This is a genomic window from Lysinibacillus sp. GW821-FHT14F06 (assembly GCF_058803665.1).
This window is the reverse complement of the sequence record NZ_JBXAPF010000036.1, coordinates 1-51,136: the sequence shown is the minus strand read 5'-3', so window position 1 is coordinate 51,136 and position 51,136 is coordinate 1. Positions and strand designations below refer to the sequence as shown.

Sequence of the window (51,136 nt, the reverse complement as noted above, 5' to 3'; positions counted from 1 at the left end):
GAACACGGAAGTTAAGCTCTTTAGCGCCGATGGTAGTTGGGGGCTTCCCCCTGTGAGAGTAGGACATTGCTAGGCAAAAACAGTCAACTGTGTGTTGGCTGTTTTTTTATTTTTAATGAATAAATTTTTACCAATTTATCAGCTTTTTTACAAAAAATATCCAAAAAACTAAATATAGCAGCGTACAAAGTAGTTTTTAGATACTAAATAAAGTAGAAGAATTTAAAATTTAGAACTTATCATCATCATTTATTTGAAGAGCTAAGTGGGAATTCATTGCTAAATTTACTGCCTTTAAAAATCTGAATTGTCTTTCTTTTATAAGTTTCTTGACAGTAGCTTAGCACGTTGTTAATCTTACAATTAATATTCTTTTAACTATAGGAGGACGTTACGAAAATGTGGGAAACTAAATTTGCCAAAGAAGGTTTAACTTTTGATGATGTATTATTAGTACCAGCTCATTCCGAAGTATTACCGAAAGATGTTGATTTATCAGTTCAACTAACACCAAAAATTAAATTAAACATTCCAATGGTTAGTGCTGGCATGGATACAGTTACAGAGTCTAAAATGGCAATTGCTATGGCACGTCAAGGTGGTATCGGTATTATCCATAAAAACATGGGAATTGATGAGCAAGCTGAACAAGTAGAAAAAGTAAAACGTTCTGAAAATGGTGTTATTACAAACCCATTCTTCTTAACTCCGACTCACCAAGTTTTCGATGCTGAGCACTTAATGGGTAAATATCGAATTTCTGGTGTACCAATTGTTGATAGTATGGAGAACCAAAAATTAGTAGGGATTATTACAAACCGTGACTTACGTTTTATCTCTGATTATTCATTAAAAATCGAAGATGTTATGACAAAAGAGGATTTGATTACAGCTCCTGTTGGAACGACTTTAGAGGATGCTGAAAAAATTCTTCAGCAATATAAAATCGAAAAGTTACCAATTGTAGATGAAGAAGGTAAATTAACAGGGTTAATTACAATTAAGGATATCGAAAAAGTAATTGAATTCCCTAACGCTGCTAAAGACATACATGGTCGTTTATTAGTAGGTGCAGCGGTTGGTGTCTCAAAAGATACGATGGTACGTATCGAGAAGCTTGTGGAGGCTCAAGTTGACATCGTAGTAATTGATACTGCTCATGGACACTCTGAGGGCGTATTACAAACAATTCGTTCAATCCGTGAAGCATATCCAGAGCTAGAGATTATCGCTGGTAATGTAGCAACAGGTGAAGGTGCACGTGCATTATTCGAAGCTGGTGCTGATGTAGTTAAGGTTGGTATTGGTCCAGGCTCTATTTGTACTACTCGTGTTGTAGCTGGTGTAGGAGTACCACAAATTACAGCTGTTTATGATTGCGCTACAGTGGCTCGTGAGGTTGGTAGAACAATTATTGCCGATGGAGGTATTAAATACTCTGGAGACATCGTAAAGGCTCTTGCAGCGGGTGGTAATGTTGTAATGCTTGGTTCACTTCTAGCAGGTACTTCAGAATCTCCTGGTGAAACTGAAATTTTCCAAGGACGTCGCTTCAAAGTTTACCGTGGTATGGGTTCAATTGGAGCTATGGAAAAAGGATCAAAAGATCGCTATTTCCAAGAAGATGCGAAAAAATTAGTACCAGAGGGAATTGAAGGTCGACTTCCTTATAAAGGACCTCTAGCAGATACAATTTATCAACTTATCGGTGGTATTCGAGCAGGTATGGGCTATTGCGGATCACCAAGCCTAGAGTTCTTACGTGAAAATGCTCAATTCGTACGAATGACAGGTGCAGGTTTACGTGAGTCTCATCCACATGATGTACAAATCACAAAAGAATCCCCGAATTATTCGATGTAATATATTACTAGCAACTTTTATGCTCTCGAATCGTCTACAAAGATGGCGCGAGAGCTTTTTTTATGTTAGAGAGTACCCACGTAAGTTACTATCTGTGATAAAATGTCGTGGACAAGATTATTTTTTGGAGGGTTTTAAAGGTGAAAAAGACAATGAATACCGTCATTCGCTTGCTCCTAATCCCTGTTTTGTTATTTAGTTTGTTTGCAGGTATTCCTGTGAAGGCAAATGCAGAAACAGATTTAGGACTACACGTGGATGCTGCGATTTTAATTGACGCAGATTCAGGAAAAATTTTATATGAACAAAATGCAGATACTTCACTAGGTATTGCAAGTATGACAAAAATGATGACAGAATACCTGTTATTGGACGCAATTGATGCAGGTACAGTTAAGTGGGATCAGGAATATCATGTAACTGATTATACGTATCGTATGTCACAAAACCGTGCGTTAAGTAATGTACCATTACGTAGGGATGGAACTTACACAATTCGTGAATTATATGAAGCAATGGCGATCTATTCAGCTAATGCTGCTACAGTAGGTATTGCAGAAACAATTGCTGGTACTGAAGCTGAGTTTTTAAAACTGATGAATAAAAAGGCTGAAGAGCTTGGTCTTAAAGACTATAAATTCGTGAACTCTACTGGACTTAACAATGCAGATTTATTTGGAATGCATCCAGCTGGTACTGGGCCAGAAGATGAAAACGTGATGCCTGCTAAATCTGTAGCCAAACTAGCATATCATTTACTTAAAGATCATCCAAACGTATTAGAAACATCTAAAATTGCAGAAAAGACGTTCCGTGAAGGTACAGATGATAGAATTGAAATGAGAAACTGGAACTTAATGTTGCCTGGATTAGTGCACCAGTATGAAGGTGTTGATGGATTAAAAACTGGTACAACAAACTTTGCTGGACATTGCTTTACAGGTACTGCAGAGCGTAATGGTACACGTTTAATTTCTGTTGTTATGAAGGCTGTAGATGCAAAAGGGCAGGAATCAAAAAAAGCTCGATTCGACGAAACAGCTAAATTATTTAACTACGGCTTCTCACAATTCTCAAAACAAGAAATTATTCCAGCGAAGTATACGTTTAAAGATCAGAAAACAGTAAAAGTTACAAAAGGTAAAGAAAAGAAAGTAGCAATTGCTGTAAAAGAACCTGTATCTTTTATGATGAAGTCATCTGATAAAGATTTATATAAACCGAAACTTGTTTTAGATAAAAAGAGTTTAGAAGCAGAGGTTAAAAAGGATACAGTTGTCGGAAAGGTAGTTATTGAGCGCTCAGAGGGCACCGATTACGGTTTCATTGATGGTAAGGAACTAAAAGCTGATGTTGTCACTACAGAGGCTGTGGAGCGTGCTAGTGGCATCTCATTATTCTTCCAAGGTATAGGTAACTTCTTTGGCAACTTATGGGGTGGTATTTCCGACTTTGTTGGCAGCTTATTTTAATAATCAATCATTCAAGAACACGTAAATCATTACGTGTTCTTTTTCACGTTTTAGTACATTACTGCATACGCTAATAGGCGAAAGGATGTGGCTAAATGTGTGGGATTACAGGATGGGCTAGCTTTCAAAAAGATTTAAGAACAAGTGAAGAAATCATCAAGTTGATGGCCCAAACTTTAAATAAACGCGGTCCAGATGATGAAAATATTTGGTGTAATGAGCATATAGCATTTGGCCATCGAAGGTTAGCCGTTATCGATTTAATAGGCGGCAAGCAACCAATGATGAAAAGTCATGAAGGTGCAAATTATGTCATTACATACAATGGCGAGCTTTATAATACAGAGGAATTACGTAAGGAGCTTCAAAATCGAGGATATACTTTTACTACACATTCAGATACGGAAGTTTTGCTAACGGCTTATATTGAATGGAAAGAGCAATGTGTAAATTTTTTAAATGGTATCTTTGCTTTTGGGGTGTGGGATGAACAATTACAATCACTATTTTTATGTAGAGATCGACTTGGGGTAAAACCTTTGTATTATACAGAGCAACAAGGAAGTTTGCTTTTTGCATCTGAGGTAAAAGCATTATTAGCACATCCTGAGGTGAAAGCAACTGTAAATGCAGAGGGATTAGCCAATATTATGGCTGTAGGGCCTTCTAGAACACCAGGAAAGGCGCTTTTTCAAAATATTAATGAATTGCGCCCTGGATATGCAATGCGTTTCTCAAGGGAAGGTATGCGAATTTGGCAATATTGGCGTTTGCAGAGCGAGCATCATAATGAATCTTTAGAAGATACAGTAGATCATGTCCGTTTTTTACTGACTGATGCAATTGAACGTCAGCTTGTTTCGGATGTACCAATTTGTACCTTTCTTTCAGGTGGCTTAGATTCTAGTATTATTACAGGCATTGCAGCGAACAGTTTTCAGCAAAAGGGGAAAGATAGGCTTCATACGTACTCTATTGATTATGAGGATAATGAGCGTTTTTTTAATCCACATGCATTTCAAACATCGACAGACACTTATTGGATTGAACAGATGACAAATACATTTAAAACAGATCATCATGCTGAGGAAATCTCGCAACAGCAATTAATTGATTTGTTAGTGGAATCTGTAATTGTTAGAGATTCACCAGGAATGGCAGATGTAGATTCATCACTACTATGGTTTTGCCGAAAAATCAAAAGGGACTTTACAGTTGCATTATCAGGTGAATGTGCAGATGAAATCTTTGGTGGATATCCATGGTTTACGGAGACGACAACAGGTTTCCCTTGGATTCGTTCACTTGCTGAAAGGACAACAATGCTACAAGATCGATGGCGTAAGAAATTAGCAGTTGAATCATATGCACAACATGTTTATACACAAACAATAGCGGAAGTACCATATTTCGAAGGAGAAGGTATGGAGGAAGCAAGGCATCGTGAAATGTTTTATTTAAATATGGTGTGGTTTATGCAAACATTGTTGGAACGAAAAGATCGTATGAGTATGGGAGCAAGTCTTGAGGTTCGTGTTCCATTTGCTGATCATCGTCTTGTGGAATATACATGGAATATTCCTTGGGAAATGAAAAATTTAGGTGGAATGGAAAAGGGATTACTTCGAAAAGCAATGGACCACTTATTGCCCAAAGAAGTATTGTATCGTAAAAAGAATCCGTATCCTAAAACCTATCATCCGCTTTATACGATGGGTGTTCAAAAATGGCTAGGAGAAATAATGAGGGATAAAAATTCGATTCTTCATGAATTATTTGAAAGGCAGAAGCTGATTGAGCTAATTGAATCTGGTGGTAGCTCTTTTAAAGTTCCTTGGTACGGACAATTAATGGCAGGGCCTCAACTTTTGGCATATCTAGGGCAAATTCATACATGGTTTGAACATTATAATATTCAATTAATTGAGTCCTAATTTGAAAGAAACACCAATCAGCCCGCATTTTAACGTGAGGGTGATTGGTGCTTTTTTATATCCCAACAATCCATAAGTTTCTCAATGGATTGTTCAATTTCATGTACAGGTATACCTCCAAAGCCTAGTAAAAATTGAGCCTGCGATGTTACAGTGCGATCTAGGCGGTAGTCCGATAATGGATAAATACCAATCTCTGCATTAGAGGCGAGCTCTTGTAAATGCTTTTCAGTTAGTGCATGCTGTACCTCTAATAATATATGCATCCCTGCTTGCTCTCCAGTAATTTTAATTTGATTAGAATAGTTTTCTAAAATAGAAGTTAGCTTATCGTGTTTTTTACGGTAAATTTTCCTCATCCGGTTTAAATGTTTAGCAAAATGACCATCCCGCATGAAATTAGCAACAATATGTTGATCGAATCTAGGTACTGTTGATGAATAGTAATTAAATACGTCATTATAGGTTGCCAGCAATTTTGGCGGGAGAACAAAATAAGCAACTCGCAAGGATGGCATTAATGATTTTGTAAAGGTACTCATATAAATGACTTTATCATTTCGATCGAGTGCGTGTAGAGCAGGAATTGGTTTCCCAGTATAACGAAATTCAGAATCATAGTCATCCTCAATTATATAGCGAGAGGTACTCTGCGCAGCCCAATTTAATGCCTGTGCACGTCTTGTAGCTGACAATACTGCACCTGTTGGAAACTGATGAGATGGTGTGATATATACAACGTCAGCGCTCGTTTTTTCGAGTTCATGAATTAAGATGCCCTCATCATCAACAGTAATTGGGTAGACCTTTCGTTTATGCTGAGAAAACATACGATGCACAGCTGGATAACCAGGATTTTCAAGAGCAAAGTAAGTGTCATCACTAAAGAGGCGTAAAATCATTGGAAGTAGCTGCTCTGTCCCTGAACCCACAACTATTTGCTCAGGACTACAAACAACTCCACGAGATTGATATAAATAATTAGCAATCTCAGTACGTAAAGAAAGCTCTCCCTGAGGTTCCCCAGTTAATAATAATTCCTTTGAGGTATCATCAAAAAGCTCTTTTGCATATTTGCGCCATGTTTGAAATGGAAATGCATGAATATCGATAGAAGCAGGATTAAAATCTATTTTGTATGTTTTTTTCTTAGGCAGCTCACTTAAGGAAGCTACTGTGTCCTGATGAATATAGGGAAGCTCGTCAATCTCCTCTACAAAATACCCAACGCGTGCTTTAGACATTATATAGCCCTCAGCTAATAGTTGTGCATATGCAATTTCAATTGTTGTTTGAGAAATATTCAAAAAATCGGATAATTTTCTTTTTGATGGTAATTTTTCCCCTACTGAAATTTTCTTTGTAATGATAGCTTCTTTAATGCCGCTATAAAGCTGATCATAGAGCGGTTTTCCACCATCTTTTTCTAGCTGAAATAATAGCATGTCCACGTTTACTTTGCCTCCTGACCTTATAGATATTAATAAAACTGGATATTTTGATATAGTCAATTTCCATTATACTAGACTTCATCATAAAGGTGGAGGTTAGAAACATGAAACAAACAGGCACAGAGCTAGTAAAAAGAGGTATGGCTGAAATGCAAAAGGGTGGCGTTATTATGGACGTGATAAATGCAGAGCAGGCGAAAATTGCTGAAGCAGCAGGAGCTGTAGCTGTCATGGCATTAGAAAGGGTACCATCAGATATTCGTAAGGCGGGCGGTGTTGCACGTATGGCTGATCCTAGAATTGTTGAGGAGGTTATGGGGGCTGTCTCTATTCCGGTGATGGCTAAGGCACGTATAGGGCATATAGTCGAAGCAAGAATCTTAGAGGCAATGGGTGTTGATTATATTGATGAAAGTGAAGTATTAACACCTGCAGATGAAGAGTTTCATTTATTAAAAAGTGATTACACTGTACCATTTGTTTGTGGTTGCCGCGATTTAGGAGAAGCTGCTCGACGCATTGGTGAGGGAGCTTCAATGCTGCGAACAAAGGGTGAACCAGGAACAGGGAATATTGTAGAGGCTGTACGTCATATTCGTAAAGTGAATGCGCAAGTTCGTAAGGTAGTTGGTATGACAGAGGATGAGCTAATGACAGAGGCTAAATTGCTTGGAGCCCCATTTGAATTATTAAGAGAAATTAAACGAAATGGGCGTTTACCAGTGGTGAATTTTGCAGCTGGTGGTGTCGCTACGCCTGCTGATGCTGCCTTAATGATGGAGCTTGGTGCTGACGGTGTGTTCGTTGGTTCTGGTATTTTTAAATCAGAAAATCCAGAGAAGTTTGCAAAGGCAATTGTAGAGGCTACTACACATTATAAGGATTATAAGCTTCTAGCAGAAATATCAAAAGAGCTAGGGGTTCCAATGAAAGGCATTGATATTGCCCAGCTCAGTCAAAATGAGCGCATGCAAGAGCGAGGCTGGTAAAATGAAACGAATTGGTGTATTAGCATTGCAGGGAGCGGTACGGGAGCACATGCAAATGTTAGAGTCACTAGACTGTGAGGTTGTCTTGGTAAAACGGCACAATGACTTACAGCAACTAGATGGACTTGTGCTACCTGGTGGGGAGAGTACAACAATGCGAAAATTGCTGAATCGATATGAGCTGTTGGAGCCAATTCGCACACTCGCAAAGACTGGATTGCCGATGTTTGGAACATGTGCAGGCTTAATTTTATTGGCAAATGAAGTAGTGGACTATGAGCCACATTTAGCGGTTATGAATTTAGCAGTAGCAAGAAATTCTTATGGACGACAGGTAGATAGCTTCGAAGTAGACCTCAATATACCTAAAATAGGTAATGCAATCCCTACTGTTTTTATACGCGCACCTCATATTGTTTCAGTTGGCGAAGGTGTTGAAATTCTAGCAGAGCATGAAGGGAAGATTGTTTTAGCACAGGATGGTCATTTTTTAGGCTGTTCGTTTCATCCTGAATTAACAACTGATACACGTATTCTCAAATATTTTGTATCGTCTATGGTATGACTTGCAAAATCTTGTTTCGTATAGTACAGTATGGATAAAATTTAAATAACTGAACACGATGATGGGAAGTAGTAACAGGCACGTTTTTTTTAGAGAGTCAGCGGTTGGTGGAAGCTGATAAAAACACTTGTGAATCCGTCCTGGAGTTGCGCAGTCGAAGTGAATGAAGTAGGCTGTCGCCGGCTGAAATGCCGTTATGAAATAAGTGGATTAGGCATGATGTCTAGTCAATTAGGGTGGCAACGCGGGTAGCTCTCGTCCCTTTTATGGGATGAGGGCTTTTTTGTGTTCTCCTGACCTACTATTCCCCATCATTTGGAATCTACTGGAGGTATGAACGATGTTAGATATTAAACGCGTGCGCGATAATTTCGCTGAAGTTAAAGAAATGCTATTAACACGTAATGAGGATTTAGGAAACTTAGACGATTTTGAAGAATTAGATGCCAAGCGTCGTGTATTAATTGCAAAAACGGAAGAGCTTAAAGCTGAGCGTAATAAAGTATCTGAACAAATTTCTGTGATGAAGCGTAATAAAGAAAATGCGGATGAAGTAATCGCTCGTATGCGTCAGGTTGGCGATGAAATTAAGGAGCTAGATGTCCAATTAAATGATGTAGAAGACCGTTTTAAAGATATGATGATGCGTTTACCAAACATCCCGCATGAATCCGTACCAGTAGGCACAACAGAGGATGACAACGTTGTGGAATATACTTGGGGTGAGGTACCGACATTTGATTTTGATATTAAACCACACTGGGATATTGCAACCGATTTAAAAATTGTAGACTTTGAGCGTGGAGCAAAAGTGACAGGTAGCAGATTCTTATTCTATCGAGGGCTGGGTGCTCGTTTAGAACGTGCATTAATGACATTTATGATGGATTTACATGCAGAAGAGCATGGTTATGAAGAAATGCTGCCACCTGTAATTGTTAATCGTGATAGTTTAACTGGTACTGGACAGCTTCCTAAGTTTGAAGAAGATGTATTTAAATTAGAGGAAACAGATTATTTCATGATTCCAACGGCAGAGGTACCTGTAACAAACTTCTATCGTGATGAAATATTATCTGTAGAAGCATTACCACAGGGCTTTGCTGCATATAGTGCATGTTTCCGTTCAGAGGCAGGCTCTGCGGGACGTGATACACGTGGTTTAATTCGCCAGCACCAATTTAACAAAGTAGAATTAGTGCGCTTTGTAAAACCAGAGGAATCATACGAACAGCTAGAGCTATTAACTGGTCATGCTGAAAGGGTACTACAACTATTAGGCTTACCTTACCGTAAACTAAAAATGTGTACGGCTGATTTAGGCTTTACGGCAGCAAAAAAATATGATTTAGAGGTTTGGATTCCAGCACAAAACATGTATCGTGAAATCTCTTCTTGCTCTAATTTCGAGGATTTCCAAGCACGTCGAGCAAATATTCGCTTCCGTCGTGAAGCAAATGCAAAACCGGAGTATGTACACACATTAAACGGCTCAGGACTTGCTATTGGACGTACAGTAGCGGCCATCCTAGAAAACTATCAGCAAGCTGATGGAAGCGTAGTAATTCCTGAGGTACTAAGATCTTATATGGGCGGGAAAGATATTATTGCTCCAAAATAGTTCTGGGTCGAAGTGACAAGTGCAGAGAATTAAAGAAGTAAATCAATTTCGCACTGAAAAGGTACCAAAACCGCATTGATCTCACCACCTCTACAGGTGGTGAGATCAATGAAGATAAAAAATAAGCTACCGTTGGAGATTTATTTCTCGATGGTAGCTTTTCTTTGTAAATCTTATTAATGGAGACGAACGTGGTGCTTTACAGAGATGGCTATGTTCATTAGAAATTGAGTAAATAATACCTTCAATAAAAGAATGAGATAAAATGGATTTATTACCCAAATGAAATTAAACTGTCCATTCTATGGGGCTTTGATTAGTTTTTTCTACGAGGAAAGCTAAAATTACCTTCCTAGAAGTACGCTTTTTTTATATAGGTATATTTATTTAATTTCCATTTTCAGTAAACAACTCTAAAAAATTAAGTGCATATTTGGCTAAATACCGTTCCTTTGGCCAAACTATCGTCGCTTTAGATTGGATGTTACAATTAGCGAATTCAATAATTTTAATGCCATCAATAGAAAACTTATCTAGACTTGTTCTTGGCAAAATGGTCACACCTACTCCTTTTCTAATCAAGGAAGAGACCATGGCAATATTAGTACACTCACAAATAATTTTTGGTTCAAACCCATGAGTTTTAAATTCATCTAAAATAATACGAAGTGTATTACAATTATGATGACGATAAAAAGAAAGAAATGGTATATTCTTTAATTCTCCCATCTGAATCGGGCTCTGTAAATTCCACTGCGATGGTGTAGCAAGTACAAATCCCTCAACATCCAAGCCTAATGAAAAAAATTTTTCATCTTCAATGGGCTGCTGTAAAATAGCTACGTCAATTTCTTTACTTAAAAGGCTCTCTGTTAAGAATAATGTATCGCCTTCGATAATTTTAAAGCATAAATCGGGGTATCGGTCGAGCATAATCTTGATTTTTTCAGGTATATAGGATAAACAAGTTTGATCTGCGCCTATAGATAAAACACCTTTTAAGCCTTCTCCTACTTCCTTTATTTCAGAAATAGTATCCTCGAAATTGGATAATAAAGTTTTCCCTTTTTCATATAACACTTTCCCGGGACCCGTCATATCAAGTGTCCTACCATTTCGATCTAGTAGTTTACAATTCAATTCTTCTTCCATCATTTTTAACTGCTGGCTAAGTGGAGGCTGTGCCATATGTAGTTTTTTTGCGGCTTTCGTAATTTGTCCTTCCTCGACAATTGTTATGAAGTAATTTAATTGCCTTAGATCCATGAATTTTCCCACCTTTATACTTAAAATGCAGTATTTTGTCGAATAAGTATATTTATTATGTATAATAACATATTTTCAGATTTTTTAGAATATAACGTTTTTCATATTTAATATGTTTCTTCACTTTATATTTTGAGAGAAAATACAATTTTTCTAGAGGTGGCAAGGATTTCATATGCTAAAGTCCATAACGTTCTTTTATAAAAAATATAACAAAATAAAAACGAGTATATAAAAATCGTATATATAATGATTTGATGTGTATATTTTTAGTATTTATCATTTTTAACAATACATGTTATTCTTTGGACTAATAAAATCAGTTATTTTCTGCTTTATAGTTACTAAAATCTAGAATGTGTGATTTTTTTCTTGGATAATATAATTGATTATTATCTTAAAAAACTTTAGTATTACACAAAAAAAATAATAATAAGATTTGAGTTATGTTTTTTTTATTCATGAGGGGCTATACATACCGTCATTTTTAACAGGGGATGCGGTTTATATAGGTATAAAAATAATTAAGGGGTGTAGTATTTTATGAAAAAGACTTTACTGTCACTTTTCCTATTGATGAGTGCGTTATTTTTGATAGCGTGTGGTTCATCATCTGATTCAGGAAAAAACAACTCATCATCTGCGGGATCTTCTAGCTCAGAATCTGGTACAGGAGCAACAGCCGATTCAATAAAAATTGCAGGGATTTTTTCAGCATCTGGTGGAGCGGCTGCTCTTGGGGAACCAGAAATGCAAACGCTTAAAATGTTAGTAGATCAAAAAAATGCAGAGGGTGGAATTAACGGTCAACAAATTGAATTAGTAACTTATGATGATAAATCAGACCAAAATGAAGCAATCCTTGCAATGAAAAAGGCATTAACTCAAGACAAAGTATCACTTGTAATAGGCGGTACAACAAGTGGTAACTCATTAGCTATGTTGCCTTTAGCAGAACAAAATCAAGTACCTTATATCTCGGTTGCTGCAAGTAAACAAATTTATGTCGGTGAAGATGGCAAAGCACGTAAATGGGTGTTTAAAATGCCACAAGACGACCAACAAGCAGTAGAGCGTATTTTACAATATTTAAAAGATCATAACTTATCAAAAGTAGCATGGTTAAATGTTGCGAACTCTTATGGTACAGGTGGTCATGACGAGTTCGTTAAACATGCACCAAAATACGGTGTAGAGCCAGTGATTGAAGATGAATTTGAAACAACAGTCACAGATGCAAAACCATTATTAACACGTGTGAAAAAAGCAAATCCAGATGTAATTATCGTTTGGGGAACTGTACAGGAATCCGCAGTTGTTATTAAAAACATTCGTGAATTAGCACTAGATATACCTGTGCTTGCAAGTCATGGAATTGCAACAAATCAATTTATTGAAGTTGCAGGCGAAGCAGCAAATGATGTAATTTTACCAACAGGTAAATTATTAGTTGCAAATAGCTTAGAAGATTCGAATCCACAAAAAGAACTATTAATAGCGTACAACGAATCTTACACAGCGAAATACAATAAATCGGCAAGTACGTTCGGTGCATATGCAGCAGACGCTTTCACTATTGCAACGAAAGCAATTGAAGCCAAAGGTACTGATAGCGCCGCTATTCGGGATTTCATTGAGCAAGAACTGGGGGAATTTGTAGGCCTTACTGGTACATTTAACATCAATGCAGAAAACCATATGGGATTAAGTCCAGATAGTTTTGCAATGGTACGTATTGTAGATGGAAAATGGACCTTAGAAAACTGATAAAAATAATACAAATTCAATGAACAGTGGTGTCTCTCCATCACTGTTCATTCATTATCAATCTAGTAACATCGAAATGAAATGGAGTGAATGATATCATGGAAACATTTTCTCAAATGTTGCAATTGTTATTTTCAGGTTTAACAATAGGAGCAATTTATGCACTGATTGCAGTGGGATTCGTTATTATCTATAACGTGACAGGTATTCTTAACTTCGCACAAGGTGAATTTGCTATGTTTGGTGCATTAATCAGTATTTCACTCGTAAAAGCAAATCTACCCTTATGGTTAGCCATTATTTTAAGTATCGTCATTGTAGCGGCTATTGGCGGAATATTTGAACGAACAGCCATTCATACCGCTCGTAAATCATCCATGACAACACTAATAATCATTACAATTGGGGTTTCGATTGCATTCCGTGGGATTGCTATTTTAATTTGGGGGACTCAAGCTCAAACATTACCGCCATTTATGGATAATACACCAATTCAATTTTTAGATGCCGTATTACTTCCACAAAACTTATGGGCAATTGGTCTTTCTATCATAATTTTAATCGTCATGATGTACTTTTTTAACTATACATTTACAGGAAAATCATTAACAGCTTGTGTGATCAATCCTTTTGCTGCACGTTTAATGGGAATAAACCCAAATAAAATGTCATTACTTGCTGTTGTTGTAAGTGCTGCAGTAGGAGCTTTAGCGGGTACAGTAATCGCTCCAATATCCGGTGCATCCTATGATATGGGGATGATGCTTGGTATAAAAGCATTTGTAGCAGCAGTTGTTGGGGGATTAACAAATGCCCCAGCTGCAATTGCAGGTGCGTTTTTAATCGGTATTATTGAAGCGTTTACAGAAGGATTATGGTCTTCTGGTTTAAAAGATGTAGTGAGTTTCTCTTTATTGCTATTAATTTTATTTGTAAAACCTGAAGGTCTATTTGCTAAAGCTTCAGGAAAACGCGTATAAGGGGTACAAAATTATGACAAAAAAGAATTTAAAATTAATTTATAATAACAGTCTGGTTGGCCCCTGCATTTTCTTTGCACTGCTATTTTGTATCCCGCTAGTGGGATCTACTTATACACTTGCCATTTTTACAATGATTGGTTTTTATGCATTAGTATGCATCGGGTTAACAATGCTAACAGGATACGCGGGACAAATTTCATTAGGTCACGCGGCCTTTTATGGAATCGGTGCCTACACATCTGCTTATATGACAGGTACACAAGGTTTATCTCCTTGGTTAGCGATTATTGTAGGTGCACTAATTTCTGCGCTGGTTGCTTTGCTAATTGGTATTCCAACATTTAAGTTGAAGGGCTACTATTTAGCATTAGCAACATTAGGGTTTGGCATTATTGTCTATACAGCATTTAAGGAGTTAACACAGATTACTGGAGGCTCAAATGGCTTTTTTGGTATTCCATCTATTAGTTTATTTGGCTTTGATTTCGTCACAGATCGTAGTTACTTCTATCTCATCTGGGTATTTGTTTTTGTCGCACTTTTTATCGCACGTAACATTATTCACTCACGTATTGGACGTGGTTTACGTTCCATTGAGGGAAGTGAAATTGCAGCAGATGCAGTTGGTGTTAATTTAATGAAATATAAACTACAAATTTTTATTACAAGTGCTATTTTCACATCTATCTCTGGCTCCTTATTAGCTCATTACGTATCATTTATTAATCCAGATTTATTTACAGCAAATACGTCTATTTATTTATTAATAATGGTCATTATCGGAGGATTAAGTAATATTTGGGGTGCCATTATTGGCTCTGCAACGTATGTTTTGCTCGGAGAATTATTAAAGCACTACGTACCATTGATTTTACCGAATGTTGGAGGAGAATTTGAAATCGTATTCTTCGGTTTATTACTTGTCTTAACATTAATTTATATGCCGAATGGTTTAGTACCACAATTCGAGAAAATTTTCTCCAAATTTAAAAAGAGGGGTAATGCTACTCACATGGCTTTAGCAATCAATACCCAAGCGACAGGAGGGAAAGCTAATGACTAATAAAGAGCTCATCTTAAGTGTAGAAAACTTAACAAAGATTTTTGGCGGCGTGGTTGCTGTAGACAATGTATCATTCACAATTAATAAAGGTGAAATTTTCGCAGTTATTGGTCCTAATGGAGCTGGTAAAACAACACTTTTCAATATGATTACTGGAGTATTGCCTAGTTCATCCGGAAATGTGTACTTTCAAGGTAAGCGATTAACACGTAAAAAACCATATCAAATTGCACAAGCTGGTGTGACAAGAACATTTCAAAACTTAGAAGTCTTTGATAATATGACCGTCATCGAAAATGTGATGACTGGGGCACATATTACGATGAAAACAAACATTTTATCAGCAGGTTTACGATTACCGACTGTCGTCAAAGAGGAAGTTCAAACAATGGAAAGGGCATTACAATGTTTAAAGGACGTAGGAATTGCCGAATTTGCCTATGAGATGTCAGATAAATTGCCTTATGGTAATCAGCGGCTACTTGAAATTGCGCGTGCAGCAATTTCAAAACCACAACTAATTTTATTAGATGAGCCAATGGCAGGTCTGAACGCTGAAGAATCCAGACAATTAGTTGACGTAATTTTGAAAATGCGCGCGGACGGTATGACATTTTTATTTGTTGAACATGACATGGAAACGGTTATGTCCATTTCAGATCGTTTAGTAGTTTTGGATAATGGCGTCAAAATCGGAGAAGGCAACCCTGAAGAGATTTATCAAAATCCACAAGTCTTGGCAGCATACTTGGGCGATGATGAGGAAGAAGGTGTAGAGTATGCTTAAAATCGAAAATCTACATACCTATCATGGGTATTTACACGTCCTTGATGGTATAAATTTTGAGTTATTAGAAGGAGAATTACTGTCAATTGTTGGATCAAATGGTGCAGGGAAAAGTACGCTACTTGGTACTCTAGCTGGTATATATACGCCAACTGAAGGGAAAATCGAATACAAGGGATTTGATATTACTAGAGATGGTGTTCAAAGGACGGTTGCCAAAGGTATCTGTTTAGTACCTGAACGAAGACAAATTTTTTCTTCATTATCTGTAAAAGACAATCTCATGCTCGGTTCTTATCATCGTTATAAGAAAGATAAGAAAACGATTCATCGTGACTACGAAGAAATCGTAGAATTATTTCCACGCTTAAAGCAAATGCTCAATCGTCCTGGTGGTTTACTTTCAGGTGGGGAACAACAAATGGTAGCGATTGGAAGGGGGTTGATGGCCAATCCTAAAGTATTAATGCTAGATGAGCCCTCATTAGGACTCGCGCCTTTAATTGTGAAAGATATTATGAATATTTTACGTAGACTGTGTGATGAACGTGGTGCAACGATTATTTTGGTAGAACAGAACGTAAAAGCAGCATTAAAGGTAGCTGACCGTGCCTGTGTATTAGCGCATGGTCAAATGACAATTTCAGGTACAGCACAAGAATTATTAAATAATTCAAAAGTACAAGAGGCGTACTTCGGTATACCGCAGAAAAAACCAACTGCGCTGGCAAAAGTAAAAGTATAAGAAAACAACTTCAAGATCCCTCCTTATCACTACACTAGAGAGGGGTTTAAGCGTATTAAAAGATGTGTATGAAACCTATTCATCATTCAGAAAGGTTTCATACACATCTACTATAACAAGCAATCGATGGATGTTTGATAGATTGCTCCTTCATTCACATCAGCATTGCCATTTCACTTTTGATTACTTTATTATTCTTATCCAATGAAACTTTCATTTTTACGATAAACCATCGCTTCCATTGTTGCGCATAATTCATCGTTACTTAACACATCGATGCGATACCAAGCTAAGCGGCGTGTCTTTTTCACTTCCTGAGCGATAGCTGTTAGTTTGTGATCAGCAAAACTCGCGCTCATGTAGTTAATCGTATTTGTCACACCAACAGCTGTTGTTCCATAAGAATTACTTGCCACTGCAAAGGCATAATCAGCTAGTGAAAAAATAATGCCTCCGTGTACAGTACCGTGTGTGTTCAGCATATGAGTAGCTGGTGAAAGTGTTACTTTCGCAAATCCTGCTTTCAATTCTAGTAATTCCATCCCTAAATAATTAGCGTAAGGTTCGTTTTTTAAAGCGTCAAATATGTCGTCGTAATATTGTTCGTGTTGTTGTGTTTCTGATAACGTCAATACATACTCCCTCCTTTAATTGTAAATATATTCCTCATTTAAACAGAATGTACAAACGATTGTATTGCATAATTTAATACATAATTATAACGACTGTAATAAAAGTGAAATATAAAATCAATTTAACATCGGTTATTTGAAAAGTAAATAAGAAAATAGTTAATATGCGTATCATATAGAATTATATTGATTTTTCGCGTGTATTTTAGGTTAAAATTATTTAAGAATGATATTGCCGTTATTCGGACTATCAGAAAATTTATTAACATGTTAAAAGAAAAAAGGTTTAAAAATTAGAAATAAATAACTTTAGAGAGATAAAACAAAATATATTGACAATTCAGATTAATTTGTTTATCTTATTAATAGATTACAGTATAAATACTGTCGTTGTTAAATTGTTATATAAAGTTTTGTATTGTAATGAACTGTAAAAGCTAAAAGGGGGATTAGGGAATGTATCATCCAGAAATTGAAACAGCATCAAGGGGAGAAATGGAAAAGATTCAACTGACACGTTTAAAAAAAACAGTCGAACGAGTATACAATAATACATCTTTTTACAAGGAACAATTCGATCTGCTAGGAATAACGCCTGCTGATATTCAAAGTTTAGCGGATATTCAAAAATTACCATTCACAAAAAAAGTAAATTTGCGTGAACAATATCCATTTGGACTTTTCTCAGTTCCGATGGATGAGGTAGTCCGTATTCACGGCTCCTCAGGTACTAGTGGAAAACCAACAATTGTCGGCTATACAAAAAATGATATCGATATGTGGTCGGGACTTTTAGCTCGTGCTATCGTTGCCGCAGGGGGACGCAAATCAGATATTTTCCATAATGCTTACGGATATGGCCTATTTACAGGTGGAATTGGTCTACACTACGGCGCTGAAGCATTAGGCGCAGCAGTTGTACCGATTTCAGGTGGCAATACAGAACGACAAATTACATTACTTGAAGACTTTAAACCACGTGGCATTGCAGGTACACCATCCTATATTTTGACCATAGCTGAGAAAATGGAAGAAATGGGGATTGATCCTGCAACAAATGGGATTGAGTACGGGATATTTGGTGCAGAACCTTGGTCAGAGGAAATGCGCCGTGCTATAGAGAACAAATTAAAAATTCGTGCTTTAGATATTTACGGTTTAAGTGAAGTCATGGGGCCTGGTGTATCAATAGAATGTTATGAAGGTCAAAATGGCTTACATATCGCAGAAGATCATTTCTTTGTGGAAATTATCGATCCTGAGACATTAGAACCTGTAGAGGCTGGCAAAGATGGTGAACTGGTTATTACCACTTTAACAAAGGAAGCGCTACCAATTATTCGCTATCGAACTGGTGATATTACTTCAATTACACATGAAAAGTGTAAATGTGGACGTACAACAATACGCATGGCTCGTGTTAAAGGACGTACGGATGACATGTTGATTATTAGAGGAGTGAATGTTTTCCCATCAGAAATTGAGCGTGAATTACTACAAGTTGAAGGTTTGGCCCCACACTATCAAATTCATATATTGAAGAAAGGGAATATGGATGAACTGGAACTACATGTGGAGTTAACACCAAAGTTATATAAGGAGATTGGTGGAAACCTAAATCATCCGCTGATTCAAATGTTATCAAGAAAAGTCAAACATGATTTAAAAAATGCTTGTTTAGTTTCTGTTAGTCTTGTGATTGAAAACATCGGTTCTATTCCTCGATCAGAAGGAAAGGCAATTCGTGTCATTGATCGGAGAAATGAGCGGCGGGAGGTTATTCAATGATTGAAACAGAACAAATAAAAGATGTGACGATTATTGGGGGAGGACCTATTGGCATGTTTGCCGCCTTTTATGGCGGTATGCGTGGTATGAGCGTAAAAATTATTGAAAGCCTCCCTCAATTGGGAGGCCAGCTAGCAGCGCTTTATCCAGAGAAATATATTTATGATATTGCTGGTTTCCCTAAAATACGCGCTCAAGATCTTATCTACAATCTAAAAGAGCAAATGAATACATTTCCAGTAGATGTCTGTACAAAAGAATCTGTATTAACCATTGAAAAAGGTGAAGATGGTATTTTCAAACTTGTTACGACAAGCGGAATTCATTACTCTCGTACAATTCTTATCACTGCAGGAAATGGTGCTTTCAAAGTTCGTACACTTGAGTTCGATGGGGAAGAGAAGTATGCAGAACATAATTTACATTACTTCATCAATGATCTTAATGCTTTCAAAGATCGTAACGTCATGGTATTTGGAGGTGGCGATTCAGCAGTAGATTGGGCTATGATGCTAGAACCAATCGCTAAAAAAGTAACAATCGTACACAGACGCGATAAATTCCGTGCACATGAACATAGTATAGAAAATCTGATGCAATCTTCTGTTGAGGTGATTACTCCATATGTACCTGAAGAGCTAATTGGGGAAAAAATTATCACTCATGTTAAATTAAAACATGCGAAAGATGAAACAATCAAACCAATCTATGGGATAGATGATGTTATTGTAAACTTTGGTTTTGTTTCATCATTAGGTGCAATTAAGGACTGGGGCTTAGAAATTAGCAAAAACTCCATCGTAGTCAATTCTCGCATGGAAACGAACATCCCTGGTATTTACGCTGCTGGTGATATTTGTACGTATGATGGAAAAGTAAAGTTAATTGTCAGTGGCTTCGGGGAAGCGCCAACAGCTATTAGTAATGCGAAGGTTTACATTGACCCAACATCTAAAGTACAGCCGTTGCATAGTACGAGTTTAATGGAAGAAAAGAAGAAACAGTTTACCTGATGCAGAAGCTTTTTGAAAGGAACAAATAAGTATGGCTAAATTTACAAGAGTAGATCAGACTACATGCATTGCGTGTGGCGCGTGCGGCGCATCAGCTCCGGAAATTTTTGATTATAATGACGAGGGCATTGCATATGTTATTTTAGATGATAACAAAGGCTGTCAAGAAGTACCTGAAGATTTATATGATGATTTAGAGGATGCAATGGAAGGTTGTCCTACAGAATCTATTAAAGTAGCAAGTAACTCTGAAAGATTGCTAGACGAATAATTTTTTTGCTATTAAACATAACGGAATATAAACGGTTAATTAAAATTAGTTATATAAGGAGGCTTTTACGATGAGTGTAGCAACACAATTATCTGAACAAAAATTACAAGAGCAGTTTGAGGCACGTATTGCTGCTGGAGACAAAATCGAAGTAGATGATTGGATGCCAGAAGAATATCGATTAGCGCTAATCAAATTAATTTCTATGCATGGTATTAGTGAAATCATGGGTGCCCTTCCTGAAAAAGAGTGGGTTCCTAAAGCCCCAACCTTATACCGAAAGCTAGGTATTATGGCAAAAGTACAAGATGAAATGGGCCATGGTCAATTATTATTGCGTGTAGCAGAAGATTTACTAAAACCATATGGGAAAAACCGTGGCGATTTGATGATTGATTTATTCGAGGGCCGTCTTAAATTTCATAATGTATTTCATATGGAAACAAAATCCTGGGGTGATGCAGGATTAATCGGATGGCTTGTAGATGGTTCAGCCATCATCTCACAAACAAATATGTTAGGTGCTTCTTACGGACCATATGCACGTGCTTTACAACGAATTTGTGCAGAAGAAGTCTTCCACGCACAGCATGGTGAAGCTATCATTATGGCGCTAGCAGAAGGAACACCTGAACAACGTGAACTAGTGCAAGATGCATTAAATCGATGGTGGGAATCATTGTTATTCTTCTTTGGTCCAGAAACAAAGGATACAACAGGCACAAGCAAACAGGATGTAACAATTAAATACAAAATTCGCGTGTTATCAAACGAAGAATTACGTCAAAGTTTCTTAACAAAGTACATTCCACGTATTCAATCGTTAGGTTTAACAGTTCCAGATCCAACTTTACACTTCGATGAGGCACAACAAAAATGGATTTACGAACAACCAAACTGGGAATATTTCAAGAAAATTCAACGCAACGAAGGTCCATGTTCACAAGAACGTCTAACACTTCGTCGCTCATCTTACGAAAATAATGCATGGGTACGTGAAGCATTAACGGCACTAGCAAATTAACTCTTAGAGGGAGGTACTATCGTGGAAAAAGAATCTTTCTATCAAGAATTTGAAGTATTTAGTAAACGAACACCAACATCCCATTTCCAGCATCAATTCAGTCTTCTAGCGCCAAACGGAGAAATAGCTCTAGTGATGGCTCAGGAAAACTTTATGCGACGTGAACCTGTCGTAGACATTTGGGTAGTAAATCGTAAACATGTACATGGCTTAACACAAGAAAGCAAACAAGCATTACAACGTTTAGATAATAAAGACTATCGTACCACAAAAGGCTATGGATATTTAAAGAAAAAATGGAGGCACTATGAACAAGGAATGCTAGATGAAAAAGAAATCCTTTCTTGGGCTGGAGGAGGTAAAAAAGATGAGTAAAGAAGTAACTCCTGAATTTAAAAAATCAGTAACTACGTTGCTATATCAATTAGCAGATGATGATTATTTATTCTCTTATCGCGGCTCAGAATGGCTTGGGTTAGCACCTCATATTGAAGAAGACGTTGCTTTCTCATCTATTACACAAGATACAATGGGGCACGCAAAACTATACTACACATTGTTAGAAGAACTTGGTGAAGGTAATTCAGATTCTTTAGCGCAGCTTCGACCAAAAGAAGAACGTAGCAATAGTCTACTTGTTGAGCGTCCAAACGGTGAAGGTTACTACAAAGAAGCACCAAATTATGATTGGGGCTATGCGGTTGCACGTAATTTTATCTATTCAACTGCAAAAAAAGCAAAAATTGAAGCCTTAAAAGAAAGCAGCTATAGTCCAATCCAAGAAATCGTTACAAAAATTAGTGCTGAACTATACTACCACCAAATGCACTGGACAGCTTGGTTTACTCAATTATTTACAGCAACAGAAGAATCACGTTCACGCATGATTGCAGCATTAGAAGAAGTCATCAAAGATGCAGGCGATTTATTCTCTTATGGAGATGTAGCACCACGCTTAGCAACATTTGATTTAATCGAATCTGAAGAAGCCTTAAAAGAACGCTGGTTTGCGATTATTAAACCAACATTTGAATCAATAAAAATCGCTGTACCTGTACTACCAACACCTACAATCAATGGCCGTAATGGTCAACATACAGATGATTTAACATCAGCGATTGAGACCATGTCAGAAGTTTATCGTTCAGATGTAGCAGCAAGTTGGTAATGTCAATTTACAAAGGAGGGTGACTATGATAACTACCGAATTGTACGAGACTCACATCTATGAAGTACTGGATACGGTGAAAGATCCTGAAATCGATACGGTAAGCATTATTGATCTTGGCATGATTGAGCGTGTTCAGATTAATGATGGTCATATTCGTATTGAAGTGCTACCAACGTTTTCAGGTTGTCCTGCACTGACAATCATTCAACAAAATATCGAAAAAGCGATTGTTCAATTAGAACACGTTTGTGAAGTAGATGTCGTTTTTATTAATAGTCCGGCTTGGACTTCTGATCGCGTAACAGCAAAGGGAAGGGAGGGCTTAAAGCAATTCGGTATAGCTCCTCCACCTCTGTTTTTAAAGGAAGACGGCACTTGGCATGTAGATTGCCCATACTGTGGTTCTACGTATGTCACGCTTGAAAATATATTTGGTCCCACAGCATGCCGCAGTATTTTATATTGCAAGAGCTGTAAAAACCCGTTTGAGGCAATGAAATTAATTTCTACTTCAATGTAGATAAAGGAGCGTATTCAACTATGGCTAAATTAGTCGCATTATATAAACATCCAGTAGATAAGAAAGCATTTGATGAGCACTACGAAAATGTACACACACCAATCACTGCAAAAATTCCAGGTTTACGTGAAATGAAAGTAACAAAGTTCAGTTCAACACCAATGGGTACAGATTCACCTTATTATTTAATGTGTGAAATGACATATGATAGCCCAGAAGATTTAAAAAATGGGCTTCGTTCTCCAGAAGGTAAAGCATCAGGAAAAGATTTAATGAGCTTTGCGAGTGACATCGTTACACTCATTGTCGGTGAAGATGCGTAATGGCAGCATTCACATTTATTGAAGTAATGATTGACAATGGGGTTGGGTATATCTATTTAAACCGTCCTCGCCAATACAATTCATTAAATCGTTCGATGATACGCGAAATTATGCATGCGATGGAACAGTTTGACCGTGACGACTACGTACAAGTGATTGTCGTAGCAGGGCATGGAAAAGCTTTTTCATCGGGTGCCGATATCGACGAAATGGCTACAGACAATACTGTTCATTTAGAGTTACTAAATCAGTTTGCTGACTGGGACCGTATCGCTCAAATTAAAAAGCCTATTATCGGTAGCGTCAAAGGGTTTGTTTTCGGTGGTGGCTTTGAATTAGCACTTTGTTGTGATTTATTAATTGCAGCGGAAGGCACCGAATTTAGTTTCCCAGAAATTAACCTCGGTGTTATGCCTGGAGCAGGTGGTACACAACGTCTAACAAAATTAGTAGGACGTACAAAAGCATTGGAGTGGATTTGGGGTGCCGCCCGCATTACGGCCGAAGAAGCACTCACACATGGCATAATCAACAAAATTGTACAACCAGAAGTATTAATGGAAGAAACACAGAAAGTAGCGATAATGCTCACGAAAAAACCAGCACTCGCTGTACGCCTTATTAAAGAGTCTGTCAACAAAGCTGTCGACTACTCACTTTATGAAGGTATGCAGTTTGAACGGAAAAATTTCTATCTATTATTCTCTTCAGAAGATCAAAAAGAAGGCATGCAAGCATTCGTTGAAAAACGTCAACCGAACTTTAAGGGGAGATAATTATGTTTGAAACTATTCAATATGAGCTTAAAGAATCTGTGGCATATATTTCGTTAAATCGTCCTGATACATTAAATGCATTTACAGCACAAATGAATCATGAAATTCGCAATGCTGTTAAGCAAGCGACTGCAGATCATGCAGTACGTTGCATTGTGTTACGTGGTGAAGGACGTGCATTTTGTTCCGGTCAAGACCTATCTGTAATCGACGAAAATATGAAACTCGGTGATATTTTAACTGACCATTATGGCCCAATGGTGCAACAAATACATAGCTGCGAAAAACCAATTATCGCAGCTGTGAAAGGTGCCGCAGCAGGTGCTGGCTTTAGTCTAGCACTTGCCGCAGATTTTCGTGTAATGGCGGAAAATTCCTTCTTTATGAATGCCTTCATTCATGTAGGTCTCATTCCAGATTCGGGGAATTTATACTACTTAAAACAATTAGTAGGTGACGCTAAAGCACTTGAAATTTCTATACTCGGGCAACGCATTAAACCAGATGAAGCCAAACAATTAGGATTAGCAACCGCTATCTATAACGATGACACATTTGAAGATGATGTCCATACGTTTGCCCAACAGATTGGACAGCTACCAACTAAAGCAATTGGCTTAATTAAACGTAATATGAAGGCAGCAGAACACCTCAAGTTTGAAGACTTCCTTACGTATGAAGCACAAAGCCAAAGTATTGCCGGTGCTACAGAGGATCATCAAGAAGGTATGAAAGCATTTACAGAAAAAAGACAGCCTCAATTTAGTGGACAATAAGAAGGAGTGAATGACAATGACACAACAAGTACAAGAGCAAGTATCAGTGAAGCGTGACTTTTACCATTTAATTATTAATGGTGAAAAAGTTGAAAGTAGTAATGGTGGGACATTCCAAACGATTAACCCTGCAACAGGTGAAGTCGTTGCAACTATCGCAAAAGCATCTCAAGAAGATGCCGAGCGTGCAGTACAAGCGGCTCGCGCGGCTTTTGATCACGGAAAATGGAAACAATATCCTATTAATCGCCGTGCACAAGTACTCAACAAGATTGCTGCCATCATGCGTTCACGCTTCAATGAAATTGTAGAACTTGAAATGCTTGATACAGGAAAATCACTTGGCACTGCACAAGGTCAAGTACACCAAGCAATCGAAGACTTCGAGTTTTATGCAGGTGCAATCGTCGGTCACCGTGGCACAGTGAACAACTTACCAGGTCAATTTCATAACTACACAGAGAAAGAGCCAGTCGGTGTATGTGCTCAGATTGTTCCTTGGAACTATCCACTAATGATGACCGCATGGAAAATTGCCCCAGCTATTGCTGTTGGCTGTTCCGTTATTGTCAAACCAGCTTCTTTAACACCTTTAACTGCAATTATTTTAGGCGAAATTTGCATAGAAGCAGGCGTTCCGGCGGGTGTTGTGAACATCATTCCAGGCTCAGGTAAAGATGTAGGGAATTACTTAGTGGAACATAAACAAGTCGACAAAGTAGCCTTCACAGGTTCTACACCTGTTGGCAAAGGCATTATGGAAAAAGCATCTCAAACATTAAAACGTGTCACATTAGAGCTTGGTGGTAAGTCACCAAATTTAGTGTTCGAAGATGCAGATATCGATGCTGCAGTAGATGGTTCACTATACGGTATTTTCTATAACTCAGGTCAATCATGTGAAGCACGTTCACGCTTATACGTGCACAAAGACATTTACGATGAATTTTTAGAAAAGTTTGTCGCAAAAACAAAAGCGATTAAACTAGGCGATCCCTTCGATAAGGGCACACATATGGGCGCAATTATCGACTTAGATCAATTAAATGTCATCGACGGCTATGTACAATCTGCCATTGAAGAAGGCGCGACAATTTTAGCAGGTGGAAAAGTTGCGACAGTTGAAGGCTTTGAAAATGGTTTCTGGTACGAACCAACTGTTATTGCAGATGTGAACCACTCTATGAAAGTTGTACGTGAAGAAATCTTTGGTCCAGTGGTAGTTATAATGCCATTTAGTGATGAAAAAGAAGCGATTCGCTTAGCAAATGATTCAGAATTCGGCTTAGGCTCAGCGGTTTGGTCAAAAGACGGTGCACGTGCTACACGAATTGCAAATCAAATCCAAGCAGGAATCGTAATGGTTAACTGCCCATTCTCTGCAATGCCAGGTACACCATTTGGTGGCTATAAGCAATCTGGTTTCGGTCGTGAGTTATGTATCGAAACATTAGATTTATATACAGAAACTAAAAGTATCATTTCATATTATGGTAGCCGCCCACTAAACCCACTGGGCGTTTAACCACCACAAAAACCATATGCGATGAGCTATCCCCACTCTTCGTATATGGTTTTCACAACAAGGAGGTAGCTTTCATGAAAAAAGTCATTGTCATCGGATCAGGCGTTATGGGTCGTGGAATTGCGTACGTAAGCGCAGTCGGTGGTTTTGAAACAGCTATTATCGATATTAACGAACAAGCGTTGGAAAATGCCCAAAATGAAATTACATCTATTTTTGAAAAATCCATTAAACGTGGAAAATTAACAGCACAACAAGCTCAAGAAGCTAAATTACGTCTTGCTTATGTGACAGATTTAGAGGCTGTTGCAAAAAATGCAGATTTAATCATTGAAGCTGTGCCAGAGAAAAAAGATATTAAAAAAGCTGTGTTTGAACAAATGGAACAGTTTGCATCCCCCAACTGTTTATTTGCAACAAATACCTCAACAATGAGTCCAACAGAAATTGCTTCTTATGCGAAACGGCCTGAACAAACAATCGCGATGCACTTCTTTAATCCCGTACATAAAATGGAGCTAGTCGAGATTATAAGAGGTCTTGAAACAAGCGATGAGACTGCACAAACAATTCGAGAAATCGCTGAAAAAATGGGTAAACAAACTGTTATCATTAACGAATTCCCAGGTTTTGTTACTAGTCGTATCAGTGCACTCGTTGGTAATGAAGCATTTTACATGTTACAAGAGGGTTTAGGTACACCCGAAGATATTGATAAAGCGATTAAACTTGGCTTAAATTACCCAATGGGTCCATTTGAGTTGGTAGATTTAGTTGGTCTCGATGCACGCCTAAATAATTTGCGTTATTTACATGAAAAACTCGGTGAAAAATACCGTCCAGCACCACTACTTGAACAATATGTACAAGCTGGGCGTTTAGGACGTAAAAGCGGAAAAGGTGTTTATGACTATACCGAGCAAAAAGAGGTGATAAGAAAATGAGGGAAGTCGTTATCGTAGATGCTGTACGTACACCAATTGGACGATATAAAGGCGTATTAAAATCTGTACGCCCTGACGATTTAGCTGCCAGAGTGATAAAAGCACTTGTGGAACGAAATCCCAAAGTGCCCGCCGAACAAATAGAAGATGTTATTTTCGGAAACGCTAACCAAGCTGGTGAAGATAATCGAAATGTTGCACGTATGGCCGCTTTACTTGCAGAGCTACCAATTGGGGTTGGTGGAACAACCATAAATCGATTATGTGGTTCAGGAATGGATGCTGTACACTTCGCAGCCCGTGCCATCAAAAGTGGTGAAGGTGATATTTTTATAGCGGGTGGTACAGAAAGCATGACGCGAGCACCATTTGTCATGGGTAAACCTGAAGTAGACTATCCACGTGGTGATCAAAAATTGTTTGATACAACGATTGGTTGGCGTTTTACAAATCCAAAGCTACAAGCCATGTATGGAGCTGATACAATGCCACAAACAGCTGAAAATGTGGCCCAGCGCTTTAACATTAGCCGTAAAGAACAAGATGCCTTTGCCTTTGAAAGCCAACAACGTGCGAAAAAGGCGATTGAAGAAAATCGTTTCGCAGATGAAATCGTACCCGTGCGCATTAAAGATAAAAAAGGCAATGAAACGATTATTGATACAGACGAACATCCACGTCCAGAAACGACACTTGAAGCACTGGCCAAATTACGTCCTATTTTCGAAAACGGTACAGTAACGGCTGGTAATGCTTCTGGTGTTAACGACGGCGCATCTGCTCTGTTATTAATGAGTGCTGACAAAGCAAAGGAACTGAATATCACACCTTTAGCACGTTATGTAACAGGAGCTATTGCGGGATTAGAGCCTGCTGTTATGGGATTAGGCCCGATTTATGCTTCTAAAAAAGCGCTACATCGTGCGGGGCTAACAACAAAGGATATCGGGCTTTATGAACTAAACGAGGCATTCGCTTCACAAGCATTAGAATCCATGAAACAGCTTGAACTAGACCCAGCCACGGTGAACGTAAACGGTGGTGCGATTGCATTCGGCCATCCACTAGGTGCGAGTGGTGCTCGTATTTTAACAACGTTACTTTACGAAATGAAGAAACAAAACGTACAATACGGACTGGCTTCTATGTGTATCGGCGTTGGTCAAGGAATCGCAACAATTATAGCAAATATAGAATCTTAGAGAGGAACCGGCGCATTCAATGTGCCGGTTTTTACTAAAATAGGATTAAAAAAAAGAGGGGTTTGCATATGAATACAATTTCATTTAAAATAAACAATTATATTGCTTATATAACAATAAATCGACCAGAGACGTTAAATTGTTTCAACTATACAACGTTATCTCAATTACAACAAGTTGTTGATGAGATACATATAGCTGATAACGTCCATACCGTCATCTTTACAGGTGCGGGTGAGAAGGCATTTAGTGCAGGTGCAGATTTAAAAGAGCGAAAAACATTAACACCACAGGAAGTACGTCGGAATGTACGAGCGATTCGAGACGTGTTTAATAGTATCGCAAGTTTACCACAACCCACTATTGCAGCGGTTAATGGACATGCACTAGGTGGAGGCTTTGAATGGTTATTAGCCTGTGATTTTGCGATTGCTGTTGAAGAGGCATTGCTTGGTTTAACTGAAACGAGTTGGGCAATTATTCCTGGCGCGGGTGGAACACAACGACTGCCGCGACTAGTTGGTGAAATGAAGGCAAAAGAAATGATTTTAACAGCGGCAAAAATTACAGCTACTGAAGCTGTACAGCTAGGTATCATTTTAAAAACGGTACCACGTGAATTGTTATTATCTGAATGTGAGGCACTTGCAGCACGTATTATGCAAAATGGTCCAGTAGCCGTTCGTCAAGCAAAATACGCCATTTCACAAGGAATGAACACAGATTTACAAACAGGTCTTGCCATCGAATCAAAGGCGTATGAGTTAGTCATTCCGACAGAGGATCGCCTTGAAGCATTGCAGGCATTCAGTGAAAAACGTCAACCTGTATTTAAAGGGAAATAAGTAAGAAAGTTGGGGGATAAGATGGGCGCTAATACACAGTCAATGATTTTTACACTCTATGGTGATTATATTATGCGCTACGGTTCTAAAATTTGGATTGGTAGCTTAATTCGTTTATTGAAGGAATTTGGTCATACAGAGCAAAATGTACGTGTATCCGTATCTAGAATGGTCAAACAAGGGTGGTTACAATCTGAAAGACAAGGGAACCGTAGTTATTATTTTTTAACAAAACGAGGTAAAAAACGCATGGAAGAAGCGGCCAATCGTATTTTTAAACTTAAACCCAACAAATGGGACCAAAAATGGCGACTTCTGATGTATACTATTCCAGAAGACAAACGTCAGATTCGAGACGAATTACGCAAAGAACTCTTATGGAGCGGATTTGGTTCTTTTTCAAATGGCTGCTGGATATCACCCAACAACTTAGAAGAAGAAGTTAAATTGCTTATTCAAAAATATGATATTGCTGATTACGTAGATTTCTTTTCAGCCGAATATATTGGGCCGCATAATCATGAGGCACTTATTGAAAAAAGCTGGTCATTGACAGAAATTGAAGCGCGATATGAGGAATTTATGAATCAATATAGTAAGCAATATATCGTGCATCAAAGTGCCATCTCTAAAGAAGAAATGTCAGATGCTGAATGTTTTGTAGAGCGTACAAATCTTGTTCATGAATATCGTAAATTTCTATTTATCGACCCAGGTCTTCCACAAGAATTATTACCTCCTATGTGGAGTGGAAATCACGCAGCATTATTGTTTCAACAATACTATAAATTACTGGAAGAGCCATCCTATCGTTTCTTTGAGGAAATTTTCCACGCTGATAATTAAAAAACAAAAGAGCTCATCCAATTAAGGGGAGCTCCTTTGTTTTTAAAGAATCATTATAGAAGACGTTACTTTAGCGACATATTTTTCATTTTGTGAAACTATCGCCTCCACATAACAAGTTTTCCGTCCTTTTTTTATGATCCTTGAATCAACAGTGGCAATACCTACGTGAAGAGGTCGTAAAAATGTTGTTTGTAAATTAATGGTTGAAAATACTTGATTTTCTTCTAGTACAGAAGCCATCGAATATGCCATCGTAATATCAGCCGCAGAAGCTATATATCCACCCATTACTATTTGATGACCGTTTAAAAAATTTTCGTTAATCTCCCATGAGCAAATAGCATCTCCGGCAATAGCCGAGATTAATTTAATACATAACGTTTGATCACATGCCGGTGGTTCAACTGCCCCGTTAATAACTTGTTTTAAGTCAATCATGGTCGCTTATGTCCTTCCTTTTATTGAGACTGAAAATTAGTAAGCAATGCGCGATTTAAACATTTCTGTGCATCGGTCATCATATTGTTGATAAGCGTGGAAACAGTCGGTAAGTCTTGGATCATCCCTGCAATTTGTCCACTATTCACAAAACCACCCTTTTCGTTTCCTTCAATGGCCCCTTTGATATGATAAGCTTCAGATGTACGTTTTTGATAATCAGCAAGCGTTATGCCTATTCCTTCATCTGACAGAAGTTCAGCTGTGTAAGGCGATTTTAATACACGACGTATTTGCCCAACTGATCTGCCAAGAATAACCGTTTCTACATCTGTCGCATCGAGTAGCCTTTGTTTATATGTCTTATGTACAGGCATCTCCTGCGTAGCAATAAAACGTGTTCCCATTTGTACACCCGCTGCTCCAAGCATGAATGAAGCTGCCAATCCTCGTCCATCACCAATACCACCTGCTGCCACAACGGGAATCGAAACCGCATCAACAACTTGTGGAATTAGTGTAAATGTTGTCAACTCTAAATTTGAATTAATCCCTGCCGCTTCAAATCCTTCTACAACAAGCACATCAGCACCGCCTTGTTCTGCCTTGATAGCGTGTTTGACAGCTGCTATAACCACCATTACACAAATATTATGGGCATGTAACTTCTTGATAAATGGTTCGGGGTTTCCTGCTGATAAAGAAACGACCGGTACTTTAAGTGTTATAGCCATTTGTAATAATTCTTTTGTGTAAGGGTTGACATTAATTGGGATATTAATAGCAAATGGTTTTTCTGTCAGTTGTTTTGTAGTTATTATGCGCTTCTCTACTTCTGCTGGTGTCATTGTCCCACAGCCAATTGTTCCTAATCCTCCTGCATTTGACACAGAAGCTACGAGTTCAGGACTGCTGATATTTCCCATTCCTCCTTGTATAATTGGGTATTGAATCTTTAAAATCGAACATAATTGATTCAATAAGTACACCTCCCGTTTAAAATATGTTATATTAAATTTAACAAAATAATCAGACAAATGGAAGGGTGAATTTTATGGAGATTACATACGCCACTAAAAAACCAGTTGTACACGAATCTGTATTTCAAGCTCCAGGAACATATATCATTGGGGATGTATCAATAGATGAAGAATCTTCAATTTGGTTTAATGCAGTATTACGAGGAGATGAAGATACTATCAGCATTGGAAAACGCTGTAGTATTCAGGATAATGTAACAATTCATTTATTTGAAGGGGCGCCTGTTATTGTAGAAGACGAAGTAACAGTTGGCCACCAGGTGGTCTTACATGGCTGTAAAATAGGTCATCGTACAATTGTCGGCATGGGATCGGTTATTTTAGATTATGCTGAAATTGGAGAGGAATGTATTATTGGCGCAAATACGCTTATCACACAAGGTACAAAGATTCCTCCACGTTCATTAGTTGTTGGATCACCAGGTAAGGTTATTCGCTCTTTACAAGATAAAGACTTTGAGCTAATTCAATTATCGATTGACACATATGTCCAAAAAGGAAAAGAGTTCAAACAGATTCTCGAGGGCTAATTAGGTGCTGGTAAACTGCGAATATCACTGAGTTAAGATTATGTATGGAATGTAAAAATTGGCTTTCGTTGCTTATAAAAGATATATGGTTAATTTTAATTTATCTATTGATTACTATAACAAAAAATGCCAAACATCCTTCTGAAACTTTCCCCTTGCTTTCACGCAGGGACATATTGCTACTTCGGTTGTTTGGCATTTTTATTTATTGTTGTTCAGCTAATTTACGAGCCTTTTTCTCTGCCTTTTTCCTGTCACGTAAAGCTTTGAAAAAATCAGTTAATATTTGTCCGCATTCCTCTGCTAATATACCTTCAGTTACTTCACATTCATGATTAAAACGAGCATCGTTTAATAGTTGGTAGAGTGAATCTACGCAACCCGCTTTCATATCTCGTGCACCATATACAACACGAGGCACACGAGACTGTAAAATAGCGCCTGCGCACATAGGGCAAGGTTCAAGCGTTACATAGAGTGTTGTATTTTCTAAACGCCAGCTACCGATTTTTTTACAAGCCTTCTGTATAACCTCCAGCTCAGCATGTGTGGTTGCATTTTGTGTTGTTTCTCTTAAATTATGGGCTCTTGCAATAATTTCTCCATTGTAAACAAGCACAGCTCCAATAGGTACTTCTCCAAGTACAGCGGCTTTCTGTGCTTCTTCTAATGCTTGTTTCATAAATAATCGATCTGTTTCGAAAATATCCACTAAATATCTCTCCTTAAAAGTAGTGTATCCTGCTTAATTGGTAAATGCTACTTTAAATGTTGACATTCCTAAAAGTACCATTTATATTTATATATGAACACATGCTCATATATAAATATAAATGATTGGGGATAAACTAAATGGATGAAAAATTAACAGAGATTACTCAAGTAAACAACGATCAGCATTTAGATGAGGAGACACTATTTGTTGTATCTCAAACCTTTAAGGCATTAAGTGATCCTACAAGAATTCGTATACTAAATTTATTGTGTACAGATGAACATTCGGTCAATGACATCGCGGAAATCTTAGATTTAGGCCAATCGACCGTTTCGCATCAATTACGTTTTTTAAAAAATTTACGTTTAGTGAAATTTCGAAGAGAGGGTACAACCTTATACTATTCGAAGGATGACGATCACATTATGAATTTACTGAAGCAAGCGATTGAGCATGCTGCACATAATTAAAAATAACGGAGGGGAAAAACATGGGACATAATCATGATCACGGCCATGATCATACACATGGCGCTAATAAAAAAGTATTAATATTATCATTTATTATAATTACAGGATATATGGTGGTTGAAGCAATTGGCGGTTTTTTAACAAATAGTTTGGCTCTTTTATCAGACGCAGGACATATGTTAAGTGACTCAATTTCTTTAGCCATAGCATTACTTGCATTTATGTTTGGAGAGAAGGCAGCAAATTACAGTAAAACATATGGTTACAAACGATTTGAAATTTTAGCTGCGGTGTTAAATGGTGTGACATTAATCTTAATAGCTTTATTTATTTTCTACGAGGCAATAGAGCGTTTTGCAAATCCACCAGAAGTGGCAACTAAAGGTATGCTTATTATTAGTACGATTGGCCTTCTTATTAATATTTTGGTAGCTTGGATAATGATGCGTGGAAGCGACACAAAGGATAATTTAAATATGCGAGGTGCATTTTTACATGTACTAAGTGATATGCTGGGATCTGTAGGAGCTATTGTTGCCGCTTTACTAATTATGTTTTTTGGTTGGGGCTGGGCTGATCCGCTGGCAAGTGTAATTGTCGCATTGTTGGTATTAAGAAGTGGCTACTATGTAACGAAGGCTGCTGTTCATGTTTTAATGGAGGGAACTCCTTCAAACGTCGACATTCAAGAAATTATTCAAACTATTGAACAGACAAAAGGTGTCCAAAGTATACATGATCTACACATTTGGACAATAACAAGTGGAACGAATGCACTTTCCTGTCACGCGGTGGTTGATGATCAGTTGAAAATTACGGATAGTGAGAATATATTACGAGAAATTGAACATAATCTTGAGCATAAGGGCATTAAGCATGTAACAATTCAATTAGAAACTGCAGCACATCAGCATGACAATTCAATTTTATGCCAATTAAAAGCAGAACCGTCTCATCATGATCATCAACATTAATAAAATTTTTTACTTTACATACCCTTCGTGGGTATAGTATGATGAAAGTGAAATAGGAGGTGTATGGAATGGAAGACATAACGAAAGAGGTTACATGTCATACGGAGGAAACTACATCTTGTCGAAAAAGCCATCATCCTGAACGTGTAAAAAAGGATTTAACGACTCGTTTAAATCGCATAGAGGGTCAGATTCGTGGTATTAAGGGAATGATTGAAAAAGATGTTTACTGTGATGATATTATTACGCAGTTATCTGCCACACAGTCTGCTTTAAATAGTGTAGCGAAAATATTATTGGAAGGCCATTTAAAGGGTTGTGTTGTGGACCGCCTATCTGAGGGTGATGAAGCAGTGTTGGATGAATTAGTAGTGACCATTCAAAAGCTAATGAAAAAATAATATTTGTAAATATATACCCCTATTTAATATAAACAAAGAGGAGAGATATTTTATGCAAAACGTAACTTTAAATGTACAAGGAATGTCATGTGGACATTGTGTAAATGCAGTAGAAAAAAGTGTTGGAGCATTAACTGGTGTTGACCAAGTGAAAGTGAACCTAGCAGAAGGCTTAGTAGATGTTGCATTTGACGAAGCAAAAGTATCTTTAGATCAAATTAAAGAAACAATTGATGACCAAGGCTATGATGTAAAATAAAATATGTAGGGTGCTCAAGTAGCACTCTATTATTTTAAGTGATATATACCCCCTATTGGTATAAGGAGAGGTGGAAGAAATGAGTCCAGAAGTAAAAGAGGCCAACTTGCAAATAACAGGTATGACCTGTGCAGCCTGCGCCACTCGTATAGAAAAAGGTTTAAATAAAATGGATGGTGTTGAACAGGCCACTGTTAATTTAGCGCTTGAAAAATCAACGATTAAGTACGATTCGTCCAAATTAAGTGAAGTAGATTTTGAAAAGAAAATTGAAGCACTTGGTTATGGCGTTGTTAAACAGAAAACTGAATTTGACATTACGGGCATGACCTGTGCAGCCTGCGCTACGCGTATAGAAAAAGGATTAAATAAGCTAGCTGGTGTCTCATCCGCAAATGTAAACTTAGCACTTGAGAAGGCAACAATTGAGTTTAATCCATCTGAAGTATCCATTGCAGAGATCATTGCAAAGGTTGAAAAATTAGGTTATGAGGCCCATCAAAAAGCTGAAGAACAAGAAACCGTAGACCATCGTCAAAAGGCCATCAAACAACAGCAGCATAAATTTATTTTATCAGCTATTCTTTCACTACCATTGCTCTGGACGATGGTTGGTCATTTTTCATTTACTTCGTTTTTATATGTACCAGATATACTAATGAATCCATGGGTACAAATGATATTAGCTACGCCCGTTCAATTTATAATAGGGAAACAATTTTATGTGGGTGCCTATAAAGCCTTGCGTAATGGTAGTGCCAATATGGATGTACTAGTAGTAATGGGTACATCTGCAGCTTACTTTTATAGTGTCTATCAAGCAATTGTTACGGTAGGTTCACATCATGGCCCACACCTTTATTTTGAAACAAGCGCGGTATTAATTACTTTAATTCTATTAGGAAAATTATTTGAGGCAAAAGCGAAAGGTCGTTCATCTGAAGCAATCAAAAAATTAATGGGTCTTCAAGCAAAAACGGCCGTTGTTGTTCGAGATGGCGTTGAGAAAGAAGTACCATTAGAAGAAGTAGTAATTGGTGACATTATTTTAGTAAAACCAGGTGAGAAAATTCCAGTTGATGGTGAAGTCTTAGAAGGAATAACGGCTGTTGATGAGTCAATGCTGACAGGGGAAAGTCTCCCAGTTGATAAAAAGCAAGGTGATGTATTATTTGGCTCAACAATTAATAAAAATGGCTTTATTAAAATGACAGCAACAAAAGTAGGTCGAGATACAGCTTTAGCACAGATTATTAAAGTGGTAGAAGATGCACAAGGCTCAAAGGCACCAATCCAGCGTTTAGCAGATCATATTTCTGGCATATTTGTACCAATTGTTGTTGGAATTGCGATTATTACGTTTTTAGTTTGGATACTTTGGGTACAACCAGGTGAGTTTACGCCTGCATTAGAAGTTTTAATCGCAGTTCTTGTCATTGCATGTCCATGTGCGCTTGGATTAGCGACACCAACATCTATTATGGCAGGCTCTGGTCGCGCAGCAGAGTTTGGGATTTTATTTAAAGGTGGCGAGCATTTAGAGCAAACGCAAAGTATCGATACGGTGGTTGTTGATAAAACAGGTACAGTAACACATGGCAAACCTGTGTTAACTGATGTTATACTAGCAGCAGAGCAAGACGAAGCAAACTTTTTATCGTTAATAGGTGCAGCGGAGAAGCAATCAGAGCATCCATTAGCAGAAGCAATTGTTCAAGGCATTACAGATCGTGGTATTGAGCTAGGTGATGTTCAATTCTTTGAAGCGATACCAGGTTATGGTGTGCAAGCGACAGTGTCAGGTCAAGGAGTCGTAATCGGTACACGTAAATTGATGCAACAATATGGTATTCCTATTGATGATATTCTACCAATAATGGAGCAGTTAGAGGAAAATGGTAAAACAGCGATGTTAGCTGCTGTCAACGGTCAATATGCTGGTCTAGTAGCAGTAGCTGATACTGTTAAAGAAACTTCTAAAGAGGCAGTTCGTCGTCTACAAGATATGGGCATTACCGTTATTATGATGACTGGTGATAATGAACGTACAGCACAAGCCATAGGAGCAGAAATTGGTGTAAATCATGTGATTGCTGAGGTTCTACCAGAAGGGAAAGCAGATGAAGTAAAAAAACTGCAAGCTACGGGTAAGAAAGTGGCGATGGTAGGTGATGGCATTAATGATGCGCCAGCACTTGCTACAGCGAATATTGGGATGGCCATTGGTACTGGCACAGACGTAGCTATGGAAGCAGCAGATATTACACTGATTCGTGGCGATTTAAACAGTATAGCGGATGCCATCATTATGAGCCGTAAAACAATGCGCAATATTAAACAAAACTTATTTTGGGCATTTGCTTACAATACATTAGGTATACCAATTGCTGCAATCGGTTTACTTGCTCCATGGGTTGCAGGCGCAGCGATGGCCTTTAGCTCAGTATCAGTTGTTTTAAACGCACTTCGCTTACAGCGTGTTAAATTATAGATAGATAACGGCCTACCTCGGTGGGTCGTTTTTTTATATGTAAATTTAATAGAGAGATTAGCTTGATTCTGTTTTTCATTTTCGCACTATGATACAATGAAAAGCACTGATTTATTTTTTAATAATGTCCTCAGGCAAAGAGGGAATTGATAATAGAATCCATAGAACATAAAGGAGGAGCTTCTGGTGACGGTTCCATTTGTTACGGTAGAAGGTCCGATTGGTGTTGGTAAAACCTCTTTATCGAAAGAGATTACAGCGACATTTAATTACCATCTATTAAAGGAAATAGTAGACGAAAACCCTTTTCTAAATAAGTTTTATGAAAACATTGAGGAGTGGAGCTTCCAAACTGAAATGTTTTTCTTATGTAATCGCTATAAACAATTATCAGATATTAAGAAGTTTCGCTTAACACATCAAAAACCTGTAGTAGCGGACTATCATATTTTTAAAAATCTAATATTTGCAAAACGTACATTGGCACCAACCGAGTATGATAAGTATGAAGAAATTTATAAAATACTAACGAAGGATATGCCTGTACCTAATGTTGTTGTTTATTTACATGCTAGTGTTGAGACGTTGATGAAGCGTATTGCAATGCGTGGACGTGAATTCGAGAAAATGATTGCACGGGATTATATGGAGCAACTTGTGGCAGATTATCATTCTTTTATCGAGCATTTTGAGAAAATGCATCCGGAAATTCCTGTCATTCGATTTAATGGAGATCAACTTGACTTCGTTAAAAACACAGATGATTTAAACTATGTTTTGCAAATCATAAAGGATACGTTACAACAAAGGAGCTTGCAACAATGAATTTAAGAGAGAAGTACGATATTCCTCCACAGACAGTCATTACCATTGCTGGTACTGTAGGTGTGGGGAAATCAACGATGACAAAAGCGTTAGCAGAGGCGCTAAATTTCCGTACATCATTTGAAAAAGTTGACACTAACCCATATTTAGATAAATTTTATGAGGACTTTGAAAAATGGAGCTTCCATTTGCAGGTGTATTTTTTAGCTGAACGTTTTAAGGAGCAAAAGCGAATTTTTGAATATGGCGGGGGATTTATTCAGGATCGTTCTATTTACGAAGATACAGGAATTTTTGCAAAAATGCACTATGATAAAGGAACAATGAGTCCAACAGATTACGAGACTTATAAAAATTTATTTGATGCAATGGTAATGACACCTTACTTCCCGCATCCAGATTTACTAATATATCTTGAGGGACCAATTGATGCAGTCATTGGGCGGATTCAAGAGCGTGGTCGTTCAATGGAGCAGCAGACACCAATTGATTATTGGATTGAAATGCATGAACGTTATGAGAACTGGGTCAATAATTTTAATTCATGCCCCGTTTTACGTTTAGATATTAATGATTATGATTTATTAAAAAATCCTGAAGCAATTGAATCAATTGTGAGCCGTATCAGTCATATGCTAAAACAAACAGGCCATTTACGCAAATAGAATTTATCAGGGCTTTAACTAAATAAATATCTAATAAGCAATTAATGAAAATAAATGATTAAAAGACGTGAGACAATATAAATAGCTATTGTTTCACGTCTTTTAAGTAGGAGGGATTATTATAAGAATAGCGGTGTATTGTGGTTCTGGTTTAGGCAAAAACCCAGTTTATGCAGAAAAGGCAGCCGAATTAGGTGCAGTGCTGGCTCAAAATGGTCATGGGGTAGTCTATGGTGGTTCAAAAAGCGGCCTGATGGGAAAGGTGGCAGATGCCGTTTTAAACGGTGGCGGAGAAGTAATAGGTGTGATGCCAACGCATTTACAGAAGCGGGAATTAGCCCATGCTTCCTTAACGGAAATTCATTTTGTTGAGTCTATGCATGTACGTAAGGCAAAAATGGTAGAGCTTGCAGATGCCTTTATAGCGCTACCAGGTGGTGGTGGCACATTGGATGAGTATTTTGAGGTCTTTACGTGGGCACAAATTGGACTACATGAAAAGCCAGTAATTTTATATAATGTAAATAGTTTTTATGATGCACTTTTACAGCATTTTAAGAAAATGCTTGAAGAAGGTTTTATTCGTGCGGAACAAAAGTCACTAATTCATGTAGCTACTACATCAGAAGAAGTATTACAGTTATTAAAACATGGGTAATGATTGCCCATGTTTTTTCTGCAAATATTAACGAGGAGCTAAAATGGAAAAAAATAAATTTTTAGTTAAAATAATTCTTTTTTAAAAATTGAATAAAGAGGTGTAGATTATGCAGAAAATCGATACACAAGTAACAGATGATTTAGTAGTGCAGGCAATTGAACGTAATATTGCAATAATTCGTTTTGATATGGAGCGTAAAGTAGCCTTTGTAAATGCACATTTTGCCAAAACATTAGGCTATAAAGTAGAAGAAATGATAGGAAAAGATCATAAAGATTTATGTTTACCTGAATTTGTTAATAGTTTGGAGTACGAAAAATTTTGGAGGAACTTGGCTGCTGGTAATAGCTATCAAGATAAAATTGAAAGATTGGATGCGAACGGAAATAGAGTTTGGCTTGAAGCTACCTATATGCCGGTCTTTGCAAATAATTCTAGAAAGGTGATTGGTGTTTCGAAAATTGCTACTAATATTTCAGACCGTCAAAATGAGATTGTAAGCGTAGCTGAGACATTAAAGGGGATGTCAAAAGAACTTCATAGTCGTTCAGAGGCTGGTATTCAAAATAGTGAAGGTTTACTAGAGACTATTAGGGAAGTATCAAAAGAGTCTGCCGATAATGTAATAAATCTTGCACAGCTTCAAAAACAGGCTGAATCTATTAAAGGCATCGTGAAAACTATCCAAGAGATTGCTTCTCAGACAAATTTACTAGCATTAAACGCAGCTATTGAAGCAGCTAGGGCAGGAGAATATGGGCGAGGCTTTGATGTTGTAGCAAAAGAGGTGAGAAAGCTATCCATAAGAGTTGAGCAATCTATCTCTGAAGTAAAGGATAATGTTGAGGGGATAGAGCGGGAAATAGGTCAAGTTACAGAAAGTATTACACGTATAGCTGAAAAAGTTGAAAAAACAAATGGACAAATATCTGTGACAACCAATGATTTTGCTGAAATCGCCAGTGCGGCAGAGGCGTTAGACGAACAATCAAAGCATTTTATCGAAATAGTTTAATAATACTTAGCGCCATTTGATAGAAAAGTGAGTTCATTCCTAATGAATGGCGCATTTTTGGCTTTATTTCTCCTCTTGCACACGTTTCATAAAGATTGATAAAACGAATGCAAGAATTGCCAGTATAAGAGAGAAGGTTAATGCATGTTGTACACTAATAATGGATCCAGCAAATTCGTTTGTAGCAGAGGCTCCATTTTTGGAAATGAAATTTGCCTTACTAATGGACATGATTGTTATAGAAACAGCAGTACCGATTGCACCTGCAACCTGCTGTAATGTATTCATAAATGCTGTACCATCTGGATAAAGTTGACGGGGTAGCTGATTTAATCCATTTGTTTGCGCAGGCATACTTGCAAGAGAGATGCCAACAAACATAAGAATATGGAAGATTACGATGAAATAAACAGAGGTTTCAGCATCAATTGTACGTAAGAAAAGTAATGCAATTATTTCTAAAAATAATCCAACAGGAACCATGATACGAGGTCCAAAGCGATCAAAAATATGCCCTGAGGCAACTGCCATAAAGGCATTGATAGCACCACCAGGAAGTAGGGTAAGACCAGCAATCATAGGTGCCAGCAATAAAATGTTTTGTAAATAAATAGGTAATAACACCATTGTTGCTAAAATAGTCATATGTACGATAATAACCAGGAGCATGCCGATATTGTACATAGGAAATGAGAATACCTTTAAATTCAGCATAGGTTGCTCCATTTTAATTTGTCGCAAACAAAAAAGAATAATTCCTAGTGCTCCAACCATGAGAGTGGAGACTACCTCTATTGTCATAAAAGTACCTAGCTTACCAGAAATACTAAAACCGTAAACGATCCCTCCAAACCCAATCGTTGATAAGGCGATTGAAACACCATCAAATTTAACCATCCTAACTTCACTAACATTTTGAACAAATTTTAAACCAAGTACAAATGAAATGAGTAAAAATGGAAGACTCATCCAGAATATAGAGTGCCAGGAGAAATGCTCCATGACAAAGCCTGCAATAGTGGGTCCGATGGCTGGAGCAAAGATAATAACTAAGCCGATTTTACCCATCGCAGCGCCACGCTGATTAATCGGGTAAATCATGAGTACAACCTGCATCATAAGCGGCAGAATAATAGCTGCTCCAACAGCCTGAATAACTCGTCCAGCAAGTAACAGTGCAAAGGTTGGAGAAATAGCTGAAACACAGGTACCTATGATAGAAAATAACAGTGATACAGTAAATAATTGCCGCGTTGTAAAACGCTGCATAAGCAGGCTAGAGAGTGGTACTAAAATACCTAAGGTTAATAAATAACCAGTTGTTAGCCATTGAATGGTAGATGCATCTGTTTTAAAGTCAACAATCAATTGCGCAAAGGCCATATTGAGGGCTGTTTCATTGAATAGGCCGATAAAAGCTGCCACCAAAAAAGCTACGATAATTTGATTGCGTTGTTCATATAATTTTTGAATATCCATAATACCCATTTTTTCTTTCATTTTCCTCTAACAGTACCATATTTAAATGTTTTATTTCCATAATTTTCTGAGATATATTGAAATAGTAGATGATTTTTATTTACAATAATTATGTAAGCATAAATCATAATAGGGGTGTTATGTATGACAAAGGTGGAAATTAGTTTTAAGCATTTACCAACAACGGCAATTTCTGATGCAACTGGGGGACACACAAATTTACGCAGTGATATTAAACCTTTAGCGGATCACTTTAAACTAGCTGGGCGCGTGGTAACTGTGCGATTACCAGATGGTGAAAATGGAGCAGTGTTAGAGGCTATTCGAGCTGCTAATGAAGGTGATATTTTGGTAATCGATGCCAAAGGTAATACGAATCGAGCAGTTGCTGGAGATTTTGTGATTTCCTTAGCAAAGGGCATAGGTGTACAAGGGTTTGTTGTGGATGGGGTTATCCGAGATATCGCAGCCATTCGAGAGCTGAATTTCCCTGTATTCTCTTTGGGGACAACGGTAGCTGCTGGTAATAAAAATGGTGGCGGTAAAGTAAATGTCCCTATCTCTATAGGAGGCGTTACTGTTCATCCTGGTGATTATATTATAGGGGATGTGGATGGCGTTGTTGTGGTGCCACAGGAAGATGCAGAACGTATTTTAATGGCAGCAGAGGCAAAGATAGAAAAAGATGAAGCACGTGCACAAGAGGCACATGTAAATGGTAAAGAATCGATCATTGCTTATTTAGATAAAGTTTTAACTAAAAGAAGTTAAAGCCTCCGGCGGATGTCACTGAATCGGAAAGGAGTTCAATTTAGGGTGTTAGCCTAAAATCATCGCATATAACGGCTAACTGACCTGCATCACGCAGGCCTAAGCACAAAGCCGATTTTGGACGCAATTATGCCGAGGCATAATTGATCAAATTAAAAAAATCCTCACGATGCCATCCATACATCGTGAGGATTTTTTTAACTTTTTACGCTAAGTTTTCGTTATCTTTAAAGTAATTTTTCATTTTTTCTGTATCGAAACGGCCTTCCCATTTTGCCATTACTAATGACGCTAATGAGTTACCAATTACGTTAACAACTGTACGTCCCATATCAAGGATACGGTCAATACCTGCGATAAATGCCAAGCCTTCAAGTGGAATGCCAACAGTCCCTAAAGTTGCTAGAAGTACTACGAATGACACCCCTGGAACACCCGCGATACCTTTAGATGTAACCATTAATACAAGCATTAACGTAATTTGTTCTCCAATGCTTAGATGAATACCGTACATTTGAGCAATAAATAACGCTGCAATCGCCTGATACAGGGTAGAGCCATCTAAGTTAAAGGAATAACCGGTTGGAATAACAAAGGAAACGATATCCTTTGGAGCTCCTAATTTCTCCATTTTCATCATAATACGTGGTAGTACAGCTTCAGAGCTTGCAGTTGAGAACGCTAAAATTAGCTCGTCCTTTAATACTCTGATTAAGTAGAAAATACTGATTCCCGCGAACTTCGCTACAAGTCCAAGAACGATAAAGATAAAGAATAGCATTGTTGCATATACAAGTATGGCAAGTTTAGCCAGTGGTATTAGTGAAGCAAATCCATATTTGGAAACGGTTACACCAATTAAACCAAATACCCCTAATGGAGCGAATTTCATAACAAGGTTCGTTACCCAGAACATAGCATCTGCTACGCCTTGGAAGAAGTCTAAGACTGGTTTTCCTCGGTCACCAATAGCAGCAACCCCTAAACCGAAAATAACAGAGAAGAAGATAATGGCAAGCATATTACCTTCAGCCATAGACTGAATAATATTTGTTGGGACAATGCCTACAATAATATCAAAAGGTCCCTCATGCTGTACTTCTTCAGTAGTTGAAACGTATTTTGAAATATCCCCTTGAGAAAGCTCATTCATATTTAGGCCAGCGCCTGGTTGGAATAAGTTTGCAGAAAGTAAACCAACTACAATGGCTACAGTAGTAATAATTTCAAAATAAATAATTGATTTCCCGCCTAATCGTCCAAGCTGCTTCATGTCTCCGGTACCAGCAACACCAACGATTAAAGTAGAAATAATAATCGGTACAACAATCATCTTAATTAGATGTAAAAAGATATCCCCTAAAGGTTGTAAATATGTTTCAATTTTGGGGTTTCCATAAAAGATACCACCAACAATGATCCCTAAAATCAAACCGATTAAAATTTGAGCGGCTAAACTGATTTTAAATTTCTTTTTCAAACCCTTTGTACCCCCTAATATTAAATTTTTAGGACTCGCCTTACTTTAATAATACGGAGGACTTATGGAATCCGACAAAATCCGAGAAAATTAATTTACTTTTGTTAAAATGTCTGAATATAATACCTGAATAAACTTCTTAATATTTACCTTTGCTTTACGATTTTCATGATCTTCTATCTGCGACATTAGCTGACGAATTTCTTTAAAATCAAAGTATCGAGGCGCATAATATTCAAATTCAGAGTTGGTATAATCGACGACACCTAAATTGGCAAGGTTAATCATTGCTGCTAATATTGTACGACGTACACGCTGTTCAATGGCTTTACTTTCTTTCAAAATTTCATCAGGTGTAGTCTTTGTAACAGCTGCAATTTCCTCATAAAGCTCTTTTAATGGAGGTAGGGGTGCTATCTTGTGTTGATGAGCAAGCAAGGTTTCAATGATAGCTATGATATCCTCACTTCCGATTTCACCAACAATGCCCATATCGTTTAAGATTGATTGAATATGATCACGAGATGTGGCTTTTTGATTTATTTGCTCACTTAAATCAATGTTTGTCAGCGATTGACGAATTACTAATAGTGAATTTTTTAGGCGAAACTGTTCTGTTGTTTTACGTAAAACATTCTCAACTTCAATACGGTTTATTGGTTTATGAATAAAGAACTCAATCCCTTGCTCATATGCCTCACCCACCATTTCCTTATTGACTACCTGAGAAATCATAATAAATTGTCCCTCAAAACGATTTTGAGTAAGTTGTTCGACTGTTGCAATTCCATCGAGCTTTGGCATCAATAAATCGATAAGCACAAACTCTGGCTGAGTCATTAAAATTTGTGGGATAGCATCTTCACCATTGCGAGCTTCACCAATAACGGTACCTAATCCGCTATCTTCAATAATTTTTTTTAACATGACCCGACTTGCACGATCATCATCTACAATAAAATACCTCATTTAAGTCTCTCCCGTTTGAATAGTTTGCGTAGGAATTGTAATTTTAAACATTGTGTTTTGATTGTTTGATTCAACGGATATGAAGCCATTTAATTTATTTACTAATTCAGCAACATGCGAAAGTCCAATACCAGTTGCAGCGACACCGTCCATATTGTATTTTGTGGTGTAACCAGGTTCAAAAATAATAGTGATATCACTTTGTGAAATGCCTTTTCCATTATCACATACTGTGATTACAGTATCATCCAGTTGTTGTTGAATGGCAATAGAAATAACACCTTGATCTTTAATGGCTTCAATAGCATTTGCTGTTAGATTATTCAAAAGTGCAAGCAAAGCAATATGTTCTTTTGTTTGAAAGTCAGTGTCCAAACTTACTTTAAAGTGAATTTCTTTTCCCAGTAGTTCACCGTACTTTCTGTTACCGTCTTCAATATAATGTAATAATTCTGACATTCTAAAGGGGCCAAAGCTCTTTTCGCCTACGATTTTAGAAATTCCTGCATAGATACGTTGCGAATCTTTTTTTACTTCATGAATTTCCTGGGCAATATGCAAAGCCTGTAAGCTTTCAGTCCGATTGCCTTGCGATTTTAACTGTCGATATAAATCAAACCCACTAGCTGTGATAGTCTCAATATGATTCATAGATTTTTTTAAATAGAGCGTTTCAACATATAGATCTGACCCAATAGTAAGCATTTCTTGCACGCGTTTTTTTTGTTCAGCAATTAAAATGGAGCTATAAACACCAACTACAAAGAAACTACGTAATAAAGCAACAGCTAACAATATAAGTAAATCATGAACGAGTAAAAAAGTATAAGAATTAACAAGAAAACGAAATAGTTGTTCTGCTAAATTGCTTATTACTTCACTAAATGCAACTAATAATCCAAGCATTAACGGTTTTTCTCGATATTGATGGATATTTAAAATTTGTAGACATAATGCAAAAAGTATATAAAAAGCTGCTGCTGGTAAATGTAAAAAGATGCTATCCAATAATGCTATATTGGGTGTAGCAGAAGTTATGAAAACTCGAAAAGCTGTTGTCACAATACTTGTAACGATACCGGCTAATATAATAGGGGTTGGCCTAAGAAGGGTACAAAGAAAGAAAACAATAGTTCCTAATCCAAAACGAAAAATTGTATTAGCAAAAGGCATTATTTTAATTTCACTACCAATAGCAGTTAATATAGCGATTAAAAAAATCCAAGTGAGGGAAGCTCGAGAGATTAAATATTTTGAATGCACAAAAATCCTTCCTTCTTAATTAGATGTAGATATTTAATTTATTTTCTCCTTAACAATAAAAAAATACCACAACCTTTGTGGAAGTGGTATCTGTATATATAATGTACAAATTTTTAGGCAAAAAAAAAAAACGGCTACTGATGTAGTCGAAATTTAAAACTGGAGGAGGTAGAGGGATTCGAACCCCCGCGCGGTGTTACCCGCCTGTCGGTTTTCAAGACCGATCCCTTCAGCCAGACTTGGGTATACCTCCATATTAATCTGATGTCTTATCGACAAAAATTAATTTATCATATTTTATATTTCACGTCAACTGATTTTCAAAATTTTTTTTATGATTATATTGTTGATAAATGTTTCCACAGAAATATTATGTGCATTAAGTTGCAATTTATGAAAACAGTCAGTATACTAGTTATTGCCGTGCTAGGTGGGAAGGTAGCGGTGTCCTGTAACTCGCAATCCGCTCTAGCGAGACTGAATTCCTTTTTCGAGGCTGTCCGTATTGTTTGGTCTGCCTTTTGCACGTAGTGTTGACGATTGGGTCCTGCGCAATGGATACCCATGAACCATGTCAGGTCCGGAAGGAAGCAGCATTAAGTGGTCTTATTCATGTGCCGCGGGGTTGCCTAATCCGAGCTAACGACAAGAGTAACGCTTATGTGCGGCTGTCGAAGAAAGGTGCACGGCATTAAATTGCCAATTCAAACGCATCCGTCTACATTAGGCGGGATGCGTTTTTTTATATTTATACGTCTTACCACGATATTATCTCATATTAGAAATGAATTTAAGATAAAGTGTGTTGTCTCAATTTTTTGGGAATTGATAACACTATTATTAGACAAATGTTATAATAGAACTATTCTATATTAATGGAGAAAAGGAGAGGAAATCATTGACGTATCAAGCATTTTATCGTGTGTATCGACCGCAATCATTTCGAGAAATGTCTGGCCAGGCACATGTCAAAAGAACGCTACAAAATGCTCTCCTAGCAAACAAAACCACACATGCTTATTTGTTTTCTGGTCCAAGAGGAACGGGGAAAACAAGTACAGCTAAGATTTTTGCAAAAGCTTTGAATTGTGAGCGAGCACCATCGAACGAGCCATGTAACGAATGTGCCACTTGTTTAAGTATTACAGATGGGTCGCATCCTGATGTGATTGAATTTGACGCAGCATCTAATTCTCGAGTTGAAGAAATACGTGATATTATCGAGAAAGTTCGATTTGCTCCTGCTAGTAGCAGATATAAAGTGTATATTATCGATGAAGTGCATATGCTTTCTACAAGTGCCTTCAATGCACTTTTAAAAACATTAGAAGAACCACCTCCACATGCTGTTTTTATTTTGGCGACAACAGAGCCTCATAAATTACCTGCAACCATTATCTCACGTTGCCAACGCTTTGATTTCAAGCGACTTTCAACTAATGATATTATCGAACGAATGAAGGTTGTATTAGAGGACATCGAGCTACCGTATGAGGAACAAGGTTTGAAGGTTATTGCGCAATCTGCTGCTGGTGGTATGCGTGATGCATTAAGTTTACTAGATCAGGTTGTCTCTTTCAGTGGAGAGAAGCTAAAGCTTGAGGATACATTACTTGTAACAGGTTCGATTAGTCAGGAAGTTTTTTATGACTTAGCAGAAGCCTTAAAAGTAAAAGATGTTGCTCAAATGCTTGCATTATTAGAACAACTTATCGCAGATGGCAAGGATCCACTTCGTCTTTCAGAGGACTTGATTACATTTTTCCGCGACTTATTATTGCTACAAACAAGTGATGATTTAGCTGAACTATTAGAGCTAGTTTCACCAGAAGAACGAGTATTTACATTAGCGCATGATTTTGCACCTAATTTACTATATGGCTACATAGATATTTTAGCTAAAACACAGCAAGAAATGCGATTCTCCCACCATACAAAAATATATTTAGAAACAGCATTACTTAAAATGGTACAGTTTTCGGGTGGGCTAGTTAGTCAAACAACCACTTCAGTTGAAGCGGCTTTGAGTCCAGAACTTGCCCAAAAGATAGTAGCGCTTGAGCAAATGGTACAACAATTGTCAGCACAATTACAGGCTGGAGCTGCTGGACAACAGATGCAAGCACCAAAGGAACAACGGCCACGAGCAAAAAGCCCAAATGGCTATAAAGCACCAACAGGGCGGATACAAGAGGTGCTAAAGGATGCCACGAAACAAGATGTTCACCTCATTAAATCAGTCTGGGCACAAGCGTTAAACCAAATGCAAAAGTCGCAATCCGCTCTTTTAGCAGAAGCTGAACCCGTAGCGGCATCTTCGAGTGCATTTGTGTTAAAATTCAAGTATGATATTCATTGTCAAATGGTTGCTGATAATCAGTCTCTAAAAGCTCACTTCACACAATTAATTGCAGGGCAAACTGGTACAACATATGAAATGCTTTGTACCCCTGAAGAAACTTGGTTAAAATTACGTGAAGAGTTTATTCGTGATCACGGTTTGCAACAGCAGAAAAAATCTCAAACAGCGACCGATCATGAGGTGGAATTATTAGAGCCACCACCAGCAGGAATGCCTGATGAGCCGTTTATCGATGATGCTCAACCACTTGCCTCACAAGATCCACTTGTGACAGAGGCAGAAAAGTTGTTTGGTAAAGATTTTATAGAAATTGTTGAAGATTAATCATTTAGGAGGAATATGTTTATGCGTGGAATGGGAAATATGCAAGGTATGATGAAAAAAATGCAAAAAATGCAAAAGGAAATGATGGAAGCTCAAGAGGCCTTAAATGCAGAGCAATTTGAAGGTGTAGCTGGCGGTGGTATGGTAAAAGTAATTGTTACTGGCCAACGTGAAGTTGTAGAAGTGAATCTTGATTCTTCAGTAGTAGATCCTGATGATATCGAAATGCTTCAAGATTTAATTGTTGTTGCTACAAATGAAGCACTGAAAAAAGTAGACGAAAAAACAAATGCAACAATGGGTAAATTCACTCAAGGCATGAACCTTCCATTCTAGGAGGTAAGTAAATGTACTACCCAGAACCAATATCAAAACTAATAGATAGTTTTATGAAATTGCCAGGTATCGGGCCGAAAACCGCGGCTCGACTGGCGTTTTTTGTGTTAACGATGAAAGAAGACGATGTTTTATCCTTTTCTAAGTCACTTATTGACGCTAAACGAAATTTAAGCTATTGCTCTGTATGTGGCAACATAACTGATGTAGACCCATGTCACATTTGTACAGATAAGCAACGGAATCATTCGATTATCTGTGTTGTACAAGATACAAAAGATGTAATAGCGATGGAGAAAATGCGTGACTACAATGGTATGTATCATGTACTGCAAGGGGCTATATCACCAATGGATGGTATTGGTCCAGAGGATATTAATGTTGCCTCATTGTTAGTTCGTTTGCAGGATGAAACAGTTCAGGAGTTAATCTTAGCTACGAATTCCACTATCGAGGGCGAGGCAACAGCTATGTATATCTCCCGTCTAGTAAAACCCTCTGGTATTCGAACAACTCGTATTGCGCATGGACTACCAGTAGGCGGAGATTTAGAATATGCAGATGAAGTTACGTTATCGAAGGCAATGGAAGGTCGCCGAGAATTATGAGTGAGGGATTAATATGTTCTTCCGCAGTAAGAGAAAGTTAAAAAAAGAATTCGATGACAGGCTTGTGAGTCTAATTAAAGAAACAAAAGAAGATTTACAGCAGGCAAAAATAATTGAAGAGTTATTAGATGATTATGATTTAGAATTAATTGCTCAACGAAAAGCAGCGGAGAGCATTCATTACTATTTATTTAAAGAAGCTAGAATACGAAGAGTATTAATTAAATAATAGTCTTTTAAACTCATAGAAGCAAAACAGGAATCATAAACTTTCATAATTATATCATTTAAGGGGGAAACCTGATGTCATGGTTAGTAATTATGAGTTTTAGTGTACCTGTAGTGCTTCTTTTTCTTTATGTAATAATTAGACATGCTAAAATGGGTAAAATTTTAGAAGGAATGTCCGTTTTTTGGTTTAGATTTGCTTTTGCTTTTCTTCTATTATTTATTATTCATTTGAGTATAGGATATGTAGGCTATAATATACCTATCAATCTTTTTTCTGTCTTAACTATCGCTATACTAGGTATACCGGGCGTGTTAGGAATAACAGCTTTAATATTTTTCTTATAAAAAGCTTGCATAATAAAAATATTATGGTATAGTAATAGGAGTCGCCAAGATAACTGTTGAAATGTAAACAAATTAAATTGAAATTGAAATTTAATTGTTGACAAGTAGTTGTGAGTGCGATATACTATAAGAGTTGCTGTTGAGAAACGGCGGCGAAATGAACCTTGAAAACTGAACAAGCAAAACGTAATCAATAAAGTTTTTAGTAGCTAGCTTCTGCTAGTGAACAAAACAAAAATTTCGGACATCAAAATTGATGCCAGCAAAACAATTTGAGCTAATCAAATTTCTTTTATGGAGAGTTTGATCCTGGCTCAGG

General features: G+C 37.5%; 52 protein-coding genes, 1 tRNA gene, 1 rRNA gene, 1 other RNA gene and 1 other annotated feature. Of the genes, 44 read left to right on the top strand and 11 right to left on the bottom strand.

The features are described 5' to 3' along the window. From rrf to asnB, 4 genes are all read left to right on the top strand, one after another. Positions 1–75 (top strand): 5S ribosomal RNA (gene rrf / locus AC1RNS_RS22525); the annotation flags it as partial. Positions 76–399: 324 nt separating this feature from the next. Then, positions 400–1,863: an IMP dehydrogenase gene (gene guaB / locus AC1RNS_RS22520; protein WP_492995894.1), complete on the top strand. Its 1,464-nt coding sequence runs from the start codon at positions 400–402 to the stop codon at positions 1,861–1,863. 140 nt (positions 1,864–2,003) lie between these two features. Next, entirely contained in the window at positions 2,004–3,335 is a 1,332-nt protein-coding gene (locus AC1RNS_RS22515) for a D-alanyl-D-alanine carboxypeptidase family protein (protein ID WP_492995893.1), read from the top strand. A gap of 95 nt (positions 3,336–3,430) precedes the next feature. Then, a complete protein-coding gene (gene asnB, locus AC1RNS_RS22510) occupies positions 3,431–5,269 on the top strand; it encodes an asparagine synthase (glutamine-hydrolyzing) (RefSeq protein WP_492995892.1) in 1,839 nt (612 codons plus the stop codon). Positions 5,270–5,298: 29 nt separating this feature from the next. Here asnB and pdxR read toward each other — a convergent pair whose 3' ends face one another. Beyond that, positions 5,299–6,720 (bottom strand): MocR-like pyridoxine biosynthesis transcription factor PdxR, encoded by a 1,422-nt coding sequence (gene pdxR, locus AC1RNS_RS22505; protein WP_492995891.1) that lies wholly within the window; start codon positions 6,718–6,720, stop codon positions 5,299–5,301. Positions 6,721–6,824: 104 nt separating this feature from the next. Between pdxR and pdxS the strand changes: the two genes are divergently transcribed. The 3 genes from pdxS to serS all read left to right on the top strand — a co-directional run bounded on the left by pdxS (position 6,825) and on the right by serS (position 9,895). Then, entirely contained in the window at positions 6,825–7,709 is an 885-nt protein-coding gene (gene pdxS, locus AC1RNS_RS22500; RefSeq protein WP_492995889.1) for a pyridoxal 5'-phosphate synthase lyase subunit PdxS, read from the top strand. A gap of 1 nt (position 7,710) precedes the next feature. Next, positions 7,711–8,274: a pyridoxal 5'-phosphate synthase glutaminase subunit PdxT gene (pdxT, locus tag AC1RNS_RS22495; RefSeq protein WP_492995888.1), complete on the top strand. Its 564-nt coding sequence runs from the start codon at positions 7,711–7,713 to the stop codon at positions 8,272–8,274. Between the two features lie 49 nt (positions 8,275–8,323). Further along, positions 8,324–8,540, top strand: a binding site (T-box leader). Between the two features lie 74 nt (positions 8,541–8,614). Then, positions 8,615–9,895, top strand: coding sequence for a serine--tRNA ligase (gene serS / locus AC1RNS_RS22490; RefSeq protein ID WP_492995886.1), 1,281 nt, complete (start codon positions 8,615–8,617; stop codon positions 9,893–9,895). 387 nt (positions 9,896–10,282) lie between these two features. Here serS and AC1RNS_RS22485 read toward each other — a convergent pair whose 3' ends face one another. Then, complete coding sequence (locus AC1RNS_RS22485; protein ID WP_492995885.1) at positions 10,283–11,161, bottom strand: LysR family transcriptional regulator; 879 nt, start codon at positions 11,159–11,161, stop codon at positions 10,283–10,285. 543 nt (positions 11,162–11,704) lie between these two features. On the opposite strand from AC1RNS_RS22485, the gene AC1RNS_RS22480 reads away from it, so the two are divergent. From AC1RNS_RS22480 to AC1RNS_RS22460, 5 genes are all read left to right on the top strand, one after another. Then, positions 11,705–12,928 carry an ABC transporter substrate-binding protein gene (locus AC1RNS_RS22480; RefSeq protein WP_492995883.1) on the top strand — a complete coding sequence of 408 codons (1,224 nt, stop codon included), beginning with the start codon at positions 11,705–11,707 and terminating at the stop codon, positions 12,926–12,928. A gap of 98 nt (positions 12,929–13,026) precedes the next feature. Beyond that, positions 13,027–13,908 carry a branched-chain amino acid ABC transporter permease gene (locus AC1RNS_RS22475; RefSeq protein ID WP_492995881.1) on the top strand — a complete coding sequence of 294 codons (882 nt, stop codon included), beginning with the start codon at positions 13,027–13,029 and terminating at the stop codon, positions 13,906–13,908. A gap of 13 nt (positions 13,909–13,921) precedes the next feature. Next, positions 13,922–14,974 carry a branched-chain amino acid ABC transporter permease gene (locus AC1RNS_RS22470; RefSeq protein WP_492995879.1) on the top strand — a complete coding sequence of 351 codons (1,053 nt, stop codon included), beginning with the start codon at positions 13,922–13,924 and terminating at the stop codon, positions 14,972–14,974. Further along, positions 14,967–15,761, top strand: coding sequence for an ABC transporter ATP-binding protein (locus AC1RNS_RS22465; protein ID WP_492995877.1), 795 nt, complete (start codon positions 14,967–14,969; stop codon positions 15,759–15,761). Before AC1RNS_RS22470 ends, AC1RNS_RS22465 begins: the two co-directional genes overlap by 8 nt. Beyond that, entirely contained in the window at positions 15,754–16,506 is a 753-nt protein-coding gene (locus tag AC1RNS_RS22460) for an ABC transporter ATP-binding protein (RefSeq protein WP_492995876.1), read from the top strand. Before AC1RNS_RS22465 ends, AC1RNS_RS22460 begins: the two co-directional genes overlap by 8 nt. A gap of 197 nt (positions 16,507–16,703) precedes the next feature. Here the strand turns inward: AC1RNS_RS22460 and AC1RNS_RS22455 are convergent, their stop codons facing one another. Beyond that, positions 16,704–17,138: a hotdog fold thioesterase gene (locus AC1RNS_RS22455; RefSeq protein ID WP_492995874.1), complete on the bottom strand. Its 435-nt coding sequence runs from the start codon at positions 17,136–17,138 to the stop codon at positions 16,704–16,706. Between the two features lie 456 nt (positions 17,139–17,594). On the opposite strand from AC1RNS_RS22455, the gene AC1RNS_RS22450 reads away from it, so the two are divergent. The 15 genes from AC1RNS_RS22450 to paaX all read left to right on the top strand — a co-directional run bounded on the left by AC1RNS_RS22450 (position 17,595) and on the right by paaX (position 30,162). After that, complete coding sequence (locus tag AC1RNS_RS22450) at positions 17,595–18,926, top strand: phenylacetate--CoA ligase family protein (RefSeq protein WP_492995872.1); 1,332 nt, start codon at positions 17,595–17,597, stop codon at positions 18,924–18,926. Beyond that, positions 18,923–19,939, top strand: a complete 1,017-nt coding sequence (locus AC1RNS_RS22445) for an NAD(P)/FAD-dependent oxidoreductase (RefSeq protein WP_492995870.1) — start codon at positions 18,923–18,925, stop codon at positions 19,937–19,939. Before AC1RNS_RS22450 ends, AC1RNS_RS22445 begins: the two co-directional genes overlap by 4 nt. Positions 19,940–19,970: 31 nt before the next feature. After that, complete coding sequence (locus tag AC1RNS_RS22440) at positions 19,971–20,210, top strand: ferredoxin (RefSeq protein WP_492995869.1); 240 nt, start codon at positions 19,971–19,973, stop codon at positions 20,208–20,210. 70 nt (positions 20,211–20,280) lie between these two features. After that, complete coding sequence (gene paaA / locus AC1RNS_RS22435; RefSeq protein ID WP_427545720.1) at positions 20,281–21,234, top strand: 1,2-phenylacetyl-CoA epoxidase subunit PaaA; 954 nt, start codon at positions 20,281–20,283, stop codon at positions 21,232–21,234. Positions 21,235–21,255: 21 nt separating this feature from the next. Further along, the gene (gene paaB / locus AC1RNS_RS22430) at positions 21,256–21,609 is read left to right on the top strand and encodes a 1,2-phenylacetyl-CoA epoxidase subunit PaaB (protein ID WP_492995868.1); all 354 of its coding nucleotides are present in this window, start codon (positions 21,256–21,258) and stop codon (positions 21,607–21,609) included. Then, positions 21,602–22,402 carry a 1,2-phenylacetyl-CoA epoxidase subunit PaaC gene (gene paaC, locus AC1RNS_RS22425; RefSeq protein WP_492995867.1) on the top strand — a complete coding sequence of 267 codons (801 nt, stop codon included), beginning with the start codon at positions 21,602–21,604 and terminating at the stop codon, positions 22,400–22,402. Before paaB ends, paaC begins: the two co-directional genes overlap by 8 nt. Positions 22,403–22,427: 25 nt before the next feature. Continuing rightward, the gene (gene paaD / locus AC1RNS_RS22420) at positions 22,428–22,925 is read left to right on the top strand and encodes a 1,2-phenylacetyl-CoA epoxidase subunit PaaD (RefSeq protein ID WP_492995865.1); all 498 of its coding nucleotides are present in this window, start codon (positions 22,428–22,430) and stop codon (positions 22,923–22,925) included. Positions 22,926–22,945: 20 nt separating this feature from the next. Beyond that, complete coding sequence (locus tag AC1RNS_RS22415) at positions 22,946–23,248, top strand: EthD family reductase (RefSeq protein WP_492995864.1); 303 nt, start codon at positions 22,946–22,948, stop codon at positions 23,246–23,248. Further along, a complete protein-coding gene (locus tag AC1RNS_RS22410; protein WP_492995862.1) occupies positions 23,248–24,024 on the top strand; it encodes an enoyl-CoA hydratase/isomerase family protein in 777 nt (258 codons plus the stop codon). The genes AC1RNS_RS22415 and AC1RNS_RS22410 overlap by 1 nt, the downstream gene beginning before the upstream one ends. A 2-nt stretch (positions 24,025–24,026) precedes the next feature. Next, complete coding sequence (locus tag AC1RNS_RS22405) at positions 24,027–24,800, top strand: enoyl-CoA hydratase-related protein (protein ID WP_492995860.1); 774 nt, start codon at positions 24,027–24,029, stop codon at positions 24,798–24,800. A gap of 16 nt (positions 24,801–24,816) precedes the next feature. Next, positions 24,817–26,325 (top strand): aldehyde dehydrogenase family protein, encoded by a 1,509-nt coding sequence (locus AC1RNS_RS22400; RefSeq protein ID WP_492995858.1) that lies wholly within the window; start codon positions 24,817–24,819, stop codon positions 26,323–26,325. A gap of 74 nt (positions 26,326–26,399) precedes the next feature. After that, positions 26,400–27,269, top strand: coding sequence for a 3-hydroxyacyl-CoA dehydrogenase (locus AC1RNS_RS22395; RefSeq protein WP_492995857.1), 870 nt, complete (start codon positions 26,400–26,402; stop codon positions 27,267–27,269). Further along, positions 27,266–28,471, top strand: a complete 1,206-nt coding sequence (locus tag AC1RNS_RS22390) for an acetyl-CoA C-acyltransferase (RefSeq protein WP_492995856.1) — start codon at positions 27,266–27,268, stop codon at positions 28,469–28,471. Before AC1RNS_RS22395 ends, AC1RNS_RS22390 begins: the two co-directional genes overlap by 4 nt. Before the next feature lie 68 nt (positions 28,472–28,539). Continuing rightward, a complete protein-coding gene (locus AC1RNS_RS22385; RefSeq protein WP_492995854.1) occupies positions 28,540–29,316 on the top strand; it encodes an enoyl-CoA hydratase-related protein in 777 nt (258 codons plus the stop codon). 21 nt (positions 29,317–29,337) lie between these two features. Next, on the top strand, positions 29,338–30,162 hold the full coding sequence (paaX, locus tag AC1RNS_RS22380) for a phenylacetic acid degradation operon negative regulatory protein PaaX (RefSeq protein WP_492995853.1): 825 nt from the start codon (positions 29,338–29,340) through the stop codon (positions 30,160–30,162). Between the two features lie 42 nt (positions 30,163–30,204). On the opposite strand, the gene AC1RNS_RS22375 is transcribed toward paaX, so the two are convergent. Both AC1RNS_RS22375 and AC1RNS_RS22370 read right to left on the bottom strand, forming a co-directional pair. Continuing rightward, the gene (locus tag AC1RNS_RS22375) at positions 30,205–30,603 is read right to left on the bottom strand and encodes a PaaI family thioesterase (protein ID WP_427545698.1); all 399 of its coding nucleotides are present in this window, start codon (positions 30,601–30,603) and stop codon (positions 30,205–30,207) included. Between the two features lie 20 nt (positions 30,604–30,623). After that, complete coding sequence (locus AC1RNS_RS22370; RefSeq protein WP_492995851.1) at positions 30,624–31,583, bottom strand: NAD(P)H-dependent flavin oxidoreductase; 960 nt, start codon at positions 31,581–31,583, stop codon at positions 30,624–30,626. A gap of 74 nt (positions 31,584–31,657) precedes the next feature. Here AC1RNS_RS22370 and AC1RNS_RS22365 point away from each other — a divergent pair, with 74 nt between their 5' ends. After that, positions 31,658–32,173, top strand: a complete 516-nt coding sequence (locus tag AC1RNS_RS22365; RefSeq protein ID WP_492995849.1) for a gamma carbonic anhydrase family protein — start codon at positions 31,658–31,660, stop codon at positions 32,171–32,173. Between the two features lie 205 nt (positions 32,174–32,378). Here AC1RNS_RS22365 and tadA read toward each other — a convergent pair whose 3' ends face one another. Then, a complete protein-coding gene (tadA, locus tag AC1RNS_RS22360) occupies positions 32,379–32,885 on the bottom strand; it encodes a tRNA adenosine(34) deaminase TadA (RefSeq protein WP_492995848.1) in 507 nt (168 codons plus the stop codon). A gap of 140 nt (positions 32,886–33,025) precedes the next feature. On the opposite strand from tadA, the gene AC1RNS_RS22355 reads away from it, so the two are divergent. From AC1RNS_RS22355 to AC1RNS_RS22315, 9 genes are all read left to right on the top strand, one after another. Then, complete coding sequence (locus AC1RNS_RS22355) at positions 33,026–33,358, top strand: ArsR/SmtB family transcription factor (protein WP_492995847.1); 333 nt, start codon at positions 33,026–33,028, stop codon at positions 33,356–33,358. Positions 33,359–33,378: 20 nt separating this feature from the next. Then, complete coding sequence (locus tag AC1RNS_RS22350) at positions 33,379–34,332, top strand: cation diffusion facilitator family transporter (RefSeq protein ID WP_492995846.1); 954 nt, start codon at positions 33,379–33,381, stop codon at positions 34,330–34,332. Between the two features lie 68 nt (positions 34,333–34,400). Further along, complete coding sequence (locus AC1RNS_RS22345; protein ID WP_427545686.1) at positions 34,401–34,733, top strand: metal-sensitive transcriptional regulator; 333 nt, start codon at positions 34,401–34,403, stop codon at positions 34,731–34,733. Between the two features lie 52 nt (positions 34,734–34,785). Beyond that, the gene (gene copZ, locus AC1RNS_RS22340) at positions 34,786–34,992 is read left to right on the top strand and encodes a copper chaperone CopZ (protein WP_283870230.1); all 207 of its coding nucleotides are present in this window, start codon (positions 34,786–34,788) and stop codon (positions 34,990–34,992) included. Between the two features lie 79 nt (positions 34,993–35,071). Next, a complete protein-coding gene (locus AC1RNS_RS22335; RefSeq protein WP_492995845.1) occupies positions 35,072–37,483 on the top strand; it encodes a heavy metal translocating P-type ATPase in 2,412 nt (803 codons plus the stop codon). Between the two features lie 186 nt (positions 37,484–37,669). Then, a complete protein-coding gene (locus tag AC1RNS_RS22330) occupies positions 37,670–38,308 on the top strand; it encodes a deoxynucleoside kinase (RefSeq protein WP_492995843.1) in 639 nt (212 codons plus the stop codon). Continuing rightward, positions 38,305–38,973: a deoxynucleoside kinase gene (locus AC1RNS_RS22325; protein ID WP_492995841.1), complete on the top strand. Its 669-nt coding sequence runs from the start codon at positions 38,305–38,307 to the stop codon at positions 38,971–38,973. The genes AC1RNS_RS22330 and AC1RNS_RS22325 overlap by 4 nt, the downstream gene beginning before the upstream one ends. A gap of 127 nt (positions 38,974–39,100) precedes the next feature. Then, on the top strand, positions 39,101–39,631 hold the full coding sequence (locus AC1RNS_RS22320; protein ID WP_492995898.1) for an LOG family protein: 531 nt from the start codon (positions 39,101–39,103) through the stop codon (positions 39,629–39,631). A gap of 109 nt (positions 39,632–39,740) precedes the next feature. Continuing rightward, complete coding sequence (locus AC1RNS_RS22315; RefSeq protein WP_492995840.1) at positions 39,741–40,649, top strand: methyl-accepting chemotaxis protein; 909 nt, start codon at positions 39,741–39,743, stop codon at positions 40,647–40,649. A 63-nt stretch (positions 40,650–40,712) separates the two neighbouring features. Here AC1RNS_RS22315 and AC1RNS_RS22310 read toward each other — a convergent pair whose 3' ends face one another. Continuing rightward, positions 40,713–42,137: a DHA2 family efflux MFS transporter permease subunit gene (locus AC1RNS_RS22310; RefSeq protein WP_492995896.1), complete on the bottom strand. Its 1,425-nt coding sequence runs from the start codon at positions 42,135–42,137 to the stop codon at positions 40,713–40,715. Between the two features lie 135 nt (positions 42,138–42,272). Between AC1RNS_RS22310 and AC1RNS_RS22305 the strand changes: the two genes are divergently transcribed. Further along, on the top strand, positions 42,273–42,899 hold the full coding sequence (locus AC1RNS_RS22305) for an RraA family protein (protein WP_492995838.1): 627 nt from the start codon (positions 42,273–42,275) through the stop codon (positions 42,897–42,899). A gap of 205 nt (positions 42,900–43,104) precedes the next feature. On the opposite strand, the gene AC1RNS_RS22300 is transcribed toward AC1RNS_RS22305, so the two are convergent. The 4 genes from AC1RNS_RS22300 to AC1RNS_RS22285 form a co-directional block, all read right to left on the bottom strand. Further along, positions 43,105–44,379, bottom strand: a complete 1,275-nt coding sequence (locus AC1RNS_RS22300; protein WP_492995837.1) for a cation:dicarboxylate symporter family transporter — start codon at positions 44,377–44,379, stop codon at positions 43,105–43,107. Between the two features lie 90 nt (positions 44,380–44,469). Further along, complete coding sequence (locus AC1RNS_RS22295) at positions 44,470–45,348, bottom strand: response regulator (protein ID WP_492995836.1); 879 nt, start codon at positions 45,346–45,348, stop codon at positions 44,470–44,472. Then, positions 45,349–46,611 carry an ATP-binding protein gene (locus AC1RNS_RS22290; RefSeq protein ID WP_492995834.1) on the bottom strand — a complete coding sequence of 421 codons (1,263 nt, stop codon included), beginning with the start codon at positions 46,609–46,611 and terminating at the stop codon, positions 45,349–45,351. 160 nt (positions 46,612–46,771) lie between these two features. Continuing rightward, positions 46,772–46,864, bottom strand: a tRNA-Ser gene (locus AC1RNS_RS22285). A 168-nt stretch (positions 46,865–47,032) separates the two neighbouring features. Here AC1RNS_RS22285 and ffs point away from each other — a divergent pair. The 6 genes from ffs to AC1RNS_RS22255 all read left to right on the top strand — a co-directional run bounded on the left by ffs (position 47,033) and on the right by AC1RNS_RS22255 (position 50,817). Beyond that, positions 47,033–47,300: signal recognition particle sRNA large type (ffs, locus tag AC1RNS_RS22280), an RNA gene on the top strand. Positions 47,301–47,509: 209 nt separating this feature from the next. Then, positions 47,510–49,297 (top strand): DNA polymerase III subunit gamma/tau, encoded by a 1,788-nt coding sequence (gene dnaX, locus AC1RNS_RS22275; RefSeq protein ID WP_492995832.1) that lies wholly within the window; start codon positions 47,510–47,512, stop codon positions 49,295–49,297. Positions 49,298–49,318: 21 nt separating this feature from the next. After that, positions 49,319–49,633 carry a YbaB/EbfC family nucleoid-associated protein gene (locus AC1RNS_RS22270; protein WP_283870238.1) on the top strand — a complete coding sequence of 105 codons (315 nt, stop codon included), beginning with the start codon at positions 49,319–49,321 and terminating at the stop codon, positions 49,631–49,633. Positions 49,634–49,644: 11 nt separating this feature from the next. Next, a complete protein-coding gene (recR, locus tag AC1RNS_RS22265; RefSeq protein ID WP_492995830.1) occupies positions 49,645–50,241 on the top strand; it encodes a recombination mediator RecR in 597 nt (198 codons plus the stop codon). Positions 50,242–50,254: 13 nt separating this feature from the next. After that, positions 50,255–50,470, top strand: a complete 216-nt coding sequence (locus tag AC1RNS_RS22260; protein WP_492995828.1) for a YaaL family protein — start codon at positions 50,255–50,257, stop codon at positions 50,468–50,470. Positions 50,471–50,544: 74 nt separating this feature from the next. Then, positions 50,545–50,817 (top strand): pro-sigmaK processing inhibitor BofA family protein, encoded by a 273-nt coding sequence (locus tag AC1RNS_RS22255; protein WP_492995827.1) that lies wholly within the window; start codon positions 50,545–50,547, stop codon positions 50,815–50,817. The last annotated feature ends 319 nt before the right edge of the window (positions 50,818–51,136 follow it).

Coding starts and splice junctions, on each gene's coding strand:
- AC1RNS_RS22315 (WP_492995840.1), top strand. CDS start 39,741: ATGCAGAAAATCGATACACAAGTAACAGATGATTTAGTAGTGCAGGCA.
- AC1RNS_RS22335 (WP_492995845.1), top strand. CDS start 35,072: ATGAGTCCAGAAGTAAAAGAGGCCAACTTGCAAATAACAGGTATGACC.
- AC1RNS_RS22295 (WP_492995836.1), bottom strand. CDS start 45,348: ATGAGGTATTTTATTGTAGATGATGATCGTGCAAGTCGGGTCATGTTA.
- AC1RNS_RS22475 (WP_492995881.1), top strand. CDS start 13,027: ATGGAAACATTTTCTCAAATGTTGCAATTGTTATTTTCAGGTTTAACA.
- AC1RNS_RS22270 (WP_283870238.1), top strand. CDS start 49,319: ATGCGTGGAATGGGAAATATGCAAGGTATGATGAAAAAAATGCAAAAA.
- AC1RNS_RS22400 (WP_492995858.1), top strand. CDS start 24,817: ATGACACAACAAGTACAAGAGCAAGTATCAGTGAAGCGTGACTTTTAC.
- AC1RNS_RS22305 (WP_492995838.1), top strand. CDS start 42,273: ATGACAAAGGTGGAAATTAGTTTTAAGCATTTACCAACAACGGCAATT.
- pdxS (WP_492995889.1), top strand. CDS start 6,825: ATGAAACAAACAGGCACAGAGCTAGTAAAAAGAGGTATGGCTGAAATG.
- AC1RNS_RS22410 (WP_492995862.1), top strand. CDS start 23,248: ATGGCAGCATTCACATTTATTGAAGTAATGATTGACAATGGGGTTGGG.
- recR (WP_492995830.1), top strand. CDS start 49,645: ATGTACTACCCAGAACCAATATCAAAACTAATAGATAGTTTTATGAAA.
- AC1RNS_RS22450 (WP_492995872.1), top strand. CDS start 17,595: ATGTATCATCCAGAAATTGAAACAGCATCAAGGGGAGAAATGGAAAAG.
- asnB (WP_492995892.1), top strand. CDS start 3,431: ATGTGTGGGATTACAGGATGGGCTAGCTTTCAAAAAGATTTAAGAACA.
- AC1RNS_RS22255 (WP_492995827.1), top strand. CDS start 50,545: ATGTCATGGTTAGTAATTATGAGTTTTAGTGTACCTGTAGTGCTTCTT.
- paaA (WP_427545720.1), top strand. CDS start 20,281: ATGAGTGTAGCAACACAATTATCTGAACAAAAATTACAAGAGCAGTTT.
- AC1RNS_RS22390 (WP_492995856.1), top strand. CDS start 27,266: ATGAGGGAAGTCGTTATCGTAGATGCTGTACGTACACCAATTGGACGA.
- AC1RNS_RS22350 (WP_492995846.1), top strand. CDS start 33,379: ATGGGACATAATCATGATCACGGCCATGATCATACACATGGCGCTAAT.
- AC1RNS_RS22485 (WP_492995885.1), bottom strand. CDS start 11,161: ATGGATCTAAGGCAATTAAATTACTTCATAACAATTGTCGAGGAAGGA.
- AC1RNS_RS22480 (WP_492995883.1), top strand. CDS start 11,705: ATGAAAAAGACTTTACTGTCACTTTTCCTATTGATGAGTGCGTTATTT.
- AC1RNS_RS22405 (WP_492995860.1), top strand. CDS start 24,027: ATGTTTGAAACTATTCAATATGAGCTTAAAGAATCTGTGGCATATATT.
- AC1RNS_RS22260 (WP_492995828.1), top strand. CDS start 50,255: ATGTTCTTCCGCAGTAAGAGAAAGTTAAAAAAAGAATTCGATGACAGG.
- AC1RNS_RS22345 (WP_427545686.1), top strand. CDS start 34,401: ATGGAAGACATAACGAAAGAGGTTACATGTCATACGGAGGAAACTACA.
- AC1RNS_RS22355 (WP_492995847.1), top strand. CDS start 33,026: ATGGATGAAAAATTAACAGAGATTACTCAAGTAAACAACGATCAGCAT.
- paaX (WP_492995853.1), top strand. CDS start 29,338: ATGGGCGCTAATACACAGTCAATGATTTTTACACTCTATGGTGATTAT.
- paaC (WP_492995867.1), top strand. CDS start 21,602: ATGAGTAAAGAAGTAACTCCTGAATTTAAAAAATCAGTAACTACGTTG.
- AC1RNS_RS22445 (WP_492995870.1), top strand. CDS start 18,923: ATGATTGAAACAGAACAAATAAAAGATGTGACGATTATTGGGGGAGGA.
- AC1RNS_RS22465 (WP_492995877.1), top strand. CDS start 14,967: ATGACTAATAAAGAGCTCATCTTAAGTGTAGAAAACTTAACAAAGATT.
- serS (WP_492995886.1), top strand. CDS start 8,615: ATGTTAGATATTAAACGCGTGCGCGATAATTTCGCTGAAGTTAAAGAA.
- AC1RNS_RS22395 (WP_492995857.1), top strand. CDS start 26,400: ATGAAAAAAGTCATTGTCATCGGATCAGGCGTTATGGGTCGTGGAATT.
- AC1RNS_RS22310 (WP_492995896.1), bottom strand. CDS start 42,137: ATGGGTATTATGGATATTCAAAAATTATATGAACAACGCAATCAAATT.
- AC1RNS_RS22375 (WP_427545698.1), bottom strand. CDS start 30,603: ATGATTGACTTAAAACAAGTTATTAACGGGGCAGTTGAACCACCGGCA.
- AC1RNS_RS22460 (WP_492995876.1), top strand. CDS start 15,754: ATGCTTAAAATCGAAAATCTACATACCTATCATGGGTATTTACACGTC.
- copZ (WP_283870230.1), top strand. CDS start 34,786: ATGCAAAACGTAACTTTAAATGTACAAGGAATGTCATGTGGACATTGT.
- AC1RNS_RS22440 (WP_492995869.1), top strand. CDS start 19,971: ATGGCTAAATTTACAAGAGTAGATCAGACTACATGCATTGCGTGTGGC.
- pdxT (WP_492995888.1), top strand. CDS start 7,711: ATGAAACGAATTGGTGTATTAGCATTGCAGGGAGCGGTACGGGAGCAC.
- guaB (WP_492995894.1), top strand. CDS start 400: ATGTGGGAAACTAAATTTGCCAAAGAAGGTTTAACTTTTGATGATGTA.
- AC1RNS_RS22385 (WP_492995854.1), top strand. CDS start 28,540: ATGAATACAATTTCATTTAAAATAAACAATTATATTGCTTATATAACA.
- paaD (WP_492995865.1), top strand. CDS start 22,428: ATGATAACTACCGAATTGTACGAGACTCACATCTATGAAGTACTGGAT.
- AC1RNS_RS22325 (WP_492995841.1), top strand. CDS start 38,305: ATGAATTTAAGAGAGAAGTACGATATTCCTCCACAGACAGTCATTACC.
- AC1RNS_RS22365 (WP_492995849.1), top strand. CDS start 31,658: ATGGAGATTACATACGCCACTAAAAAACCAGTTGTACACGAATCTGTA.
- AC1RNS_RS22470 (WP_492995879.1), top strand. CDS start 13,922: ATGACAAAAAAGAATTTAAAATTAATTTATAATAACAGTCTGGTTGGC.
- AC1RNS_RS22415 (WP_492995864.1), top strand. CDS start 22,946: ATGGCTAAATTAGTCGCATTATATAAACATCCAGTAGATAAGAAAGCA.